This window comes from Marinospirillum sp., assembly GCF_014859565.1.
In genome coordinates, this window is sequence record NZ_JACUUA010000004.1 from 1 (window position 1) to 56,897 (window position 56,897).

58 protein-coding genes and 1 other RNA gene (1 of these 59 running past the window's edge) are annotated in these 56,897 nt (G+C 51.3%); 40 read left to right on the top strand and 19 right to left on the bottom strand.

The features are described from left to right. Window positions 1–168: 168 nt before the first annotated feature. Window positions 169–1,833 (bottom strand): AMP-binding protein, encoded by a 1,665-nt coding sequence (locus IBX50_RS01220; protein WP_292252705.1) that lies wholly within the window; start codon window positions 1,831–1,833, stop codon window positions 169–171. Window positions 1,834–2,075: 242 nt separating this feature from the next. Further along, entirely contained in the window at window positions 2,076–2,654 is a 579-nt protein-coding gene (locus tag IBX50_RS01225) for a TetR/AcrR family transcriptional regulator (RefSeq protein ID WP_292252706.1), read from the bottom strand. 117 nt (window positions 2,655–2,771) lie between these two features. Between IBX50_RS01225 and IBX50_RS01230 the strand changes: the two genes are divergently transcribed. From IBX50_RS01230 to IBX50_RS01240, 3 genes are all read left to right on the top strand, one after another. After that, the gene (locus IBX50_RS01230; RefSeq protein WP_292252707.1) at window positions 2,772–3,950 is read left to right on the top strand and encodes an acetyl-CoA C-acyltransferase; all 1,179 of its coding nucleotides are present in this window, start codon (window positions 2,772–2,774) and stop codon (window positions 3,948–3,950) included. Between the two features lie 130 nt (window positions 3,951–4,080). Further along, on the top strand, window positions 4,081–6,114 hold the full coding sequence (locus tag IBX50_RS01235; RefSeq protein ID WP_292252709.1) for a lytic transglycosylase domain-containing protein: 2,034 nt from the start codon (window positions 4,081–4,083) through the stop codon (window positions 6,112–6,114). Window positions 6,115–6,327: 213 nt separating this feature from the next. Beyond that, the gene (locus IBX50_RS01240; RefSeq protein ID WP_292252710.1) at window positions 6,328–7,086 is read left to right on the top strand and encodes an EAL domain-containing protein; all 759 of its coding nucleotides are present in this window, start codon (window positions 6,328–6,330) and stop codon (window positions 7,084–7,086) included. 105 nt (window positions 7,087–7,191) lie between these two features. On the opposite strand, the gene yjgA is transcribed toward IBX50_RS01240, so the two are convergent. The 11 genes from yjgA to IBX50_RS01295 all read right to left on the bottom strand — a co-directional run bounded on the left by yjgA (window position 7,192) and on the right by IBX50_RS01295 (window position 14,804). After that, window positions 7,192–7,704 (bottom strand): ribosome biogenesis factor YjgA, encoded by a 513-nt coding sequence (gene yjgA, locus IBX50_RS01245; protein ID WP_292252712.1) that lies wholly within the window; start codon window positions 7,702–7,704, stop codon window positions 7,192–7,194. A gap of 5 nt (window positions 7,705–7,709) precedes the next feature. After that, window positions 7,710–7,979 carry an HPr family phosphocarrier protein gene (locus tag IBX50_RS01250; protein WP_292252714.1) on the bottom strand — a complete coding sequence of 90 codons (270 nt, stop codon included), beginning with the start codon at window positions 7,977–7,979 and terminating at the stop codon, window positions 7,710–7,712. A 15-nt stretch (window positions 7,980–7,994) separates the two neighbouring features. After that, window positions 7,995–8,873, bottom strand: coding sequence for an RNase adapter RapZ (gene rapZ / locus IBX50_RS01255; RefSeq protein WP_292252715.1), 879 nt, complete (start codon window positions 8,871–8,873; stop codon window positions 7,995–7,997). Between the two features lie 35 nt (window positions 8,874–8,908). Beyond that, window positions 8,909–9,367: a PTS IIA-like nitrogen regulatory protein PtsN gene (ptsN, locus tag IBX50_RS01260; RefSeq protein WP_292252717.1), complete on the bottom strand. Its 459-nt coding sequence runs from the start codon at window positions 9,365–9,367 to the stop codon at window positions 8,909–8,911. A 19-nt stretch (window positions 9,368–9,386) separates the two neighbouring features. Beyond that, a complete protein-coding gene (hpf, locus tag IBX50_RS01265) occupies window positions 9,387–9,692 on the bottom strand; it encodes a ribosome hibernation promoting factor (RefSeq protein WP_292252718.1) in 306 nt (101 codons plus the stop codon). 112 nt (window positions 9,693–9,804) lie between these two features. Next, window positions 9,805–11,304, bottom strand: a complete 1,500-nt coding sequence (locus tag IBX50_RS01270; protein WP_366930683.1) for an RNA polymerase factor sigma-54 — start codon at window positions 11,302–11,304, stop codon at window positions 9,805–9,807. A gap of 83 nt (window positions 11,305–11,387) precedes the next feature. Beyond that, on the bottom strand, window positions 11,388–12,116 hold the full coding sequence (gene lptB / locus IBX50_RS01275; protein ID WP_292252719.1) for an LPS export ABC transporter ATP-binding protein: 729 nt from the start codon (window positions 12,114–12,116) through the stop codon (window positions 11,388–11,390). Further along, the gene (gene lptA, locus IBX50_RS01280) at window positions 12,113–12,628 is read right to left on the bottom strand and encodes a lipopolysaccharide transport periplasmic protein LptA (RefSeq protein WP_292252720.1); all 516 of its coding nucleotides are present in this window, start codon (window positions 12,626–12,628) and stop codon (window positions 12,113–12,115) included. Before lptA ends, lptB begins: the two co-directional genes overlap by 4 nt. Before the next feature lie 5 nt (window positions 12,629–12,633). Further along, on the bottom strand, window positions 12,634–13,242 hold the full coding sequence (gene lptC / locus IBX50_RS01285) for an LPS export ABC transporter periplasmic protein LptC (protein ID WP_292252721.1): 609 nt from the start codon (window positions 13,240–13,242) through the stop codon (window positions 12,634–12,636). Window positions 13,243–13,247: 5 nt separating this feature from the next. Then, entirely contained in the window at window positions 13,248–13,796 is a 549-nt protein-coding gene (locus IBX50_RS01290; protein WP_292252722.1) for an HAD hydrolase family protein, read from the bottom strand. 36 nt (window positions 13,797–13,832) lie between these two features. Then, window positions 13,833–14,804, bottom strand: a complete 972-nt coding sequence (locus IBX50_RS01295; RefSeq protein ID WP_292252723.1) for a KpsF/GutQ family sugar-phosphate isomerase — start codon at window positions 14,802–14,804, stop codon at window positions 13,833–13,835. A gap of 102 nt (window positions 14,805–14,906) precedes the next feature. Between IBX50_RS01295 and IBX50_RS01300 the strand changes: the two genes are divergently transcribed. From IBX50_RS01300 to hisD, 9 genes are all read left to right on the top strand, one after another. Then, a complete protein-coding gene (locus tag IBX50_RS01300) occupies window positions 14,907–15,722 on the top strand; it encodes an ABC transporter ATP-binding protein (protein ID WP_292252724.1) in 816 nt (271 codons plus the stop codon). Next, complete coding sequence (gene mlaE / locus IBX50_RS01305) at window positions 15,715–16,497, top strand: lipid asymmetry maintenance ABC transporter permease subunit MlaE (protein ID WP_292252725.1); 783 nt, start codon at window positions 15,715–15,717, stop codon at window positions 16,495–16,497. Before IBX50_RS01300 ends, mlaE begins: the two co-directional genes overlap by 8 nt. 15 nt (window positions 16,498–16,512) lie before the next feature. After that, the gene (gene mlaD, locus IBX50_RS01310) at window positions 16,513–16,980 is read left to right on the top strand and encodes an outer membrane lipid asymmetry maintenance protein MlaD (RefSeq protein WP_292252726.1); all 468 of its coding nucleotides are present in this window, start codon (window positions 16,513–16,515) and stop codon (window positions 16,978–16,980) included. Beyond that, window positions 16,980–17,633 carry a phospholipid-binding protein MlaC gene (locus IBX50_RS01315; RefSeq protein ID WP_292252727.1) on the top strand — a complete coding sequence of 218 codons (654 nt, stop codon included), beginning with the start codon at window positions 16,980–16,982 and terminating at the stop codon, window positions 17,631–17,633. Before mlaD ends, IBX50_RS01315 begins: the two co-directional genes overlap by 1 nt. Then, entirely contained in the window at window positions 17,630–17,929 is a 300-nt protein-coding gene (locus tag IBX50_RS01320; RefSeq protein WP_292252728.1) for an STAS domain-containing protein, read from the top strand. Before IBX50_RS01315 ends, IBX50_RS01320 begins: the two co-directional genes overlap by 4 nt. 104 nt (window positions 17,930–18,033) lie before the next feature. Beyond that, complete coding sequence (locus IBX50_RS01325; protein ID WP_292252730.1) at window positions 18,034–18,294, top strand: BolA/IbaG family iron-sulfur metabolism protein; 261 nt, start codon at window positions 18,034–18,036, stop codon at window positions 18,292–18,294. Window positions 18,295–18,306: 12 nt separating this feature from the next. Then, a complete protein-coding gene (murA, locus tag IBX50_RS01330; RefSeq protein ID WP_292252731.1) occupies window positions 18,307–19,569 on the top strand; it encodes a UDP-N-acetylglucosamine 1-carboxyvinyltransferase in 1,263 nt (420 codons plus the stop codon). A 27-nt stretch (window positions 19,570–19,596) separates the two neighbouring features. Continuing rightward, the gene (hisG, locus tag IBX50_RS01335) at window positions 19,597–20,250 is read left to right on the top strand and encodes an ATP phosphoribosyltransferase (RefSeq protein ID WP_292252732.1); all 654 of its coding nucleotides are present in this window, start codon (window positions 19,597–19,599) and stop codon (window positions 20,248–20,250) included. 36 nt (window positions 20,251–20,286) lie between these two features. Further along, the gene (hisD, locus tag IBX50_RS01340; RefSeq protein ID WP_292252736.1) at window positions 20,287–21,597 is read left to right on the top strand and encodes a histidinol dehydrogenase; all 1,311 of its coding nucleotides are present in this window, start codon (window positions 20,287–20,289) and stop codon (window positions 21,595–21,597) included. Window positions 21,598–21,608: 11 nt separating this feature from the next. Here the strand turns inward: hisD and IBX50_RS01345 are convergent, their stop codons facing one another. Continuing rightward, the gene (locus tag IBX50_RS01345) at window positions 21,609–22,772 is read right to left on the bottom strand and encodes a Do family serine endopeptidase (RefSeq protein WP_292252737.1); all 1,164 of its coding nucleotides are present in this window, start codon (window positions 22,770–22,772) and stop codon (window positions 21,609–21,611) included. Between the two features lie 62 nt (window positions 22,773–22,834). Then, window positions 22,835–23,293, bottom strand: a complete 459-nt coding sequence (locus tag IBX50_RS01350) for a DUF1043 family protein (RefSeq protein ID WP_292252739.1) — start codon at window positions 23,291–23,293, stop codon at window positions 22,835–22,837. Window positions 23,294–23,497: 204 nt separating this feature from the next. Here IBX50_RS01350 and zapE point away from each other — a divergent pair, with 204 nt between their 5' ends. From zapE to IBX50_RS01390, 8 genes are all read left to right on the top strand, one after another. After that, window positions 23,498–24,586: a cell division protein ZapE gene (gene zapE, locus IBX50_RS01355; protein ID WP_292252806.1), complete on the top strand. Its 1,089-nt coding sequence runs from the start codon at window positions 23,498–23,500 to the stop codon at window positions 24,584–24,586. A 187-nt stretch (window positions 24,587–24,773) separates the two neighbouring features. Next, window positions 24,774–25,205: a 50S ribosomal protein L13 gene (gene rplM, locus IBX50_RS01360; RefSeq protein ID WP_292252741.1), complete on the top strand. Its 432-nt coding sequence runs from the start codon at window positions 24,774–24,776 to the stop codon at window positions 25,203–25,205. Window positions 25,206–25,218: 13 nt separating this feature from the next. Then, the gene (rpsI, locus tag IBX50_RS01365) at window positions 25,219–25,611 is read left to right on the top strand and encodes a 30S ribosomal protein S9 (RefSeq protein WP_292252742.1); all 393 of its coding nucleotides are present in this window, start codon (window positions 25,219–25,221) and stop codon (window positions 25,609–25,611) included. 223 nt (window positions 25,612–25,834) lie between these two features. Continuing rightward, window positions 25,835–26,431 (top strand): ubiquinol-cytochrome c reductase iron-sulfur subunit, encoded by a 597-nt coding sequence (petA, locus tag IBX50_RS01370; protein ID WP_292252743.1) that lies wholly within the window; start codon window positions 25,835–25,837, stop codon window positions 26,429–26,431. Next, a complete protein-coding gene (locus tag IBX50_RS01375; RefSeq protein ID WP_292252745.1) occupies window positions 26,431–27,690 on the top strand; it encodes a cytochrome bc complex cytochrome b subunit in 1,260 nt (419 codons plus the stop codon). Before petA ends, IBX50_RS01375 begins: the two co-directional genes overlap by 1 nt. Further along, window positions 27,690–28,457: a cytochrome c1 gene (locus tag IBX50_RS01380; RefSeq protein WP_292252747.1), complete on the top strand. Its 768-nt coding sequence runs from the start codon at window positions 27,690–27,692 to the stop codon at window positions 28,455–28,457. Before IBX50_RS01375 ends, IBX50_RS01380 begins: the two co-directional genes overlap by 1 nt. Window positions 28,458–28,579: 122 nt before the next feature. After that, window positions 28,580–29,206, top strand: coding sequence for a glutathione S-transferase N-terminal domain-containing protein (locus tag IBX50_RS01385; protein ID WP_292252749.1), 627 nt, complete (start codon window positions 28,580–28,582; stop codon window positions 29,204–29,206). Window positions 29,207–29,219: 13 nt separating this feature from the next. Next, window positions 29,220–29,669 (top strand): ClpXP protease specificity-enhancing factor, encoded by a 450-nt coding sequence (locus IBX50_RS01390; protein WP_292252751.1) that lies wholly within the window; start codon window positions 29,220–29,222, stop codon window positions 29,667–29,669. A 16-nt stretch (window positions 29,670–29,685) separates the two neighbouring features. Here IBX50_RS01390 and IBX50_RS01395 read toward each other — a convergent pair whose 3' ends face one another. From IBX50_RS01395 to IBX50_RS01405, 3 genes are read right to left on the bottom strand one after another with little or no spacing between them, the layout of a single operon-like run. Further along, window positions 29,686–30,276: a phosphoheptose isomerase gene (locus IBX50_RS01395; protein WP_292252753.1), complete on the bottom strand. Its 591-nt coding sequence runs from the start codon at window positions 30,274–30,276 to the stop codon at window positions 29,686–29,688. A gap of 34 nt (window positions 30,277–30,310) precedes the next feature. Beyond that, entirely contained in the window at window positions 30,311–30,691 is a 381-nt protein-coding gene (locus IBX50_RS01400) for a YraN family protein (RefSeq protein WP_292252755.1), read from the bottom strand. Between the two features lie 9 nt (window positions 30,692–30,700). After that, window positions 30,701–32,551 carry a penicillin-binding protein activator gene (locus IBX50_RS01405; protein ID WP_292252756.1) on the bottom strand — a complete coding sequence of 617 codons (1,851 nt, stop codon included), beginning with the start codon at window positions 32,549–32,551 and terminating at the stop codon, window positions 30,701–30,703. Window positions 32,552–32,567: 16 nt separating this feature from the next. Between IBX50_RS01405 and rsmI the strand changes: the two genes are divergently transcribed. From rsmI to lpxC, 17 genes are all read left to right on the top strand, one after another. Then, a complete protein-coding gene (gene rsmI, locus IBX50_RS01410) occupies window positions 32,568–33,467 on the top strand; it encodes a 16S rRNA (cytidine(1402)-2'-O)-methyltransferase (protein WP_292252758.1) in 900 nt (299 codons plus the stop codon). 34 nt (window positions 33,468–33,501) lie between these two features. Then, an RNA gene (gene rnpB, locus IBX50_RS01415) (RNase P RNA component class A) lies at window positions 33,502–33,865 on the top strand. A gap of 34 nt (window positions 33,866–33,899) precedes the next feature. Beyond that, complete coding sequence (rsmH, locus tag IBX50_RS01420; RefSeq protein WP_292252760.1) at window positions 33,900–34,874, top strand: 16S rRNA (cytosine(1402)-N(4))-methyltransferase RsmH; 975 nt, start codon at window positions 33,900–33,902, stop codon at window positions 34,872–34,874. Window positions 34,875–34,884: 10 nt separating this feature from the next. Continuing rightward, a complete protein-coding gene (gene ftsL / locus IBX50_RS01425; RefSeq protein WP_292252762.1) occupies window positions 34,885–35,229 on the top strand; it encodes a cell division protein FtsL in 345 nt (114 codons plus the stop codon). Next, window positions 35,226–36,920: a penicillin-binding protein 2 gene (locus IBX50_RS01430; protein WP_292252763.1), complete on the top strand. Its 1,695-nt coding sequence runs from the start codon at window positions 35,226–35,228 to the stop codon at window positions 36,918–36,920. Before ftsL ends, IBX50_RS01430 begins: the two co-directional genes overlap by 4 nt. After that, window positions 36,913–38,415 carry a UDP-N-acetylmuramoyl-L-alanyl-D-glutamate--2,6-diaminopimelate ligase gene (locus tag IBX50_RS01435; RefSeq protein WP_292252764.1) on the top strand — a complete coding sequence of 501 codons (1,503 nt, stop codon included), beginning with the start codon at window positions 36,913–36,915 and terminating at the stop codon, window positions 38,413–38,415. The genes IBX50_RS01430 and IBX50_RS01435 overlap by 8 nt, the downstream gene beginning before the upstream one ends. Beyond that, a complete protein-coding gene (gene murF / locus IBX50_RS01440; RefSeq protein WP_292252765.1) occupies window positions 38,412–39,806 on the top strand; it encodes a UDP-N-acetylmuramoyl-tripeptide--D-alanyl-D-alanine ligase in 1,395 nt (464 codons plus the stop codon). Before IBX50_RS01435 ends, murF begins: the two co-directional genes overlap by 4 nt. A gap of 3 nt (window positions 39,807–39,809) precedes the next feature. Next, window positions 39,810–40,892, top strand: coding sequence for a phospho-N-acetylmuramoyl-pentapeptide-transferase (gene mraY / locus IBX50_RS01445; protein ID WP_292252767.1), 1,083 nt, complete (start codon window positions 39,810–39,812; stop codon window positions 40,890–40,892). Window positions 40,893–40,924: 32 nt separating this feature from the next. Next, window positions 40,925–42,280 (top strand): UDP-N-acetylmuramoyl-L-alanine--D-glutamate ligase, encoded by a 1,356-nt coding sequence (gene murD / locus IBX50_RS01450; protein ID WP_292252768.1) that lies wholly within the window; start codon window positions 40,925–40,927, stop codon window positions 42,278–42,280. Continuing rightward, window positions 42,256–43,458, top strand: coding sequence for a putative lipid II flippase FtsW (gene ftsW / locus IBX50_RS01455; RefSeq protein WP_292252770.1), 1,203 nt, complete (start codon window positions 42,256–42,258; stop codon window positions 43,456–43,458). Before murD ends, ftsW begins: the two co-directional genes overlap by 25 nt. Next, window positions 43,455–44,573, top strand: coding sequence for an undecaprenyldiphospho-muramoylpentapeptide beta-N-acetylglucosaminyltransferase (gene murG, locus IBX50_RS01460; RefSeq protein ID WP_292252773.1), 1,119 nt, complete (start codon window positions 43,455–43,457; stop codon window positions 44,571–44,573). Before ftsW ends, murG begins: the two co-directional genes overlap by 4 nt. Next, complete coding sequence (gene murC, locus IBX50_RS01465) at window positions 44,570–46,003, top strand: UDP-N-acetylmuramate--L-alanine ligase (RefSeq protein WP_292252775.1); 1,434 nt, start codon at window positions 44,570–44,572, stop codon at window positions 46,001–46,003. The genes murG and murC overlap by 4 nt, the downstream gene beginning before the upstream one ends. Window positions 46,004–46,016: 13 nt before the next feature. Next, on the top strand, window positions 46,017–46,961 hold the full coding sequence (locus IBX50_RS01470; protein WP_292252776.1) for a D-alanine--D-alanine ligase: 945 nt from the start codon (window positions 46,017–46,019) through the stop codon (window positions 46,959–46,961). Next, window positions 46,954–47,652: a cell division protein FtsQ/DivIB gene (locus tag IBX50_RS01475; RefSeq protein WP_292252778.1), complete on the top strand. Its 699-nt coding sequence runs from the start codon at window positions 46,954–46,956 to the stop codon at window positions 47,650–47,652. Before IBX50_RS01470 ends, IBX50_RS01475 begins: the two co-directional genes overlap by 8 nt. A gap of 20 nt (window positions 47,653–47,672) precedes the next feature. Next, window positions 47,673–48,935: a cell division protein FtsA gene (gene ftsA / locus IBX50_RS01480; protein WP_292252780.1), complete on the top strand. Its 1,263-nt coding sequence runs from the start codon at window positions 47,673–47,675 to the stop codon at window positions 48,933–48,935. A gap of 172 nt (window positions 48,936–49,107) precedes the next feature. After that, window positions 49,108–50,277 (top strand): cell division protein FtsZ, encoded by a 1,170-nt coding sequence (ftsZ, locus tag IBX50_RS01485; protein ID WP_292252782.1) that lies wholly within the window; start codon window positions 49,108–49,110, stop codon window positions 50,275–50,277. Window positions 50,278–50,441: 164 nt separating this feature from the next. Beyond that, window positions 50,442–51,356: a UDP-3-O-acyl-N-acetylglucosamine deacetylase gene (lpxC, locus tag IBX50_RS01490; RefSeq protein WP_292252783.1), complete on the top strand. Its 915-nt coding sequence runs from the start codon at window positions 50,442–50,444 to the stop codon at window positions 51,354–51,356. Between the two features lie 35 nt (window positions 51,357–51,391). Here lpxC and IBX50_RS01495 read toward each other — a convergent pair whose 3' ends face one another. Further along, on the bottom strand, window positions 51,392–51,865 hold the full coding sequence (locus IBX50_RS01495) for a DciA family protein (protein WP_292252784.1): 474 nt from the start codon (window positions 51,863–51,865) through the stop codon (window positions 51,392–51,394). A gap of 168 nt (window positions 51,866–52,033) precedes the next feature. On the opposite strand from IBX50_RS01495, the gene IBX50_RS01500 reads away from it, so the two are divergent. The 3 genes from IBX50_RS01500 to argJ all read left to right on the top strand — a co-directional run. Further along, window positions 52,034–52,879 (top strand): M23 family metallopeptidase, encoded by an 846-nt coding sequence (locus tag IBX50_RS01500; RefSeq protein WP_292252785.1) that lies wholly within the window; start codon window positions 52,034–52,036, stop codon window positions 52,877–52,879. Window positions 52,880–53,053: 174 nt separating this feature from the next. After that, window positions 53,054–55,762 carry a preprotein translocase subunit SecA gene (gene secA, locus IBX50_RS01505; protein WP_292252786.1) on the top strand — a complete coding sequence of 903 codons (2,709 nt, stop codon included), beginning with the start codon at window positions 53,054–53,056 and terminating at the stop codon, window positions 55,760–55,762. Window positions 55,763–55,794: 32 nt separating this feature from the next. Beyond that, window positions 55,795–56,897, top strand: the 5' portion of a protein-coding gene (gene argJ / locus IBX50_RS01510; RefSeq protein WP_292252787.1) for a bifunctional glutamate N-acetyltransferase/amino-acid acetyltransferase ArgJ. The gene runs 115 nt beyond the window's last position; only the first 1,103 of its 1,218 coding nucleotides appear in the window; the start codon lies at window positions 55,795–55,797; its stop codon lies beyond the right edge, outside the window.

A 56,897-nucleotide genomic window follows, 5' to 3' on the forward strand; every position in this document is an offset into this window, starting at 1 on the left:
TCTCTTGGTTAACTATTAGTCCGCCAGATGTCCGGCAACGAGTACTGTTGCTCAGGACGCGTGAATACATCCCTCCAAGCTCTGGCTGCGGCATAGGGCAAGGATGCCCTGCGACAAGTACATCGCGTCCTGACCTGCAATGCCTTGTACCCAACTTCTCCAGAAACATCAGGCTCCGGCTTCAGCCTGTTTACGCAGGATAAAGCGCTGGATTTTGCCGCTGGGCGTTTTTGGCAGCGCGTCCACAAATTCGATTTCCCGTGGGAAGGCATGAGCCGACAAGCGTTCACGTACCAGTGACTGAATGTCTTTCACCAGTTGATCACTCGCTTCGTGCCCAGCCTTTAACACCACAAAAGACTTGATCACATAACCGCGCAGTTCATCCGGTTTGCCCACCGCCGCAGATTCCGCCACCGCAGGGTGCTCCAGTACGGTATTTTCCACATCGGTCGGGCCAACACGGTAACCGGCAGTGGTGATGATGTCGTCATCCCGACCAGCAAACCAGAAGGTGCCATCGGCATGTTTTTCCACCACATCACCGGTCAGGTAATACTTTTCATGGAAAGGTTTTTTCTCCTGCCAGGTGTAACCCTGGAAGAAAAATGCCGGAGAGTTTTCCATATCCACTGCCAGCTGACCGGTCTTGCCTGCTTCCAGCTCCTTGTATTCTGCATCCAGAATCGCCAGACGATAACCCGGCATCGGCATACCCATCGAACCCACAGGAGACTCATGTGTCAACGAGTGATGGCAGCAACAAGTCATGCCGGTTTCCGTCTGACCATAATGATCCATCACACGGCAACCAAGGTTGTCACTGACCCAGTTCACCACCTCGGTATTCAGCGGTTCACCGGCAGAACTGGCAACCCGCAGACTCAGCTCAGCAGACTTGCCATCCAGCAGCCCACTGGATTTCATCATACGGTAAGCCGTTGGGGCAGAAGCCAGGTTGGTGATCTGGTGTTTTTTCAGGAATTCCAGCGTGTTTTCAGCAGTGAATCCGGCTTCGTTGAAGTGAGTAGTACAACCCAGCAACAGTGGTCCGGTGATGGCGTAATACAGGCCATAAGCCCAGCCCGGATCAGCCATGTTCCAGAAGCGATCAGATTCCTGCAGGTCGATGGCATAACGCATGTAGATATAAAAAGCGGGCAGTGCTTTTAACGGCACGGCTACACCCTTGGATTTACCAACAGTGCCAGAGGTGAACATCTGCAGGAAGGGTTGTTCAGCATCCAGTACTGGAGCCTCACATTCACTGCTCTGATCCGCCAGCAGGCTGGCGTAGTGGGCATCACCCCACTGCTTGGCATCCGCCTTGGAACCCAGCATTATCATTTTGGGCAGGCTTTTGATGGGTTTGAATTTTTCACGATTTTCCGCATCAGTGAACATCAGCGCGGTTTTGGCCTGAGTCAGGCGGTATTCAATGGCTTCATATCCAAAGGCGGTAAACAGCGGCTGATAAACAGCACCAATGCGCCAGCTTGCCAGAATTAATCCCAGCAGCTCCGGGGTACGGGACAACATGGCTGCCACACGATCACCCTGCTTTACACCCTGGCTTTTTAATAGATTAGCCATACGCCCGGTCAGTGCATCCAGCTCAGCAAAGGTGAGTGTGGTGACCTTGCCTTGTGTATCTTCATGCACCAGCGCCAGATGATTCGCCTTACTGCCCTGGGCATGACGACCACAGCATTCAATATAAGCGTTAAAACCTTCAGTCAGGCTGCCCTGTAATGCTGCTTCAACAGTCGACAGCTGGAATTGCTGCATAAACGCTGCGTAATCCTGCGTCTGAGCCAGTTTTGATTCGGCCATGGGTGTACCCTCCAGTTTCAATTTGTTGTTTTTGTTTAACTTTGACGTAAACGTCAACTTTCCGGGGTAAATAAAGGCGACCAAAGCCACCTTTATCTTATTTCTTTAAAACGAGCAAGTGCTCGGTTTTTTCTAGCCTAATTCAGCAACTGCATCCGGGCAAGTTTTTTATGCAGGCCTTTTAACCCGCTGAGGGCTCTTTACCACGCTGAAGGCTCTTTACCCCGCTGAAGGCTCTTTTATCAAGCTGAAGGCTCCCTCAACACCATCGCTACCAGTTCATGAGCCAGATCATCCGGGGTCAGTTCACGATCCGGGTGATACCACTGCACCGTCCAGTTGAGTGCACCCAGCGCCAGTCGCCGCTGCAAACCCTGATCCCCTTTGATCAATCCAGCTTCATGGCATTCACTGATCACTTCGCGCCAGCTGGTTTCATAAGCGTCACGCAGCTCCACCAGCAGATTACGGGATTCCTGTGTCAGGCTGCGCCATTCATAAATAGCCACCACGTGGGCATCCCGATCTTCCAGCAGGGTAGATAAATGAGCTCGTGCCAGTGCATAGAGGCGTTCTTTGGGTGTTTTGGCACTAGACAGTGCCTGTCGGGCAATTTCCATGGCATGTAACATGCCGGATTCAATCACTGCGTACAGGATTTCCTGCTTATCATTAAAGTGATGAAACAGGCTGCCGGATTTGATACCCATGGCATCCGCCAGCATCCGCACTGTGGTGGATTCATAACCCTGATTGCAGAACAGCCGGGCAGCAATCGCGACCAGCTCCTTGCGTCTTTTAGAATTCTTGTTTAAGTTCATGGCAGTTAACTAGCGCTTGCTCGGTTTTATGACTTGCGAGTCACAAACTACCTCTAGCCAAGGCTCCGGTCAAGCGGCACCCTATACAGCAAGAAAACACCACAAGAGGTTTATGCCATGCAAGATGCAATTGTAATTGTTTCCGGTGCCCGCACCCCGATGGGCGGCATGATGGGTTCTTTGTCCACCCTGACCGCTCCAGAACTGGGTGGTGTGGCGATTGCTGATGCCATCCGCCGCGCGGGCATTCAGCCTGCCGATGTACAAGAAGTGATTATGGGTTGTGTACTACCCGCCGGTGTTAAACAAGGCCCTGCGCGTCAGGCTATGATGCAGGCTGGTATTCCAGTTGAAACCGGTGCCACCACCATCAACAAACTCTGCGGCTCCGGTATGAAAGCCGTGATGCTGGCACATGATCTGATTAAAGCCGGTACCAACGACATCATGGTTGCCGGTGGTATGGAAAGTATGTCCAACGCCCCGCACGTACTCACCAAAGCACGCAGTGGCTACCGTCTGGGTCATGGTGAAATCAAGGATCACATGTTTCTGGATGGCCTGGAAGATGCCCGCACCGGCAAACTGATGGGTGTGTTTGCTCAGGACGTTGCGGATGACAAGGGTTACACCCGTGAAAGCATGGATAACTTTGCCATCAGCTCTTTAAAACGTGCTATGACTGCCATAGAACAAGGCAAGTTAAAAGCCGAAACTGCTCCCGTAACGGTACAAACCCGCAAGGGCGAAGTGACCATCACTGATGATGAACAACCGCATCAGGCCAATATCGAAAAAATTCCTTCCCTGCGTCCGGCTTTCAAAAAAGATGGCACTGTTACTGCAGCCAATTCCAGTTCCATTTCTGATGGCGCTTCTGCATTGGTGATTATGCGTGAATCCGAAGCACAGAAGCGCGGCCTGAAACCCATGGCACGGATTGTGGCTCATGCCACCAACTCCCGTGAGCCCAGCGAATTCACCCTGGCGCCCATTGGTTCCATCGAAAAGGTTGTTGCAAAAGCAGGCTGGTCGATTGATGACGTGGATCTGTTTGAAATCAACGAAGCTTTTGCCGTGGTGACCATGCTGGCGATGGATGGTCTGAACATTCCACACGAAAAAACCAATATTTATGGTGGTGCTTGTGCTCAGGGTCACCCGATTGGTTCCACTGGTTCACGTATTCTGGTCACACTGATGTATGCCCTGCAACAGGAAGGCAAAAAGCGCGGTGTTGCCAGCCTGTGTATTGGTGGTGGTGAAGCTACAGCCGTTGCCATCGAACTGATCTGATCCGCTCTGTACCTTCAGGTCTGCACCCTTCAAGCCGGAAGCTTCAAAGCTTCCGGCTTTTTCTTGCTTCACCTGTCAGGCTTTAACAGGCTAAGATAGACAAAACAGTCTTAACCACGGAAATCAGCAAATGCCTGCCAAGGAATCCATCATCCGCTCTCTGCATTTGCCTGTCATCAAGCGCACAAGCCTGCTGGCGGGGTTTTTGCTGGTATTTGGATTACTGCCTGCGGCATCGTCCACCTCTGCTTTTTTTGAGCGCAGTTATCAGCCATTACAGCCTGACCCTGCCGCCCGCGCACTATTTACTCAGACTTATCAGCAATTACGTCGCGGTGAACTGACAGACCTTTCCGAAGTGCTGACACAGCTGCAACACTACCCTCTGGCACCCTATCTGGAATATCAGCTGTTTCGTAACCAGCTGGCCTACAAGGTTGCTAACCACGAAAAAATCCAGGCTTTTCTTGCCCTGCATTCAGACAAGGCTTTTCAATCCACCCTGCGCCATGAGTGGCTGGAAGAACTGGCACGCCAGCAAAACTGGCCGTTATTCCTACAGCAAGCAGATAACGCCTCAATCACCAGCAATCGCCTGACTTGTTTTCGTTTGCAGGCCGAGGCAGAAGTGTTTGGTACCAGCCTGAGCTGGCTGGAAACCACCGCTGACTTCTGGCGTAACAACCAGCCTTTACCAGGCAACTGCAAAGTCATCACTGAAAAACTGCACCTGCTGGGTTTACTCAAGCCGGATGACTACCGCACCGCTGCCCTGCAACTGATGCAAAATGGCCAGACCAGCCAAGCTCGTGCTCTCCACAGCCGTCTAAAACCAGCCGATCAACAGTGGCTGGATTACTGGCAAAAGGGGCGCCAGAATCCAGCAGCTCAGTTGCAGGCATTATTAAACAACCCTCGCCTACTGCGCACCGATACAACACTGCGGGAAGAAATCCTGCTGGATTTACTGAAAAACCACGCCCGTACTCACCCAACCCGCACTGAACAACTGATTGGACAGCTGCGTAACAAGAAGCTGTTATCCGACACATCGGGCTGGCAGGTACAGGAATACATAGCTATCCGCGCCGCCCAGCGCAATCGGGATAACTCCCTTGAGCTGTTTGCCAAAGTGCCTGCTGCTGCACGCTCAGCACAGGGTCAGGAGTGGTATGCACGTACTCTGCTGCGCGCCGCAGACTGGGCTCGACTGCATCAGGCGATTTTGCAACTGCCGGATGAACTGCAGGCTAATAATGAATGGCGTTACTGGCTGGCTCACACTTTAATTGAACAGCAACAACCGCACGAAGCAAATCAACTGCTGCAACAGCTGGCAGAAGAGCGCAGTTATTACGGTTTTCTGGCCGCTCGCAGTCTGGGCATCCCTCCCCGGATGAATGAGTTGGAGACACCCATCAATCCCCCAGTTCTGCAGCAACTGAGCCAGCAGCAGGGCATGATTCGTAGTGGTGAGCTTTATTTCACCGGCTTTGTGGAGGATGCCAATCGTGAGTGGTTTCAGGCTCTCCGTGGCGCCAGCACCGAAGACTGGATTCAGGCAGGTTGGCTGGCACGTCACTGGGGCTGGCATGATCGCAGTGTTGATGCCGCCAACCGCGCCGGACTTCATGATGCTCTTGACCTGCGTTTTCCGCTGGCACACCTCGAAACTCTGCGACCACTGGCACAACAGGCTGGTTTAGAGCTGCCATTGGTGCTGGCTTTAATTCGCAAGGAAAGCCTGTTCAACCCTCAGGCACGTTCATCAGTAGGTGCACTGGGTCTGATGCAGGTCATGCCTGCTACCGGCAGGCAAGTGTCCAATCAATTAAGAATGAGCCTAAAGCCGGAAACTGATCTGTTATTACCGGAGCACAACCTCCCGGTGGGTGTACATTATTTGTCCGGTCTGATGCGCCGTTATGATAACAACCCGATACTTGCAGCCTCGGCCTATAATGCCGGCCCCAGCCGCGCTAACAGCTGGCGCAATAGTCTAGGGCAGGAAACCGACCCGTTATGGGTGGAACGCATCACCTTTGCAGAAACCCGCGATTATGTTAAAAGCCTGCTGGCATTCAGTGAAGTTTATGCCTGGCGACTGCAACAGGAGCAGGAACGTCAGGCACAATTGGATTCACTCCAGCAACCAGAAGGTTGATTGATGTTTTCCCGTATTCGTATTGTTCTGGTACATACCTACCACCCCGGCAACATCGCTTCTGCTGCTCACGCCGTCGTTTGGTGACTGAACACCTCTACCTTAATCAATCACAAAAAGGCCAGCCTCGTTATTTATCATTGAGCACTGGCAGTCAGGCTCAGCAACATTTAAAGTATCTGCAGATTATTTTAAACTTCTAAAGGTATCTGCATGACAACCCGCTTTGCTGTTGAGCTTACTGGTTCCGGTGACTGCAAACACTGTGCTGAAGCTCTGGATTTTGGTTTTACTTTTGCCTACCAACCGATTGTGGATTACCGCAATAAAAGTATTTGGGGGTATGAAGCACTGGTGCGTGGCCCAAATAACGAATCAGCTTGGTCGATTTTATCCAGAGTAAACGATGACAATCGTTATGCTTTTGATCAGGCCTGTCGGGTCAAAGCCATCACCCTGGCTGCAGAATTAAAGCTGGATAAAATCCTCAGCATCAACTTTTTACCTAATGCCGTGTACGAACCAGCACACTGTATCCGCAGCACCCTACAGGCCGCTGATCTAGCTGGTTTCCCGTTAGAAAAAATCATGTTTGAAATCACCGAATCAGAAAAAGTGCACGATGCTGAACACCTGACACGGATTTTTGATTATTACCAGCAGCAAGGCTTTATCACTGCACTGGATGATTTTGGGGCAGGTCATGCCGGTTTAAACCTGCTGTCCAAATTCTTGCCAGGGCTGATGAAAATTGATATGGAGCTGGTGCGTGACATCAACACTCACCGTACCAAACAGATTATTGTGACCGCACTGGCCGACATCTGCCGCCAGCTGGATATCATCCTGCTGGCAGAAGGTCTGGAGACAGCGGAAGAAGTGGCTTATTTTGAACAGCTGGGCGTACAACTGATGCAGGGTTATTATTTTGCCAAGCCAGGTTTTCAGTGCCTGCCGAGCGTGGATTTTTAAGCCCAACAACCGGCAAAACTAATGGAGCAAAACGGAGAAGGCCGGTTTTACACCGCTGAGGATGCTGGGTTTGTTTGGCAGACACCTGATGTCACCCGGTTCAGTTTATTTGGGCACAGCTTCGCAGATGTCGCGCAGGTAACGAAAAAGTTTGCGAGCATTGTTTGGTGGCTTTTCCGCCACGCGTTCCTGCCGGGTGTTGCGAATCAATTGGCGAATTTTCTGAGCTTCACAGGCTGGCCACTCGGCCATGAACTCGGCCAGTGCCGCATCATCTTCCACCAGTCGGTCACGCCAGTGCTCCAATTGACTGAAGTGCCGGGCATGAGTCTCTGAGCTGGAGTCATAACGCTCCATACCAGCCTGAATGGCAACATGGTCACGGTTACGCATCAGTTTGCCAATACGTTGCAGGTGGCGGCGGCGTGCTTCGTGGGATTTGATGCGTTTGTATTCAGCCAGGGCTTCCAGCAGCTCATCATCCAGCTGCAGGGTTTTGATTTGTGCTGGAGTCATCTCCAGCAGTTTTTTGCCGATTTCCTGCAATGCCAGCATCTGGCGTTTCAGCTCACTTTTGCTGGGCAGGTTGTCCTGTTCGTCTTGCTGGTCATCAAACATGCTTTTTAATCTTCTTCGTCAAATCGGGCGAGTATCAGGGCTTCCAGCGCGGCTAGAGCCTGCTCTTCATCGGCACCTGAGGCGTGGATGCTGATATTGGTGCCGCAAGGAGCGGCCAGCATCAGTAGTTGCATGATGTTGCGGGTGTTGGCTGTTTTTTCACCGAGACGGATTTCTGTCTGTGACTGAAACTGCTGGCAGACTTGTACAACCCGTGTGGCTGCTCTGGCATGAAGTCCACGTTTGTTGATCAGGGTGAGGTTTTTTTCGAGCATGGCTGGCTTTTTCTTTTAATGGTCAGAGGACTGAGGCTTCTGGCTCAGTTCTCTATGGCGTATCTGTACATCGGGATGGAGCTCTGTAAAAGCCTGCCCCAGACGTTCAGCCAGATAGACCGAACGGTGTTGTCCTCCGGTACAACCGATTGCGACGGTGACATAACTGCGATTGCTTTCGATGTAACGGGGTAACCAGCGCTGTACAAAAGCGGTGATGTCCTGCTGCATTTCTCTGGGACTGCTGTGACCATCAAAAAAACGGATGACAGCTTCATCCAGCCCGGTTTTTTCACGCAGTGATATTTCCCAGAACGGATTGGGCAGGCAGCGTACATCAAACACCAGATCCGCATCCAGCGGTACACCCCGTTTAAAACCAAAGGACATAAACAGCAGGGTGGTGGATTGATGCGGACGACGTGCCACCTGTTCAGCAATGGTGTTACGCAGCTCATGAACCGATAGGCGTGTGGTGTCCAGGGTCAGTTGTGCCAGACTGGCCAGCGGTTCCAGCAGTTGTTGTTCTTTTTCTATGGCCTCATTCAGGGATAGAGTGCCATCACGGGTCAGGGGGTGTCTTCTGCGGGTGGCAGAAAAACGTTCCATCAGGGTTTTGGCGTTGGCATTAAGGTACACCACCAGCACATCCACACCTTCTGCAGTTAACTCCTGCATGATGGTGGGGAAGTGATCCAGATCCTGGGACAGGTTGCGGGCATCAATGCTGACAGCCAATCGGCTGAGGTTGCTTTGCACCTGAGCTTGCTGGGTCAGAGGAATCAACAGCCCCGCAGGCAGGTTATCAATGGCGTAATAACCCAGGTCCTCCAATGCATGAAGTGCCGCACTTTTACCGGAGCCTGAGCGACCGCTGATGATGACCAGTTGCATGACTGTGCCTCTTTCCTGCTCCGTAGAATGGAGTCTTAACTGTTGTCTGGACTGGCAATCAGTTGATAGAGCTGTTTCGGCTGGTCGGTTTTACGCAACTCCTTGCGCAACGTTTCATTAGAGAAGCGTTCAGCCAGTAATGCCAAGGTTTGCAGGTGAGCCTCGTTGGCTTCTTCCGGAACCAGCAGCAGAAAAATTAGGTCCACTGGCTGGCCGTCGATGGCATCAAAATCAATTTTGTCGCGTAGACGAATAAAGGTGCCCACCGCTTCTTTGCAGTGGCTGATGCGGCAGTGGGGCAAAGCTACGCCCTGTCCGATGCCTGTGCTACCCAGTCGCTCTCTGGCGATCAGACGGGAAAACACTTCTTCAGCATCCAGCTGAGGAATCTGCTGGGCGATAAACTTGCTGAAGTATTCCAGTACACGTTTTTTACTGCCCCCAGGCACGCCAAATAGCGTGCGCTCGAGGGTCAGAATTTCGTTGATCTGCATGGCGGGCGGATAAAACCGTTTAGTGGGTGGCGCCCTGATGGCGAGCCTGGGTTTTTTCTTTGTGTTTGATCAGTTGACGGTCGAGTTTGTCGATCAGTTCATCAATTGCAGCGTACATATCTTCCTTTTCTGCGCTGCCATGAATCTCACCACCAGCTACATTTAATGTGGCTTCAGCGATCTGGCGCAGCTTGTCTACCGTAAGGGTGACCTGAACATTAGTAATTTGATCAAAGTGACGTTCGAGTTTGGTGAATTTGGTTTCAACATACTCACGCAGTGCAGCAGTCAGTTCAACGTGATGACCAGTGATGTTCAGTTGCATGGCGTGCTCCTAGTGTTATTGGTTTGTGCAATTGCATTGTAACTCTTTTTACCATAAAGCAAAGCCCTCTTGCCCTTGTTTCAGGGAAAAAATGGCTTGACAAAAATACTTGTTATCGCAAGCGCTTACGTTCGCTGGATGGGGGGATATTCATGGCTTCACGGTATTTTGCTACGGTACGTCGAGCAATCTGGATGCCGGATTCTGCCAGTAGATCGGCCAGCTTACTGTCTGACAGGGGTTTTCTTGGAGGTTCGGAAGAAATGAGCTTTTTCAGCATGGCACGGATGGCGGTAGAAGAAGCCTCACCCCCTTCAGCAGTGGATACATGACTGGAGAAAAAGTATTTCAGCTCAAAAATGCCGCGTGGGGTATGGATATACTTCTGGGTGGTCGCACGGGATACAGTGGACTCGTGCATTTCAATGGCATTGGCAATATCGGCCAGCACCATGGGTTTCATGTATTCGTCACCTTTTTCCAGAAAGTCCTGCTGCACTTCCACAATTTTACTGCCAACTTTTAACAGGGTTTCACTGCGGCTTTGCAGGCTTTTGATCAGCCATTGGGCTTCGCGGTAGTGGTCTTTCAGATACACATTGGTGTCGCTGGAATCTGCGCGGCGGATTAAATCGGCATAATGCGGCTGTACACGCAGTTTGGGCAGGGTTTCCGGGTTCAGCTCCACACGCCAGCCGTGTTTTGTACGGGTGACCAGCAGGTCGGGAATAATGTAACTGGAGGCTTCACTTTCGATCGTGCTGCCTGGGCGCGGATTGAGCTGCTGGATTAGGGTGATGATGTCTTGCAGTTCGTCTTCACTGTTGAGTTTAAGGCGACGAATTAAAAAACGGTAATCACGTCCGGCCAGCACCTCAAGGTATTGATCCACCAGCTTGCGGGCACTGGCAAGGCGCGGGGTACTTTCAGGCAGTTGTTCCAGTTGCAGCAGCAGGCATTCTCTTAGATCACGAGCACCCACACCGGGTGGATCAAAACGCTGGATCAGTCTTAAAACTGCCTGAACTTCGTCACTATCTAACTCGGCAAACATCGGATCCTGACCACGCAGAGCCTCGGTGATCACATCAAGCTCTTCGGTCAGGTATCCTTCGGCATTGATGCTGTCGATCAGGGTTTCCCCGATCAGGCGGTCGTGTTCGTTGTGCAGGTTGAGATTAAGTTGCCAGAGCAGGTGGTCGGAGAGGGTGGCTGCGGTGGTATCGCGCTCATAACCTTCCATCTGTTCATCACTGCTGCCGGAGCCACTGCTGTAATCATGGCTGTAAATATCATCCCAGGCGGTGTCCACGGCCAGCTCAGTAGGTAGATTGCTCTCTTCCCACTGGTTCATTTCGCTGGGGGCGGCATCCTGCTGGGCTTCGGCTTTTTGTGCTTCGCGGGTGGAGGTATCAAAAGGATCCGCCTGTGGCTGTATCAGCGCTTCGTCGGCTTCTTCCATCTCCAGCAGGGGGTTGGATTCCAGTGCCTGTTGAATTTCCTGCTGTAGATCAAGGGTGGACAGTTGCAGCAGATAGATGGCTTGCTGCAGCTGAGGAGTGATAACCAGATTATGAGACAGATTCAGCCCGAGGCTGGGTTTCATTGACATAGGTGTTAGGCCACTCGTGGATACTCAAAAAAGCCAGAATGCCATGCCGGCAATTTTTGTGCCATAGATATATGAATACTTTATTAAATTCTGAATTGCTCGCCAAGGTAGACTCTTCTCACATCGGCATTGGAAAGAATGGCTTCAGCGTTGCCCTGTGCAATTAATGCACCTTCACTGACAATGTAGGCGCGTTCACAGATTTCCAGTGTTTCTCGCACGTTGTGATCGGTAATCAATACACCGATGTTACGCGCCTGCAGCTGGCGGATGATGCCCATGATTTCGGCAACAGAGATGGGATCAACACCGGCAAAGGGTTCATCCAGCAGAATAAAATCCGGTTCGTTGGCCAGGGCGCGGGCAATTTCAACACGGCGGCGTTCACCACCGGACAGGCTCATGCCTTTATTTTTGCGAATATGGGTGATGGAAAATTCTTCCAGCAGCTGTTCCATTAACTCAATGCGACGGGGTTTGCTGAGTTCTTTGCGTAATTCCAGTATTGCCAGCAGGTTGTCTTCCACACTGAGTTTACGGAACACTGAGGCTTCCTGCGGCAGATAACCCAAGCCAGCACGGGCACGACCATGCATGGGCAGTTTGGTGATATCCTTGTCATCCAGCAGGATACTGCCGGCATCCGCTTTCACCAGTCCAACAATCATGTAAAACGAAGTGGTTTTGCCAGCGCCGTTAGGTCCTAACAGCCCAACAATTTCACCCTGATGCACTTCCAGGCTGATATCCCGTACCACCTTGCGACCCTTGTAGCTCTTTTGCAGGTTGCTGGCTTTCAGGCATTTGGTCATTGGGCTGGCTCCTTGCGTTTTGGGGTCAGGATCACTTCAACCCGAGGAGCATCACCGGCGGCCTGTTCAGCACGAATATCGCGGGTGGTCAGATTATAAATCAAGCGGTGTCCCCGAAAACTGTCCTGTCCCTGAGTCAGGTGAGCATTACCAGTAAGAATCACCTGCTCTTCAGCTGGACGGTAATCAATAGTTTCTGCCCAGGCTTCCACTTCCGGTTCGTTGATATCCGGTAGATCACGCATATAGGCCAACTGGCCAGGTGAACGGGCCTCAGCACGGGTTAGTTCACCCTGCTCACCGCGTTGTATTTGCAGTTGTTCGGAGTTCAACTGCAGCTCACCCTGCACTGCTTCAACCTGTCCGGTATAGGTGGCCAGTTGTTGCTGGTTGTTCCACTCCATACGCTGGGCGTTGACCTGAACGGGTTTGTCACGGTCCTCCGGCAGTGCCAATACAGTGGGGCTGAAGCTGAATGCCATCAGGCAAATGAACAGGGTGCGGGGTATCATGGTATTTAGTCCTGCATGGCTGGTTGCGGGTGATACTGGCCTTGGGCTTGTTCCGGTATTTCTGCCTGACCTGTGTCCAGGTTCAGGTTTAATCCCTTGCCATGAGTGATGCCGCCTGGGCTGGTGAAAGTCACCGGGGCGGAAGTGTGAGCAAACTCAGTGGGCAGATCCACCCATAGACGCGAGGTGGCAAACTCCGGCAGGTAGGGAGAATCAGGATTCAGTGGTGTGATGCGTACCCTGTCTTCCAGGTAGATTTCCTGCTGATTACGGTATTCAGCTTTATTGGCGGTAATACGCCAAATTTGACCATTTTCACCGTAATGGTGAACGCGAGGTTGATCCATCAGAGCCAGGTTGTTTTCTGGATAATGAGTGACTTGCGGAGATTCAAGAATTTGCAGGCGCTCACCGACAGCATTGTAGCGAATGGCTCTGGCCTGCTCGATGTAATAGTCAGGTTCGCCGTGTTCTGTGGGCAGAGGTGCGTAGGGGGGCGGCTGGGTGATATCCTGCAGCCAGACCAGCAGTACGCCTAGCAGTAGTAATGCAAGCAATGCACCAGCACGTCGTATAGGAGGTGCTTGTGCAAGCCATGAGGTTACGCCAGCCATACGAATCAGTTGCTGCGCAGATTGTACAGGTAATGGTTGATACAATCCTGCCAAGTACCCTGAGCTTTCATGATCAGGTCAGTCAGCTCACGCACGGCACCTTGCCCACCGCTGTGCAGGGTGGTGTAGTCACTGTAGTGGCGAATGTATTCCGGGGCATTGGCAACACTGGCACCAAAACCTGCTTTACGAATGGCGGCCAGATCAGGGAAATCATCACCACAATAACCCACCTGATCCCAACTGAGACCCTGTTGGCTGACCAGTTCACCCAGAGCGGTGATCTTGTCTTCGCGTCCTTGCATCACCGAAGTGATGTTCAAGGCAGCAGCACGCTGCGCAACAATGCTGGAGTTGCGACCGGTGATAATGGCGACTTCAACACCACTGGCTTGCAGCAGTTTGATGCCCTGACCATCCTGGGTATTAAAGGCTTTGCTTTCACTGCCATCGGCATGAAAATACAAGCGGCCATCGGTCAGCACACCATCCACATCCAGTGCCAGCAGGCGCAGTGGGCGGAGTTTATTAAGCAGAGATTCGGAAAGGTTCATGGTTACTCACTAGACTGTTAAATAGTCTGCACTATATCAGATTACACCAGCTCTGAGCAGGTCATGCATGTTGAGTGCACCGATAACTTTCTGTTGGTTATCGGTGACAGGCAGGGCGCTGATTTTGTTTTCTTCCATCAAGTGTACTGCTTCAGCGGCGAGCAGTTCCGGGCTGATGCTTTTGCAACCACGGGTCATCACATCAATGACGTTGAGTTGTTGCAGGTTAGGTTCATTATCCAGGGTGCGGCGCAGGTCGCCATCGGTATAAACGCCCAGCAGCTTGCCATCTTCACTGGTGACACAGGTAAAACCCAGTCCTTTGCGGGTCATTTCCAGCAGGGCTTCACGTAGGCTGGCTGAGGAGGTGACACAAGGAATGGTCTCACCCTGATGCATGATGTCAGCAACCCGTAACAACAGCTTACGTCCCAGACTGCCACCGGGGTGGGAGAGAGCAAAATCATCCGGGCTGAAGCCTCTGGCTTCCAGTAGGGCAATTGCCAGTGCATCACCCAGTGCCAGTGCAGCGGTGGTACTGGAGGTGGGAGCCAGGTTCAGTGGGCAGGCTTCACGGCTGACCGTGGCATTCAGATGTACATTGGCTTCCCGTGCCAGAGTGGATGCCGGGGCACCGGTCATGCTGACAATCGGAATACCCAGGCGTTTTAACAGCGGTAGCAGAGAGGTGACCTCCTGAGTTTCGCCGGAATTCGACAGTGCCAGCACCAAGTCATTACGTGTCACCATGCCCAGATCACCGTGACTGGCCTCACCCGGATGCATAAAAAATGCCGGTGTGCCGGTACTGGCCAGTGTGGCCGCAATCTTGTTGCCAATATGCCCGGATTTACCCATACCAGTCACAATAATGCGTCCGGGGCAATGGAGCATCAGTTCGCAGGCAGCGGCAAAGTCAGCATCCAGCTGAGCAAAAATTTCTTGTAAAGCAGCAATTTCCAGCTGCAGGGTACGCTGGGCAGAAGCAAGGTGATGAACTGAAGTCATGGCAGGCAGTGTGTCCGCTGAGGTGCTGTTAAGGCTTGTATGCAGTGCAACTTGTGTTTAGATTATAACCCTTTTAGATTTGAGTTCCAGCTGGAGAAACGAATGCAGCAGCCGCTGGTCGAAGTGAAAGACCTGCATTTCAGTCGTGGTGACAGTGTCATTTTTTCTGGCTTGAACCTGACTTTGCAGCCGGGGAAAATTACTGCGGTACTGGGTCCTAGTGGCACGGGTAAAACAACCCTGTTAAAACTGATTGGTGGTCAGCTGCATCCGGATCAAGGTTCGATTAAGGTGCTGGGTGAATCAATCCATCAGCTGGGACGCAGAGAACTGTTTGAGTTGCGCAGCCGTATGGGTATGTTGTTTCAGTCCGGTGCCTTGTTCACTGATATGACGGTGTTTGAGAATGTAGCTTTCCCGCTGCGGGTACACACCACTTTACCAGAGCAGATGATACGAGATCTGGTACTGATCAAACTGGAGGCTGTGGGTCTGCGCGGCGCCAGACACCTGATGCCATCCGAATTATCTGGCGGTATGACCCGCCGTGTAGCGCTGGCTCGTGCCATTGCACTGGACCCTGAATTATTAATGTATGACGAACCCTTTGTCGGACAGGATCCCATTTCTCTGGGCGTGTTAGTGCAGCTGATCCGACGTTTGAACGAAGCGCTGGGATTAACCTCCGTAATTGTCTCACATGATCTGGCTGAGACCCTGTCGATTGCTGATTACGCTTACATTCTGGAAGGTGGTAAGGTCATTGCCGAAGGCACGCCGGCAGAGCTGGCCGCGTCAGATCAGGCAGAAGTGCATCAATTTGTGGGTGGTTTGCCGGATGGTCCGGTGCCTTTTCATTACCCTGCAGTGGATTATCAGGACGACTTGTTTGCAGAAGAGGAAAAACACCATGCTTGACTGGCTGGCAAGTCTGGGACGACAAGGTTTAACGCTGCTGGCTGCACTGGGTCGTTCCGGTGTGTTTTTATACCACTCACTGATTGGCTGGCCGCGTCAGGCCGGTGCTTTTCGGCTATGGCTGAATCAGGTGTATTTCATCGGGGTTCTGTCACTGGTGATTATCCTGGTGTCTGGCCTGTTTATTGGCATGGTGCTGGCTCTGCAGGGTTTTACCATTCTGGTGGATTTTGGCGCAGAACAGGCACTGGGGCAGATGGTGGCTCTAAGTCTGGTGCGTGAACTGGCTCCAGTGGTGGCTGCGTTGTTATTTGCCGGTCGTGCCGGTTCAGCATTAACGGCTGAAATTGGATTAATGAAAGCCACTGAACAGCTGTCCAGTATGGAAATGATCGGTGTTGATCCGCTGCGCCGGATTGTTGCACCCCGTTTGCTGGCGGGTTTTTTTGCCTTGCCGCTCTTGTCGCTGGTGTTCGCCATGGTAGGCATCTGGGGTGGCTGGCTGGTGGGTGTGGAATGGCTGGGTGTGGATGCCGGAGCCTTCTGGAGCAACATGCAGTCAGCGGTCGGTTTTCGTCAGGATATTTTAAACGGGCTGATCAAAAGCCTGGTGTTTGCTTTTGTGGTGACCTGGATTGCGGTGTTTCAGGGTTATGATCTGGAACCCACCTCTGAAGGCATCAGCCGTGCCACCACCAAAACGGTGGTTTATTCATCTCTTGCGGTGTTGGGGTTGGATTTTATCCTGACAGCCCTGATGTTCAGCAATCTGTAAGTTCTGGAGCGGGTCATGCGTAATCAGCATTGGGTGGAAGTGTCAGTGGGCGGTTTTATGTTGCTGGGTTTACTGGCAATGGTATTTCTGGCCTTTAAAGTCAGTGGACTGACACTGGAGCAGGATCGCAGCCGTTTTGAGGTGGAGGCCTATTTTGGTGATATCGGAGGATTAAAACCTCGATCTCGCGTGACACTGGCCGGTGTAAATGTCGGGCGAGTCAGCCGTATCGAACTGGATGATGAATGGTTTGAGGCAAAAGTAGTGATGCAGCTGGATGAACGACTGCTGGGCAAGTTAAGCCAGGATACCGCAGCAGCCATTCAGACAGCAGGGCTGCTGGGCGACAACTACATCAGCCTGGTGCCGGGTGTGGATGAAGAGCAGTTACAAGCCGGTGGAGTGATTCGGAATACCCAGTCGGCATTAATACTGGAGCAGTTGATTAACCAGTTTATTTCCAACTCCACAGGAGCCAGATAATGAAGTGGTCAGGAATTTTTGCTGTCGTGCTGATATTGCTGCTGTCCGTGCAAACTCAGGCCGGACAGGTTCAGAGCAGCGCAACATCCTGGCAAGTGGTTGAGGCTGGGCTGGCAGATCTGACGGTAGCTTTTGAGCGCAGCAAGCCCAACTACGAACAAGACCCGCAGCAGCTTTACACAGCACTGGATCAGGCGTTGCTGCCTTATGTCGATTTTCGTTACATCAGCGCCCGTGTGATGGGTGGACGTTATTTCAGAGCTGCCACCCCGGAACAGCGCAGCCGTTTTGCCGAGGTGTTTCAGGTCACACTGGTGCGCACCTTTGGTCAGGGTTTGATGAACTTTGATTATCGCGAATTTGACCTGCGTATCATCGAACGTCCGGCACGTTTTGAGGATCAGGACAATGTGGAGCTGGAAGTAGTGGCAAACGATGGTCAGCGTTATCCACTGGTGTTTACCCTGCGCCGCCATAATGATGAATGGAAAATCATCAATCTGATTGTGAATGGCGTTAACCTGGGTCTGACATTCAACAGCCAGTTTGATCGCGCCATGCGTGAGCATAATCGCAATTTTGATCGGGTGATTGATGGCTGGTCACCAGAGCAGGCGTTGGAAGAAATGCAGGCACAGGAAGATAAAACGTGAAAGCCTTGTTAAGCCGTTCATCCGGTGATGACTGGGTGCTCAACGGTTGCGTTGATTATGATCTGGCCGAGGCGCTGGTTACCACTCTTGATTTGCAACAGGGCAGCCCCAGTCGCATTAATCTGCAGGATGCAAGGGGTGGTGCAGCCCTGCTGCTGGTGTTGTTGTCCTGGCACCGTAACGCCCGCCAGCTGGGTGTCAGCCTCCAATTTATCAATCCCTCACAAGAGCTGATGCGTGTTGCTGAGCTGAGTGGGCTGGATTTGTTATTGCCTTTTGTGCCTTCTGCCCACTGACTTGTCGAGCTGCACATGTAACTGATTTTCGGTTATCATGCCTGCCAGTAAAATTTCATACTAAAACCCCAATCCCGGTCGGGAGTGTCTGTCGAGGAGTTGTCATGCAAGCTCAAGCCCTGAAAGAACTGCTGGAAAGCCGTTTACCTGAATGTGAATTCCTGGTTAAAGGTGAGGACGGGCGACACTTCGAAGTCATCGCCATTGGTGAGGTTTTTGCCACCCTGCCATCGCCGGTCAAAAAGCAGCAGCTGGTGTTCTCCAATCTGAGTGAAGAATTTGCCAGTGACAAGCTGCACGCCATGGCATTAAAAACCTACACCCCGGAACAGTGGGCAAAAGTTAAAGACTTGCAGGTTTTTTAAGGCCAAATATTGATGGATAAATTAATAATCACCGGGGGAGCAACCCTCGATGGCGAAGTCTGGATCTCCGGAGCCAAGAACTCGGCTTTGCCGATTCTTTCCGCCAGTCTGCTGGTGAATGGCCCGGTTTCCATCGGTAATCTGCCCCACCTGCATGACATCACCACCATGATTGAGTTATTGGGTGGTATGGGTGTACAGGCGGTGGTGGATGAAAAAATGTCGCTGGAGCTGGATGCCAGCTACTTAAAAAAATGTGTGGCTCCTTATGATCTGGTTAAGACCATGCGTGCCTCTATTCTGGTTCTTGGCCCGTTGATGGCGCGTTATGGTGAAGCCGAGGTTTCGCTGCCCGGCGGTTGTGCCATCGGTAGTCGTCCGGTCAACCTGCACCTGAATGGTTTAAAACAGATGGGTGCCGAAATTCGGGTAGAAGAAGGTTATATCCGTGGCAAGGTGAACGGACGCTTAAAAAGTGCCCGAATTGTTTTTGATACCGTGACAGTTACCGGCACGGAAAACCTGATGATGGCCGCAACCCTGGCAGAAGGCAAAACAGTACTTGAAAATGCTGCGCGTGAGCCGGAAGTAGTGGACTTGGCCGAGTTCCTGAATGCCATGGGTGCAGATATCAAGGGTCAGGGCACGGACACCATCATTATTGAAGGTGTTAAAGACTTAAAAGGCTGCCATTTTGATGTCATCGCGGATCGTATTGAAACAGGCACCTTTCTGGTGGCTGGTGCAGCCAGTCGTGGGCGGGTACGTGTCAAACAGACCCGTGTGGACATCCTTGATTCAGTGTTATTGAAGCTGGAAGAGTCCGGCGCACTGATTACCTCCGGCCCGGACTGGATTGAAGTGGATATGCAGGGTCGCCGTCCTAAAGCCGTTAACATCAAAACTGCCCCTTACCCGGCGTTTCCAACCGACATGCAGGCTCAGTTTATGGCGCTGAACACCATAGCTGAAGGCACCTCCACCGTGATTGAAACCATCTTTGAAAACCGCTTTATGCACGTGCAAGAAATGCAGCGCATGGGTGCGGATATTATGGTGGAAGGTAATACAGCTATTATCCGTGGTGTCGACAAGCTAACCGGTGCGCCAGTTATGGCAACCGACCTGCGTGCATCAGCCAGCCTGGTGATTGCCGCCATGGTGGCAGAGGGTGATACGCTGGTGGATCGTATTTACCATATCGACCGGGGTTATGAGTGTATTGAGGAAAAGCTGATGCTGCTGGGTGCAAAAATCAAGCGCATCACCAGCTGAACCTGAAAGAATAATCGAGAGAGATTCATGCCACAGAGTTTAACCCTGGCCCTTTCCAAGGGGCGTATTCTGGACGATACCCTGCCGCTGCTGGCTGATGCAGGCATCGTGCCTGCTGAAGATATCAGTAAAAGCCGCAAGCTGATTTTTGATACCAATCTGCCGGGAGTGCGACTGCTGGTGATTCGTGCCACCGATGTGCCCACCTATGTTGCACTGGGTGCAGCGGATATGGGTGTATCCGGCAAGGATGTACTGATGGAGCATGGTGGTGAAGGCATGTATGAGCCGCTGGATCTGCGTATTGCCGAGTGTCGCCTGATGACAGCAGCCATCAAGGGTGTACCCAAACCAGAAGGTCGTCGCCGTGTGGCCACCAAATTTATTAATCTGGCCAAACGCTGGTATGCCGAACAGGGCATTCAGGTGGATCTGATCAAACTCTATGGTGGCATGGAACTGGCGCCGATCATGGGTCTGGCCGATGAAATTGTGGATATCGTGGATACCGGCAACACCCTGCGCGCCAATGGTCTGGAACCCCGTGAGTTCATTGCTGACATTTCATCGCGTCTGGTGGTGAATCAGGCTTCCATGAAAATGAAATACCAACAGATCCAGCCGCTGCTGGAGCGCCTCAAGGCAGCCGTTGAAGCTCGATCCGCGCAACCTGCTGAATGAATTCATTGCAGAATTCCAACTTTTAAGGTGATTAGCATGAGTCTTCCCGTTGAGATCCGGCAGCTGAATGCATCGGCTGCAGACTTTAATACTACACTGGATGCCTTGCTGGCCTGGGAAGGTGTTTCCAGCCTACAGGTGCAGCAGAGTGTTGATCAAATCATTGCCCGTGTGCGTCAGGAAGGGGACAAAGCACTGGTTGAGCTCACCCAGCAGTTTGATCGTCATACCGCCACTGATATTAAACAACTGGAAGTCTCTGCTGCCGAGTTGGAAGCTGCTTACAATGGCCTGCCAGCTGCGCGGCGGGATGCATTAAAAGCAGCAGCGGAACGCGTTACCGCCTACCACGAAAAACAGAAACAAGGTTCCTGGGAATACACCGAAGCCGATGGCACCCTGCTGGGGCAGCAAGTCATGCCGCTGGATCGGGTGGGTGTGTATGTACCTGGCGGCAAGGCAGCCTATCCTTCATCAGTGTTGATGAATGCCCTGCCTGCCAAGGTGGCAGGGGTTAAAGAAATTATCATGGTGGCTCCTGCACCGGGTGGTGAACTCAACCCGCTGGTGCTAGGTGCCGCCTGGTTGTGTGGTGTCACCCGTGTGTTTGCCCTGGGTGGTGCTCAGGCCGTGGCAGCACTGGCCTATGGCACAGAAACCGTGCCACCGGTTGATAAAATTGTCGGCCCCGGCAATATTTATGTGGCAACCGCCAAACGTGCGGTATTTGGCAAGGTGGGTATCGACATGATTGCCGGCCCATCTGAAATACTGGTGGTCTGTGATGGCAAAACCGATCCTGACTGGATTGCCATGGATCTGTTTTCTCAGGCTGAACATGATGAAGATGCCCAGTCGATCCTGATCAGCTGGGATGCCCGTTGGCTGGAACAAGTGCAGAAAAGTATCAACCGCCTGCTGCCCACCATGGAGCGCGCCGAAATCATTCGTACCTCGCTGCAAAACCGGGGTGCATTAATTCAGGTGGATAACCAACAGCAGGCACTGGAGCTGATCAACCGTATTGCCCCGGAGCATCTGGAGCTATCGGTAGACGATCCCAAAGCCTGGTTGCCACAAATTCGCCATGCCGGTGCCATTTTTATGGGACGTTACACCGCAGAAGCCGTGGGTGACTACTGTGCTGGCCCCAACCACGTATTGCCAACCTCCGGCACGGCACGTTTCTCATCACCGCTGGGCGTTTATGATTTCCAAAAACGCTCATCCCTGATCTTCTGCTCCGCAGAAGGAGCCAGCACACTGGGACGCATTGCCGGTGAACTGGCCGATGGTGAATCCCTGACCGCACACGCCCGCTCTGCGCGTTACCGGGTCAGGGATTAAACCTGACCGAATCAGTTGCGACGTGGAGCTTGGGGGCGCTGTCCGATGGTGGCATCTACACTGCGGCGTTCCCCATCTCGCACCAGTTCAACTTTTACCTTGGTTTCGGGTCGCAATCCGGCAATGTAGTTAATGGCCTCGCGGGCGTTGTCCACACGTCTGCCATTGATGGTTTCAATCACATCACCCGGTAATAAGCCGGCAGTATGCGCCGGGCCGTTACGCAGCAGTCCTGCCACCAGTACCCCGCGATTTGCTTCCAGTTTAAGTGACTGAGCCAGTGCCGGGGTCATTTCCTGAACTTCTATCCCCATCCAGCCGCGCACAACAAAACCTTGATTGATCAGATCCAGCATGATTTGTTTGGACAGGTTGGAAGGTATGGCAAATCCGATACCCTGAGAGCCACCGGAGCGGCTGAAAATGGCGGTGTTAATACCCAGCAGCTGGCCGTAGGGGTTAATCAGTGCGCCACCGGAGTTACCGGGGTTGATGGCTGCATCGGTCTGGATAAAGTCTTCATAGGTGTTGATACCCAGGCTGTTGCGCCCCAGTGCACTGACAATACCCTGGGTGACAGTTTGACCAACACCAAAGGGGTTGCCAATCGCCAGTACCACGTCACCCACTTCCAGGGTGTCGGAGGAAGCCAGGGCAATCACCGGCAGGTTGTCCAGTTCAATTTTTAATACCGCCAGATCAGAATCGGGATCACTGCCAATGGTGCGGGCAAAGGTTTCACGTCCATCCCTGAGTGCCACACGGATTTCATCGGCACCATTTACCACATGGTGGTTGGTCAGGATATAACCTTCTGCACTGACAATAACACCGGAGCCAAGGCTGGATTGCATGCGTTGTTGACGTGGTTGCCCGCCCTGCCCAAAAAAGTGCCGGAAAAAAGGGTCATTCATAAAGGGGTGAGCTTCCTGCTCAACCACCTTGGTGGTATAGATGTTCACTACTGCTGGCGCTGCCATGCGCACCGCTGAGGCATAGGATACGGGGCCATCCTGGCGTGGCACCAGCAGTGGTTCAGTGGCACGAATTTCAGCACGGGCATTGTTACTGCTGGACTGCATACCCGTGAGTCCGGGGAAAATTTGCAGCAGCAAGACAGCCAGCAGCAGTCCACTGATAAGCGGCCAGATCAACTGCGGTCTGAGGAAGCGCATGGTTTTAGTCTACTCCGCCAGGGCTAATGCTATTATTTTACAATAAGTCAGCCCGTTGTTGATTAGTTGCGGGGTGGTTCAAAAACTTCGGGTTTTAAACCATAGTCTTCTGACAGGGTGCCACGCGAAAGATCGGAAGCATAATCGCGTGGTGGCTCAAAAGCCTGATCCACTTCGGACTCCGGTAGTGTATGCACACTGGCAGGATTATCCTTGTTGCTACTCAGGCGTTTGATAACACTATCATCACTGCACAGGTTGGTAGCATCTTTTTCGAGCTGGGACTCCATATCCCGCAGTTGTTTACTCATGGAGGCCAGGTTGTCAGCAGTGCGAGAGAAGTGGTCGTTCAGGCTTTCGCGCAACTGGTTCAGCTCCAGTTCCTTTTCAGTTAACTGTTGGCGAATACGGATGCTCTGCGAAACGCTGGCATTCATCAGATGATAGGCCAGAGCGCCTAGTCCTGCTCCAATCAGAAAAGCAGTTATCACATAAACCCATTGAATGTCGGCAAAAGTCACAAGCAGCTCCTCAGAATAGTGCAGGCATAAAAGCGCCTTGCAGTTTTAACTGACATTATATCGGGCAGTGGCAAGCTGAGGTCAAGCCTTGAGGCGGGGCTGATCTTGTACATTGGTCGCACAGGCTTGGGGTGATGCGGTCGCTGGCGTATAATCCGCCAATTTCCTTACCTGCCAAACGGCAAAATCAAAAGGGTATCAATGATGACTCCGATGGAGCGTTATCTGCAGGATCTGCAGCGGGATGATTTTAAATCTGATCCGGCACAGAAAATGGCCGTGGAGCACCTGCAAAGATTGCATGATGATCTAGTTCGCAGCAAGCCCACCAATGGTGGTTTTTTGTCGCGCTTGACCAGTAAAAAAACGATCAAGCCAGTTAAGGGTTTGTATTTCTGGGGTGGCGTGGGTCGTGGCAAAACCTATCTGGTGGACACTTTTTTTGAATGCCTGCCGTTTGAACAAAAGTTGCGCACTCACTTTCACCGTTTTATGCAGCGAGTGCATGCGGATTTAAAAAAATATGATGGTCAGGCCAATCCACTGAAGCTGGTTGCACGGCAGTTGGCTACTGAAATCCGAGTATTGTGCCTTGATGAGTTTTTTGTCAAAGACATCACTGATGCCATGATTCTCGGTAATCTGATGGAAGCCTTGTTTGATGAGGGCGTGGTGCTGGTGACCACCTCCAACATCGTACCTGATGGTCTTTATAAGGATGGTTTGCAGCGTGCTCGGTTTTTACCGGCGATTGATCTGCTGAAGCAATACACCGAGGTGGTGAATGTGGACAGTGGGGTGGACTATCGTCTGCGCACCCTGACCCAGGCAGAAATTTACCATTCACCGCTGGATGATCAGGCCGATGCCAGCCTGAACCGAAGTTACGAGGCGATGGTGATGGTTGAGAGTGAGCGAGATGTGTCCATTGATATCAACAGTCGTCCGATTCTCGCACGACGTTGTCACGATCAAGTGGCCTGGTTTGATTTTTCGGCACTTTGTGATGGTCCGCGCAGCCAGTATGACTATATCGAACTGTCAAAAATTTTTCATACGGTATTGATTTCGAATGTGCCACAACTGGGTCGAGAAAAGGATGATCAGACGCGGCGTTTTATCAACCTGATTGATGAGTTTTATGATCGTAATGTGAAGGTGATCATTTCCGCTGAAGCGCCCATAGATCAAATGTACACCGGTGGAAATCTGGCATTTGAAATTGATCGCACCAAAAGCCGCTTGCTGGAAATGCAATCCCATGAGTATCTTGGGCGTGAACATAAACCCTGATGCTGGACATGCCTTTTGTGTTGGTGTAGAATCCGCGCTCCTCAATCGGTCTGCCGTTTGAGTGCAACTCTTGTCGGGCTGGTTTATTGCTGGGCTGACAACCAATAAAAATAGGTAATGATCAGTGCGATCTGGTGTGTTAAGGACACGTCAAGTCGTGAAGGTCCTACTGAGGTAGAGCGTTCTAATGAAAACGACAGTATCTGCAAAGCCAGAAAGCGTAAAGCGCGACTGGTTCGTGGTTGACGCCACAGATAAAACTCTGGGTCGACTGGCGACTGAGCTGGCTCGTCGCCTGCGCGGCAAGCACAAGCCTGAATACACTCCGCATGTTGATACCGGTGACTACCTGGTTATCATCAATGCTGAGAAAGTACGTGTCACTGGCAACAAGTCCAAGGACAAGATGTATTATCGTCACACCGGTTTCCCCGGTGGTATCAAACAAATGTCTTTCGAGAAGCTGATTGATCATGCTCCTGAGCGCGTTATTCAGGGTGCAGTGAAAGGTATGCTGCCCAAGGGTCCCCTGGGTCGTGCCATGCTGGCTAAACTGAAGATTTACGCCGGTGCGGAACATCCGCACGCCGCCCAGCAACCACAACCTCTGAATATCTAACGGAAGGGTCGTCATGTCTGCTAATCAAAACTACGGCACCGGCCGTCGCAAAACCTCCACTGCCCGTGTGTTCATGAAGCCCGGTAGTGGCAATATCTCTATCAACGGCTCTACGCTGCAGGAATATTTCGGTCGCGAAACTTCTCGCATGATCGTCATGCAGCCGCTGGAACTGACTGACAATGTTACCAAGTTCGACCTGTACATCACCGTTGCTGGTGGTGGTTCCAGTGGTCAGGCTGGGGCAATTCGTCACGGTATTACTCGTGCACTGATGGATTATGATGAGTCACTGCGTGGCGAGCTGCGTATTGCCGGTTATGTCACTCGTGATGCACGTATGGTTGAGCGTAAGAAAGTGGGTCTGCGCAAAGCGCGTAAGCGTCCTCAATACTCCAAGCGTTAATCGCGGGGATTGGCTGCTGCCAACCAAAAGAAACGCCTGGCCGCTGGTGGTTGGGCGTTTTTTTTTACTCAAAAAAGGCTTTATACCACTAATTCATTATCTTTAATAAGGTTGCCTTTCTTGTGTTAGTTGGCACTTTTTTTTAAGATTAGGCCTATTTAAAAAATGGTTCGGGTTACCTCTGGTTACCTGGCTGAAGTTTTGTCGATGGGGAGAACTTTCAATGAGTAATGATGGCATGAACAAGGGGCGGCGACGCTTCCTCGTTGGTGCGACATCCGTCGTAGGGGCGGTTGGCGCAGTCGGGGTTGCGGTACCTTTCGTGGCCTCCTGGAATCCCAGTGCCAAAGCGCGTGCAGCAGGTGCACCAGCTCGGGCTGATATTTCAAGACTGGAACCCGGTCAGCAGATGACAGTGGAATGGCGTGGTAAGCCAGTCTGGATCATTCGCCGTACTCCGGAGATGCTAGGAACACTGACGCAGACTGAAGACCGTCTGGCTGATCCGAACTCTGATGTACTATCACAGCAGCCTGCTTATGCTAAAAACAGAGAACGTGCCATCAAGCCGGAGTTTGCGGTGGTGATTGGTATCTGTACGCACCTGGGTTGTTCACCGACTTACCGTCCTGAGGTCGCTCCGGCTGATCTGGGCAGTAACTGGATGGGTGGTTTCTTCTGTCCTTGCCACGGTTCACGTTTTGACCTGTCCGGTCGTGTGTTCCGCAGCCAGCCAGCACCAACTAACTTGGAAGTGCCTCCCTACAGTTATATAGATGACAATAATATTATCATTGGTGTCGATGAGGAGAACGCCTGATGGGTAACCCGAATCGCGCAAAAGCTGAAAAAGGATTGATGCGGTGGATTGATGACCGCTTTCCTGCAACTCAGATGTGGGAAGACCACCTGAGTAAGTATTATGCGCCCAAAAACTTCAATTTCTGGTATTTCTTCGGTTCACTGGCTCTACTGGTTCTGGTCAATCAGATCCTGACCGGTATCTGGCTGACCATGAGTTACAATCCTTCTGCCGAGGGTGCCTTTGCCTCCATGGAATACATCATGCGTGATGTGGAATATGGCTGGCTGATACGTTATATGCACTCCACTGGTGCTTCTGCATTTTTTGTGGTGGTCTATCTGCACATGCTGCGCGGCATGATGTATGGCTCCTACCAGAAGCCACGTGAGCTGATCTGGATTTTTGGTATGGCTATTTATCTGGCGCTGATGGCTGAAGCTTTCATGGGTTATCTGCTGCCTTGGGGTCAGATGTCCTACTGGGGTGCTCAGGTTATCATCTCCCTGTTTGGTGCCATTCCTGTAATTGGTCCTGATCTGGCGCAGTGGGTACGTGGTGATTACCTGATCTCTGGTATTACCCTGAACCGCTTCTTTGCCCTGCACGTTGTGGCTCTGCCGATTGTGATTCTGGCGCTGGTTGTTCTGCACATCCTGGCTCTGCACGAAGTGGGTTCCAACAACCCTGACGGTGTTGAAATCAAAAAAGATCTGGATGAGAACGGTATACCCAAAGACGGTATTCCCTTCCACCCCTACTACACAGTCAAAGACATAGCTGGTGTTGCTGTATTTGCCTTTGTATTTGCTCTGGTGGTGTTCTACTTTCCAGAAATGGGTGGTTATTTCATCGAGGCTCCGAACTTTGAGCCAGCTAACCCACTGAAAACACCGAATCACATCGCTCCGGTTTGGTACTTCACACCCTTCTACGCCATTCTGCGTGCAATTACCTTCTCGCTGTTTGGTCTGGATGCCAAGTTCCTGGGTGTCGTGTTTATGGGTGCTGCTATTGCCATCCTGTTTGTACTGCCCTGGCTGGATCGCAGTCCTGTTCGCTCCATCCGTTACAAAGGCTGGTACAGCAAGATTGGTCTGGTGCTCTTCTGCATCAGCTTTGTGGTGCTGGGTGTGCTGGGTGTACTACCCTCAACTCCGGGTCGTACTCTGGTTGCGCAGATCGCCACAGCAGTTTATTTCCTCTACTTCATTCTGATGCCCTGGTACACCAGAATTGAAAAATGCAAACCAGTTCCAGAAAGGGTGACCGGCTAATGAAAAAGCAACTATTGGCATTATTGATAGCGCTGGTGCCTGCTCTGACTATGGCTGCTGCACCTGCAGGCAAGTTGGACTCCATGAAACCAGACCTTTATAACTTCGAGTCACTGCACAATGGTGCTCGTCTGTTTGTGAACTATTGTATGGGTTGTCATACAGCTGAGCACCAGCGTTTTGCACGAACGGCTGAAGATCTAGGCATTCCTCAGGAAGTCATTGTGGAGAATCTGATTTTCAGTCCTCAGGTTGCCTATAATGATCAGATGCGTATTGCCATGACTCGTGCTGATGCAACCACCTGGTTCGGTGCACCACCACCTGATCTGAGTCTGATGGCTCGTTTGAGAAGCTCGGATTACATCTACAGCTTTCTGCGCAGCTATTACGTTGATGACAGCAAACCCTGGGGTGTAAACAACACGGTGTTCCCTGATGTAGGTATGCCGCATGTGCTGGCTGATTTGCAGGGCGTCAACCGTCTGGCCTGTGATCCTAATGCCGTTGATGTAAAAACCATGGATCCGCTGAAGGGTGCTGTTGCCAATCCGCGTGATTGTTTCCGTGAAGTGACTCCCGGAAGCCTGTCACCCGCTGAGTTTGACAAGGCAGTGTATGATCTGACGAACTTTATGGTTTATGTAGCAGAGCCAAGTAAATACCAGGCAAACGCTCTTGCCCCTAAAGTGCTGCTGTTCATCTTTGTATTCTTTATCTTTGCGTATCTGCTGAAGAAAGAATACTGGCGTGATATCAAACATTGAGCAGTCAATGTTTAAAATGAAGTAAAAGCAGGCAAAAAGCGTGCGGCTGACCGTGCGCTTTTTGCCTTTTCAGGCCCTGAAGCGTTATAGTTATGGGCTGGATGATTAGTGAGGATTTATCAATGGGCGTTGTTACCAAGCGTTCTTCCATGACCTTTTTCTCGGATGGCTCGGATCACTATAGCCATCGCGTGCGGATTGTTTTGGCCGAAAAGGGTGTTACTGTCGATTTGCTGGATATCAACCCCAACAACAAGCCGGACGAGTTGGCGGATCTGAATCCCTACAACAGTCTCCCAACCCTGCTGGATCGTGATCTTGTGCTGTATGAGTCCAAGGTGATGATGGAGTATTTGGATGAGCGCTTTCCTCATCCGCCGCTGCTGCCGGTTTATCCTGTGGCACGTGCACAGAGTCGTCTGTGGGTGCACCGGATTGAGAAAGAGTGGAGTCCTCTGGTGGATGTGTTGACCAGTGATGAAACAGCAAAAAAAATGGACAAGACACGTAAAGAGCTACGTGAAAGTATTATTGGTGTTTCACCCATTTTTACCGACCGTCCTTTTTTCATGAGTGATGAGTTCAGTCTGGTGGATTGTTGTGTGTTGCCGATTCTCTGGCGTTTACCTCACTTCGGTATAGATCTGCCGGAAAAACAGGTTAAGCCTCTGTTGGAGTATATGGAACGTTCTTTCAGTCGCGATGGCTTTATCGAAAGCTTGTCTGAGTCTGAACGAGAAATGCGCTGATCAGGATAATGTTATGAATAGCTCAAGCAGACCTTATCTTTTGCGTGCGTTGTATGAATGGCTACTGGATAACCGGCTGACTCCTTATGTGATCGTAGCAGCCGATATGGACGGTGTTGTGGTGCCGCGAACCCATGTTCAGGATGGTCAGCTGGTACTGAATATCTCACCGGATGCTACACGTGATCTGTTGGTTGATAATGAACAGCTGATGTTCAGTGCACGTTTTGGTGGTGTGCCCATGCAGTTGTATATTCCGGTTGATGCTGTGATGGCTATTTATGCACGTGAGAATGGTGCAGGTATGGTTTTTGGGCAGGAACCACGAATTCAGGATGTAAAAACACCGGGTTCGGTTTCCAGCGAAGCTCAGCAACAGACCCCTTCTAGTGATACGTCAGAAGGAGCACAGGGTGCTGCCAGCAAACCCCGCGCCGCCTCACATCTTACCCTGATCAAATAACCCTGATCAAATAGGTTTAATGGCTGCCGAATAACTGTTCATCGATCAAGTCACAAAGACAATGGATGACCAATAGGTGAACTTCCTGAATACGTGCAGTCACTTTTGATCCCACTCTGATTTCACAATCCTCAGGGGTGAGCAGCGCAGCCATGTTGCCGCCATCCCTGCCGGTCAGTGCAACCACTCGCATATCCCTTTCATGAGCGGCCTGAATGGCCTGAATGACGTTGGCTGAGTTGCCGCTGGTGGATATGGCCAGCAGGATATCACCCGGCTGACCCAGCGCCCTGATTTGCTTTGAAAAAACCTCATTGTAACTGTAGTCGTTAGCAATGGATGTCAGGGTGGAGGTATCCGTGGTCAAAGCAAGAGCTGGCAGGCTTGGGCGCTCACGCTCAAATCGGTTCAGCAATTCGGATGAAAAGTGCTGTGCGTCGCCTGCCGATCCACCGTTACCACAGCTCAGAATCTTACCTTCACTTAACAGCGCTTCAACCATCATACGACTGGCATGCTCAATCATGGGTGGAAGCACCTGACTGGCCTGGGCTTTGGTGTCTATACTGTCGTGAAAGTGCTGCAGAATACGCTCGTTGAAACTCATAAAAACTCCGGTGATAGGGTGCCTTAAAAGGTCTTCAGAAGGCGTTAGGAATCCAGTTTTCGCAGATGATATGACCTTTGCTATCCAGTGTCATTGCCATAACATCAAACCGACAGGGTGGCTGGTGGTTTAGTCTTGCCATGTAAAACTGAGCAGTACGTCGAATTTTTAATTGTTTGGCGGGTGTTATGCTGGCTGCAGCACCACCATACAAGTGATTTTTTCTGAAGCGTACTTCCACAAAAACCAGTTGTTGTCGATCCTGCATGATCAGATCAATCTCTCCAGCCTTACAGCTGAAGTTGCGCTCTAGCAGCCTCAAGCCCTGCTGTTGCTGCAGAATTTCTGCAGCAAGTTGTTCTGCGGCTTCACCTTTGATCTGGTGAGGTGTTGGTTGTTCGGGACGTGTGACCATTAAAATGCCTCAATCAGGCAGAATCTGATCAACCAGTTGTGGCTGTTGTTCAAAAGCATTGGCTGCCAGGGGCTGTGGTTTGCCGCTGTTGAACTGGGCCCATTGCAGCTCGCGTTCAATTCGTCGTCCTTGCTGGCTGAGTCGACCGGTTGCCCCATCAATCCGGCTTTGTGGTAAAACTTCAAGTAATGGTAGTCGCTGAGCCAACAAGTAGGCATCAGCACCCATGGCATATAAACGTCCATAACGCGTGATGTTTTCTGGCCAGGTTTGCCGTACTTCCTGCTGTAATGGATCGCCCGACTCCAGGTACCAAGGGATATCACAGAAGGCAATACCATTCATGTCTCTATCCAGTCCGGGGTTTACAGTGCCGCTGTAGACAGCAGAAGTGGCCAGCACGGGTAGGCTGGATGCAGCAAGAAAGCTGAGAGCTGGTTTAATCTGGCGTGCAGTGGCAGGATCTGCATGTAAAAACAGAAAATCACTGTCTTCTCTTGGGCGGGGAGCAAAGTGAGGTCTTTGTCCCAGGAGGCGTGTCAGGCGCTGGTGACGTTCCTGGCTAAGCTGAACTTCCAGTAACTGACGCAGTGATGCATCCAGTGACAGGCTGGCACCATACTGACGTGAGTGACTGATTTCACCGCCCAGCTCTTTCCAGTTTTTGATAAAACTGGCCTCTACTCGGCTACCCCAGCTGTTTTCTGGTGTTAGCACCAGTGCGCGGCGGAAGCCGCTTTGCCATGCTTTCAGGGCAACCTGAGCGGCCTCGTTTTCTGCCGACAGTCCAAACTGAAACATATCCTTGTTCTGAAAGTCTTCATCATTGCCGTAGTTGAGTGCCAGGGTGGGCAGGGGTAAGCTGCGGCGGCGCTCCAGTAAATCCACCTGGGCTTTGGCCAGTGGGCCAATGACCACTTCGACCCCTTGGCTTTTGGCGCGGCTGTATAACTCATCAAGGCTGTTGGCTTGTGAATCATAAAAGCTGATGCGCGGGGCGTGTTGCCCCTTTTGTACTGTGCTTAGGTGTTTGGCCAGCAAGGCGTCACGAATTACATAGGCAGCTTCGGCCAGAGGGCCGCTTTCCGGCAAAAACACAGCCAGGTGCTGAATCCTGTCTTCACTGAGCTTTACCAGTAGATCAATTTCTTCCGGTGTGTACTGCTGTCTGGCCGGGTGTTGTGGCCAGCGTGTAGCCCATGCTTGTAACTGGTTGCTGATCTGTTCGGGATTAGTAATGGCAGTCTGGCGCACCAGTGCCAGTTCTATCCAGCCGCGCAGCAGGGGTTGGCGTTCCGTTTGTTGCAGGTGACGCAGTTCGTCACTGCTGACCTGGTTGAGGTTGTTCCATAGCCGTTCATAAACATCAGCACGTGATTTGTCATCCTGAGCCAGTAAAGCCTGATGGTGACGATGCCGCAGGGCGCTGGAATAAAAGCCGGTTAACAGGAGGGCATCAGCACGATAACCAGATAAGACAAATTGTTGTGTGCGGTCAATGTGTGGCAGTCGCTGGCTGAAGGTTTCAATCAGGCGCAGAGCTGTCCAACCATCATCCAGAGCCAGGCTGTTGATGGCACCAAGATTCAGCGCTTGCCAGTGGTATTCAACAGGCAGACTTTGTGGTTGCAGGGACAGTACTAAATCCAGACTTTCCAGGTGTCGCTGCTGCTGTGTTAAAATTCCGGCAGCATCCAGCCGAACAAATTGTGCCTCCACCTCCGGATTGGGGTGTGCGGCACGTTCCGGTGTGATGGGTCTGGTTGCAGTGTCCTGTTTGACACTGCCCGAACAGCCGACCAGCAGCAACAGCAGCAGGCAGGCAAACCCTGTACGACAGGCAGAAAAATTTAATGTCACTCTGGTTGATCCTTTCATGACCCGTAAAAGCACTATGACTGACTTAGGCACTGATGAGCATATCAAAAAAACAGCCGCTTTGTATGTTGTTGCCACACCGATTGGCAACCTGGATGATATCACTGAGCGCGCGCGCAGCATTTTACAACAGGTTGCTGTTATAGCGGCAGAAGATACCCGACACAGTGGCAAGCTGCTGGATCATTATGGTATTCGTAATCGTCTGGTATCCCTGCATGATCATAACGAAAACTCCCGCGCAGAACAGCTGCTGGGCTTGTTGCGTGAAGGGCGCAGCGTGGCGCTGGTTTCTGATGCCGGCACACCCCTGATCTCTGATCCCGGCTATCACCTGGTTCATACCGTGCGTGCAGCGGGTTATCCGGTGGTTCCCGTACCCGGTGCCTGTGCTTTGGTTGCGGCATTAAGTGTGGCAGGTTTGCCTACCGACCGTTTTTATTTTGCCGGGTTTTTACCGGCAAAATCCACTGCACGTAACAAGGTGCTGGACGAACTGGTGCAGCAGCAGGGCACCCTGGTGTTTTATGAATCACCCCACCGTCTGCTGGATTCACTGCGGGCAATGGTGTCAGTGCTGGGCGGGCAACGTCCGGCTTGCCTGGCGCGAGAAATCACCAAACATTTTGAGACTTTTTTGTCCGGCACGTTGGATGAGTTGTTGCAACAGGTTACAGCAGACACCAATCAGCAAAAAGGTGAGTTTGTATTGCTGGTGGAAGGTTTTCAGGGGCAGGCACAGGATTCGGCCTGGACGGATGCTTGTCGCTGGTTGCTGGAATTAAAAGATGAAATGCCACCTTCCAAAGCCTGCTCTGTAGTGGCTCGTATGACCGGTGTGAAGAAAAAAGCCCTGTATCAGTGGATGCTGGACGAGGGGCTGGACAGCAAGGCTTGAGAGATGGAAGGTTTCTCTATATGCTTTCGCAGCGGAAGTCGGCTGGACAGTCGCTGCCACTGTTTACAGTGGGGGAGGAAAGTCCGGGCTCCACAGGGCAGGGTGCCAGGTAATGCCTGGGGGGCGCAAGCCTACGGAAAGTGCCGCAGAAAATAACCGCCGATGGCGTTTTTCTTCGGAAAAATGCACAGGCAAGGGTGAAAAGGTGCGGTAAGAGCGCACCGCACGGGTGGTAACATGCCGTGGCTAGGTAAACCCCACTCGGAGCAAGACCAAATAGGAACCCAACAGGCGTGGCCCGCGCTGGGTTCGGGTAGGTTGCTTGAGCGCTGGAGCGATCCAGCGCCTAGAGGAATGACTGTTCACGACAGAACCCGGCTTACAGGCCGGCTTCCGCCCTTTTTTTAGTTTTTATCTGCTTCTGAGCTCACTATGTCCACAAATGTGTCTCCAGCTGAAACCGATCAGCATCTCAGTGTATTGCTGGAGGAAGCAGTTAGCGCCTGGCTGACTCGTCCGGATGGTTTTTATGTTGACGGAACTTTTGGCCGTGGTGGTCATAGCCGTCACTTGTTGCAACAACTGGCTGCTGCTGGACGACTGCTGGGAATCGATAAAGACCCGCGCGCGCTGATGGCAGGTGAACAGCTGGCAGCAAAAGATCCGCGCTTTTCAATCTGCCATGGCTCTTTTACCGAGCTGCCAGAGTTTCTGCATTCCTATCAGGCTGATCCGGGTTTTCAGGGTGTAGATGGTATTCTGGTGGATCTGGGTGTTTCTTCCCCTCAGCTGGATGATCCTGAGCGGGGTTTCAGTTTTATGCAGGATGGTCCGCTGGATATGCGGATGGACACCACACGAGGGCTAAGTGCAGCTGAATGGCTGGCTCGGGCTCCTGAAGAAGAAATCAGTGATGTACTTTACCATCTGGGTGAGGAGCGTCATTCACGTCGTATGGCACGTGCACTGGTCAAGGCACGGCAAGAACAGCCGATTACTCGCACTGGTCAGCTGGCTGAACTGATTAAAGCGGCCAATCCCAGCTGGGAAAAACACAAACATCCCGCCACCCGAGCCTTTCAGGCCATACGTATTCACATCAATCGTGAGCTGGATGATTTAAAGCAGCTGCTGACACAAGCTGTGGATCTGCTGGCTCCTGGCGGTCGTCTGGTGGTGATCAGTTTTCATTCACTCGAAGATCGCATTGTGAAACGCTTTATGCGTGATGCGGCGCGGGGTGATGCGCACCTGCCTCAGGGTGTACCTTTTCGTCAGGAAGAGTTGCACCCGACACTGAAACTGATCAGTAAGGCGGTTAAACCTTCTGCCACCGAGATCCAGCAGAATCCAAGAGCACGCAGTGCTGTCATGCGGGTTGCAGAGAAACTGATCAGTACAGATTAGAGGTTGTGGCATGACGTTTTCGGGTGTGCTGAAAAGCAGTAAAAAATACCGTAAATTGCCGAATTTACTGATCATCCTGTTGTCTCGTTATTGGCTGTCGCTGTTGTTGATCCTACTGCTGCTGGGCAGTGCCCATCTGTTGATTCAGGTTACTCATCAGGCCAGAAACCAGCAGGTGCGCTTGCAGACTTTGGAAGGTGAACGGGATGCCCTGCAGGTGGAGTGGGGGCGGCTGCTGCTGGAAGAAAGCTCTCTGGTATCACCGGTGCGGCTGGAACAACTGTCACGCCTGCAACTGCAGCTGCGCCTCCCTGAAGATTCGTCCTTGCAAATTCGGCGAATCGAACAGCCATGAGCAGTGTTCACCAACCCAGTTCAACCTCCCCCTGGCGCTTGCGTCTGGTGTGGATAGTATTATTGCCACTACTGTTAATTCTGGTTGGACGTCTGGTACAACTGCACCTGTTTGAGCGTGAATTTCTGAAACGTCAGGGTGATGTACGTACCCTGCGGGTTGAATCCATTCAGGCACACCGAGGCATGATCACGGATCGTCATGGTGAACCTCTGGCGATCAGCTCTCAGGTGGCTACACTCTGGGCTAATCCTCGCCAGTTACCCCGTGATGCACAACAGATCCATGCCCTTGCCGTGGCACTGGGTGAAACCCCCACCGATTTTATCCATCGCCTGCAACGTTTTGCCGATCGTGAGTTCATGTACCTGCGTCGTCAGGTGACTCCGGATATGGCTGAGGCGGTTTTGTCGCTGAAAATTCCGGGTGTTTATTCACAGGATGAGTTCAAGCGTTATTACCCTGCAGGTGAGGTGGCAGCACATCTGGTGGGTTTCACCAATATTGATGAACAGGGTCAGGAAGGACTGGAACTGGCCTGGGAACACTGGTTAAAAGCAGTGCCGGGGCGCAAACGGGTATTAAAGGATTTAAAAGGACGCACCATTCGTAATATTGCGGTATTACAACAGGCTCAGCCGGGTCAGACACTGGCCCTGAGTCTTGATATGCGCCTGCAGTACCTTGCTTATCGGGAGTTAAAAGCCGCTGTTGATCAGCATCAGGCCGTTTCCGGCAGTTTAATTCTACTGGATGCCCAAACAGGTGAAGTGTTGGCGATGGTTAACCAACCGGCATTTAATCCCAATAATCGTGCTCAGTTGGATGTTTCCAGTTTGCGTAATCGTGCCATGGTGGATCTGTTTGAACCGGGTTCGGTGATCAAGCCCCTGAGTGTGGCCGTGGCACTACAGTCCAGGCAATTCCAGCCGGATCAGATCATTGATACTTCGCCGGGGGTGATACGGCTGGCGGGGCAAACCATCAGGGACTTTCGTAATTACGGCAAGATGACGCCCGAGGATATTATTGTCCGTTCCAGTAACGTCGGTATGACCCGCATGATTCTTGAGTTGCCGGACGAAATGCTGGTGAATTATTACGACTCACTGGGTTTCGGGCGTGCAACAGGCACGGGTTTTCCCGGTGAAGCATCCGGTGTGCTGCCGGGCGGTTTTGGTATCAGCCGTATCAAACGTGCAACCCTGTCTTATGGTTATGGTTTATCCGTGACACTGGGTCAGTTAGCTCAGGCCTATATGGTTCTGGCCGATCATGGACGCCTGCATCCTTTGTCTTTATTAAAAGTGAATGATCCGGTAACTGCGCAGGTTTTTGATGCAGAAGTAGTGAACAATGTGCTTTCTATGATGGAGAAAGTAGTGCAGCCAGGTGGAACCGGAACCCGCGCAGCCATCAAGGGTTATCGGGTGGCGGGTAAAACCGGTACAGTACACAAGCTGGGATCACAGGGTTATCAATCCGGTGATTATATCGCCACCTTTGCCGGAATTGCCCCGGCCAGTGATCCACGATTGGTGGCAGTGATCATGATCGATAGTCCCAAAGGTCAGGAATATTTTGGTGGTGAGGTGGCCGCACCGGTTTTCAGTCGTGTGGTTGGCCATGCCTTGCGTATCCTGGATGTTCCTCCTGATGCACCCGTGGAGATGGGTAAAAACAATGAGTGAATTACAACTGCAACAACCCATCACATTAAGCGCTTGGTATGCCCTGTGGCCTGAACTTGAGACACGGGTAAAACACCAGTTGGAATCTCTGCCCTCTTTTGATCGACTGGTACACGACAGTCGTAAAGTCCGATCCGGTGATGTATTTTTTGCCCTGACTGGCACTTTGCAGCAGGGTCAGGCATTTATAACTTCGGCACTACAGCAAGGTGCACAACTGGCTGTTTGTGAAGGAGAGCTGCAGTTGCAGCAGCAGTCGGAAGGCTGGGTGCTGCACTTGCCGAATCTGCGTAGCAAGCTAGGTGAGTTGTTATTAAAAAGCAGTGGTTTGCCCCTGCAGAAAATTCGCACTCAGGCAGTGACTGGCACCAATGGTAAGTCATCCGTTGCCCATTATCTGAGCCAGGCCTGGCAATTGCTGGGGCAGCCCTGTGCGCTGGTGGGCACCCTGGGTTATGGTTTGCTGGATCAATTACAACCGGCCAGCCATACCACCCCAGATATGTTCCGAATGCATCAGTTGTATGCCGACTGGCTGCAGCTTGGTATCCATCGTGTGGCTCTGGAAGCGTCTTCTCATGCCCTAGAGCAGGGGCGGCTGGATGGTATCAATATCCCTTGCGGAATTTTCACCAACCTGACTCGTGATCATCTGGATTATCACGGCACGCTGGAAGCTTATGCCGCAGCAAAACTGCGCTTGTTTCAGCGTCCGGAAGCTGAAATAGCCATTCTTAATCTGGATGATCCATTGACTCCATATTGGCTGAAGCAGTGTACTGCGCCAGTGCGACTGACGTATAGCCTGTATCGAGCGGATGCTGATCTGAGTGTGCAGCAGGTGAGTTATACCAGCACAGGTATTCAGGCGCAGCTGATGTATCAGCAACAGCTCTGGTCATTACAGCTGAACTTGCTGGGCGCTTTTAACTTGGCGAATGTGCTGGCAGTGCTTGCGGCTCTGTTGGCAGAAGGCTGGTCGATGCAGCAGCTGTTACCAATCGTGGCTCAGCTCAAGCCTGTGCCTGGACGAATGCAGCGGATTGAAGCAAACAGCAGCCAGCCGCAGGTGGTGGTGGATTATGCCCATACACCGGATGCACTGGAACAAGCACTTAAGGCATTGAGAGAACACACCTCTGGTCGCCTCTGGTGTGTGTTTGGTTGTGGTGGTAATCGTGATCAGGGTAAACGTGCCCTGATGGGTGAGGTGGCTGTCCTCCTGGCTGATCAGGTGGTGGTCACGGACGATAACCCACGTGATGAGTCTCCGGTGTTGATTCGCAGCCAAATATTGGCTGCCGCCACAGGTGCAGCAGAAGTAGCTGATCGTGCTTCTGCCATACAGCAGGTTGTTAATAGCGCTGCAGCCGGTGATGTGATTCTGCTGGCAGGTAAAGGCCATGAAACCTGGCAGAAAGTGGCAGGGCAACGCATTCCTTTTGATGATGTGGAGCAGGCCAGAATTGCATTACAGCGGAGGATTGCAGAATGATGCAGGCTCTGACTTTATCGCAGCTGGCAACCTTCCTGCAGGCTGATTTGCGTGGCGAAACAGCCCAACGACTGATTAGTGTTGATATTGACAGCCGAAAATTACATGTCGGTAGCCTGTTTGCTGCACTCAAAGGGCAGCGGGTTGATGGGCATCATTTTCTGGATGCTGCTGCCGCCAAAGGTGCTACCGCAGCACTGGTGGAAGAGTGGCAGCCAAGTCGTTTGCCACAGCTGCGAGTCAAATCGGTTCCTGCTGCGCTGGGTCAGCTGGCTGCCTGGAATCGTAACCAGTTTAAACAGCCGCTGATTGCAGTCACCGGTAACAGTGGCAAAACCAGTGTTAAAGAAATGTTAGCCGCTGTTTTATCGGCACATTATGGGCAGGTGCTGGCAACCCGTGGCAATATGAACAACGAGCTGGGTATGCCGCTAACCCTGCTGAAGTTGCAACCTGTGCATCAGGCCGCAGTGATTGAACTAGGTGCCAATCATCTGGGTGAAATTGACTACCTTGCCGGTCTGGCTCGTCCGGATATTGGTATGATCACCAATGTCACCGGTGCGCATCTGGGTGAGTTTGGCAGTATGGAATCCATTGCACTTGCCAAAGGTGAGCTGCTGCAACATCTGTCGATCAGCGGTTGTGCCGTCCTGAATGCAGAAGATGCTTTTTTTGAATTCTGGCAGCAGCGTGCCCAATGCCCAGTACTGAGTTTTGGTTTACACCGGGGTGATGTGCGAGCGGAAGCAATACAGCTTGACCACTTCGGGAATCCATCTTTCACAGCTGTAACGCCCTGGGGTTCACAACAGATCACACTGCAGCTGCCGGGTCAGCATAATATTGCCAATGCACTGGCGGTGATGGCAGCGGCTGGCCAGCTGGGCATTCCACTGGCTTTACAGGCCAATGCACTGGGTCAGTTACAGCCGGTACCGGGTCGCTTACACAGAATCAACGCCTGGGGTGATGCCCTGTTGCTGGATGACAGTTACAATGCCAGTCCCGGCGCCGTGAAATCAGCCATCAATGTGCTGGCTGCACTGCCCGGTAAGCGTTTACTGGCACTGGGTAGTCTGGCTGAGCTGGGTGAGGCAACGGATGCCATTCATCGGGAGCTGGGTAGGTATGCCCGTGAAGCAGGGCTGGATGGTTTGTATGTGCTGCAGGGCAAGGCGAACCTGGCAGCAGAGTCTTTTGGCGCCGGAGCCCAGATAGCTGCAACTCATGCTGAACTGGCTGATGTGCTGCGCCCGAAAATGAATCATCAGACCTGCCTGCTGGTCAAGGGATCACGCAGCGCCGGTATGGAAAAATTAGTGAATTTACTCAGAGCAGAGGTCAATACGCCAGCCTCTGCAGTCACCAACCATAAAAAGATGAAATAACCGATGCTGCTTTGGCTGACCCAATACCTGACACAATTTCATGCCATTTTTGAAGTGTTCAACTACCTGACTTTTCGCAGCATTCTGGGTGTCCTCACTTCGTTGGCTTTTTCACTGCTGATTGGTCCTCTGGTGATCCGACGACTGGCTGAACGCCAGATCGGACAAGCCATTCGTGATGATGGCCCTCAATCCCACCTGTCCAAGGCCGGAACACCCACCATGGGTGGTGCTTTGATCCTGCTGTCCATCTGTCTCAGTACCCTGCTCTGGTCGGACTTGAATAATCGTTTTGTCTGGATTGTTCTGGGTGTGACCTTAAGTTTTGGAGCAATTGGCTGGGTAGATGACTGGCGTAAGGTGGTGGAAAAAAATCCACGTGGGCTGCCCGCGCGCTGGAAGTACTTCTGGCAATCTGTGGCTGGTTTTACGGCTGCACTGGTATTGTTTTACACGGCTCAGGTGCCGGCAGAAACCCAGCTGATTTTCCCCTTCTTCAAGAATTATGTCCTGGAACTGGGCGTATTTTTTATTCTGCTGACTTATTTTGTGATTGTTGGCTCCAGTAATGCCGTGAACCTGACCGATGGCCTGGATGGTCTGGCGATTCTGCCAACGGTTATGGTGGCCGGTGCACTGGGCATTTTTGCTTATGCCAGTGGCAACATAAATTTTGCCAATTATCTGTTAATTCCTTTTGTGCCGGGCTCCGGTGAGCTGGTGGTGTTCTGTGCCGCCATTATTGGCGCGGGGCTGGGTTTTCTCTGGTTTAACACCTACCCGGCTCAGGTGTTTATGGGTGATGTGGGTGCACTGGCACTGGGTGCTGCACTAGGTGTGGTAGCCGTGGTGGTGCGCCAGGAGATAGTGCTGTTTATCATGGGTGGTATTTTTGTTATGGAAACCCTGTCCGTCATCATTCAGGTGGCATCTTTTAAAATGACTGGCCGCCGGGTATTCCGCATGGCACCCCTGCACCATCATTTTGAGTTAAAAGGCTGGCCGGAACCCCGTGTTATTGTTCGCTTCTGGATTATCACCGTTGTTCTGGTACTGATTGGTCTTTCCACCTTGAAACTGCGTTGAAATGTAACTGGGCTGATATTAAGGAGACAGGGATGCAGGCAGAGTATAAAAGTAAAGCGGAGTACCTGATTATTGGTCTGGGTGCCACCGGTCTGTCTGTTGCCCGTTATCTGGCTGAACGGGGTCTGCGTTTTTCCGTGGCAGATACTCGTTACAACCCTCCTGGACTCAATGAATTCACGACCAGCTGGCCGGATGCCTCCATCTGGCTGGGACCGCTGGATGCCGAGTTGACCAGTCGCATGAGCACTCTGGTGGTCAGTCCCGGTATCAGTGTCAATGAACAGGCCATCAGTGCAGCTCGTGCCGCCGGTGTGGAGGTGATTGGTGATGTGGAACTCTTCTGCCGTGAAGTCAGCACACCCATTCTTGCCGTGACGGGTTCCAATGCGAAAAGCACGGTGACAACACTGATTGGAGAAATGGCAGCTGCAGCGGGTAAACAGGTGGGTGTGGGTGGAAATATTGGATTGCCAGTATTGGATCTGCTGCGCGAAGGGCGCAAAGATCTGTATGTGCTGGAGTTGTCTTCATTTCAGTTGGAAACCACCCAGTCCCTGACTGCCAGAGGGGCAGTGCTGTTGAATATCAGTGAAGATCATCTGGATCGTTATGTGGGTATGGACGAATATATCCTGGCCAAACAGCGTATTTTTCATCGTTGTGAAACAGCCATTTTTAATCGTGCAGATGCCCTGACTGTTCCGATTCATGGTCAGAATGCCCGTCGTCTCAGTTTTGGGCTGGATCATCCAACAGGTGAAAGTGAACTCGGTCTGGCCGAGCATGAAGGACAGACCTGGTTGTTTCGCGGTGATCTGCCACTGATGCCAACCGCCGAGGTGCCTCTGGCCGGTGATCATGGCATCAGTAATGCACTGGCTGCTTTTGCCCTGGGTTTTGCCGCTGGCTTGTCGGTGGATGCCATGCGTCGTGCAGTGGTTGATTTTCAATCCCTACCACATCGCTGCCAGCGACTGGCTAGTCGTAAAGGTGTGGTTTATTACAATGACTCCAAGGCTACCAATGTTGGTGCCACACTGGCGGCCGTTAAAGGCCTTAAAAAACCTGACTCACCACTCTGGTTAATACTGGGTGGTGAAGGTAAAGGGCAGGATTTTTCACCGTTTAAAACAGCATTGCAAGAAGGCATCGGTGGAGTGGCCTTGATTGGTCGTGATGCAGTGATGCTGGCTGAACAGTTACCCGAAAGCACTCAAAAACAGCACTGTGATTCATTGGCTCGGGCAGTCGAGTGGATTGCTTCCAGAGCCAAAGCAGGAGATCAGGTGCTGTTATCACCGGCGTGTGCCAGTTTTGATCAGTTTCGTGGATTTGTCCATCGGGGAGAGGTGTTCACCGAGTGCGTACTCAACTTGCCGGACTGATTCGTGGCTTGCCTGATCTGAAACAGCTGCTGGTTTTTTGCCGTCAGCTGCATTTAAGCTCCACCAGGCATCTGGATGGCTGGCTGATGTTCAGCAGTCTGACTTTGCTGCTGCTGGGTTGGCTGATGGTCAGCTCGGCCTCAATCAGCGTTGCTGAAGCCTGGACAGGCGATCCGCAGTATTTTGCCTTGCGCCAGGGGTTATTTATCGGCCTGGCCTTGGGCACGGCTTTACTGGTCAGTCAGCTGCCATTGGCCTGGAGTCGTTTTAACGGTCACTGGTTTTTATTGCTGGCTTTTCTGCTGCTGCTGGTTGTACAGCTGGTGGGTCGAGAGGTTAATGGCAGTACCCGCTGGCTTAGTCTGGGTGTCTTTAACCTACAAACCTCCGAGCTGGCAAAAATTTGTTTGCTGATATATCTGGCAGGGTATCTGGTACGCCATCAGCAGGATGTACGTGCAACGGCCAGCGGTTTTTTAAAGCCTCTGCTGGTGGTGGTTGCTTATGGTGGTTTGCTGATTGCCCAACCGGATTATGGTGGGTTGGTGGTGGTCATGGCGGCAGTCATGGGTATGGTTTTTCTGGCCGGGGTACGTTTTCAGCATTTTTTTCTGGTGTTGTTTGCTGCCGTAGCAGCATTAACCCTGATTGCTGTGCTGGAACCTTACCGGATGCAGCGACTGGTGAGTTTCACTGACCCCTGGGCACGCCAGTTTGACTCGGGTTATCAGTTAACCCAGGCCTTGATTGCTTATGGCCGAGGGCACTGGGTTGGGCTGGGTCTGGGCAATAGTGTACAGAAGCTCTTTTATTTGCCCGAGGCACATACCGACTTTATTTTCTCAATACTTTCCGAAGAGCTGGGGCTGTTGGGCGGTCTGATGACTCTTGGGCTTTATGTGCTGCTACTAGCGCGTATTTTTATTATCGGTCGTCAATGTGAATTGGGCGGGCAGTTTTTCTCAGCTTATCTTTGTTATGGCATTGCCATGATTTTTGCCACTCAGGTATTAATCAATCTTGGGGTGAATACCGGGCTTTTGCCCACCAAAGGATTAACTTTGCCATTAATCAGTTATGGCGGTAGCAGCCTGCTTGCCTGTGGCCTGATGCTGGGACTGGTGTTTCGTGCTGATCATGAAAGACGCAAAGCAGAGCAACAAGAGGAACAGGCGTGAACACAGCGCAACACAAGGCACCCATCCTGCTGATGGCGGGTGGAACTGGTGGCCATATTTTTCCGGCACTGGCAGTGGCAAAACTATTGACTGATCAAGGTCATCCGGTGGTCTGGTTAGGCAGTCAGAAGAGTATGGAAGCCCGCAGAGTACCTGAAGCGGGCATTACTTTTTATGGCCTCAGGGTTTCCGGGCTGCGAGGTAAAGGTAAAGCAGCATTGCTTTTAGCACCTTTCCGCCTACTGATCAGCCTTTGGCAGGCAGTGAGTATTCTTCGATCGATCAAGCCAGCTTGTGTGGTGGGTTTTGGTGGTTTTGCCAGTGGCCCTGGTGGGCTGGCAGCCTGGTTGTTACGTATTCCGCTATTTGTTCATGAGCAAAATGCCTTGCCGGGTATGACCAATCGCTGGTTATCGCGCATGGCGCGTCGGGTTTTTACGGCTTTCCCACAAGCTTTTTCTGATTTGCCAAAAGCTCTGTGTGTTGGTAATCCGGTGCGAGCGGAGTTATTACAATTACCACCGCCGGCACAACGTTATGCTGAACGCAGTGATCCGGTGCGATTACTGGTAGTGGGCGGCAGTCTGGGTGCCCAGTCACTGAATACCAGCCTGCCCGCTGCACTGGCTCTGTTGTCACAATCCATGCTACCCGTATCCATGCTGCCACAAGTCAGGCATCAGACGGGTGCAAATAAAGAAGAGGCTACTCGTGCTGCCTATGCGGCTGCTTGTCCTGATCTGTTAAATCGAGTGGAAATCTGCAGTTTTATTGAAGACATGGCTGAAGCGATGGGTTGGGCTGATCTGGTGATCTGCCGTGCCGGTGCCCTGACTATTTCCGAGCTGGCTGCGGTGGGGGTGGCCTCATTACTGGTGCCTTTCCCCTTTGCAGTGGATGATCACCAGACTCATAATGCCCATTTTTTAGCCGATGCTGGTGCTGCAATCCTATTGCCCCAATCAGAGTTGACACCGGCGGGACTGGCTGAGCTGTTGCAAAGCCGATTGTTACAGCGTGACTCGCTGGCCGAAATGGCCGTCAAGGCAGCGGGATTAGCTCGAATTTCAGCTGGTGAACAAATGGTTCAAACACTTTTGAAGGATATCTCATGACCAAGTTGCCCTATCGTGTACCCGTCATGCGCCGTATCAGTCATATCCACTTTGTGGGTATTGGTGGTTCTGGCATGTGTGGCATTGCTGAAGTACTGCTGACTCAGGGTTATCAGGTCAGTGGCTCTGATCTTAGCAGCGGTGCTGCAGTTAAACGACTGGAAGATCTAGGTGCCAGAGTCTGTATAGGCCATGCGGCAGAGCACATTGAAGGAACCGATGTGGTGGTGGTGTCCACAGCCATTAATGAGACTAATCCAGAGGTTCAGGCTGCTCTGGCAGCAAGGATTCCGGTGGTGCGCCGAGCAGAAATGCTGGCCGAGTTGATGCGTTTTCGTCACGGTATTGCCGTGGCTGGTACACACGGCAAAACCACTACCACCAGCCTGATTGCCTCCATTCTGGCAGAAGCCGGGCAGGATCCAACCTTTGTGATTGGTGGCAAGCTGACTCAGGCAGGAACCAATGCCCGGCTGGGTGAATCCCGTTATCTGGTGGCTGAAGCTGATGAGTCGGATGCTTCATTTCTGCATCTGCAACCGATGGTGTCCATTGTAACCAATATTGATGCTGATCATATGTCCACCTATGGTGGTGATTTTGAAAAGCTCAAACAGACGTTTATTGAGTTTTTGCACAACCTGCCATTTTACGGCCTGGCAGTAGTCTGTACCGATGATGAGGTGGTGAGGGAGTTAATTCCCAGGATCGGACGCCCGCTGTTAACCTACGGTATTAATGAGGAAGCTGATTTCCGTGCTGTTGATTTCTCACAGATTGGTCGGGATATATGCTTTAAGGTTTTACGTCCTGAGGGTTTTTCCCCTTTGGATATCACCCTGAAAATTCCTGGTCGTCATAACATGTTGAATGCTCTGGCGGCTATTGCTGTGGCAACGGATGAAGGCATCTCTGATCAGGCCATAGTTGATGGTCTGGCTAACTTTCAAGGTGTTGGAAGACGTTTTCAACAGCTGGGTAACTTCCCTGTTGGCTCTGGTGAAATCATGCTGGTGGATGATTATGGTCACCATCCACGGGAAGTGGAGGCAGTGATCAAGGCTGTGCGTGAAGGTTGGCCAGAACGGCGGCTGGTGATGATTTATCAACCACACCGATTTACCCGTACCCGTGATCTATATGAGGATTTTGTCAAGGTGTTGTCCCGGGTGGATACCCTGGTATTACTGGATGTTTACGCCGCCGGTGAGGCTAGTATCCCCGGTGCGGATGGTCGCAGTCTGAGTGGCTCCATTCGGCAGCGCGGCAAGCTTGACCCCTTGTTTATTGATGACAATGCCGAGTTAGAGAACCTACTGGCTGATGTATTAAGACCGGGTGATATCCTGCTGACCCAGGGTGCCGGTGATGTGGGTGGTATTGCCCAGCGCCTGGCAGCGACCGGGCTTGAATTTGTCAAAGCCAGTTAAAGCAGAGGGTGACATGAGTCTGACTGAACAAGAAATTCACGCATACGGACGGGTTGCAGTATTGATGGGTGGCTGTTCTGCTGAGCGCGAAGTCTCGCTGCGCAGTGGTCAGGCTGTGCTGGATGCCTTACTGCGTAGTGGTGTTAATGCCTTTGGCTTAGAGTTAGGTCGTGATGCACTCTTGCAGCTCACGGCAGAAAAGTTTGATAAAGCATTTATCGCCTTGCATGGACGCGGTGGTGAGGATGGCAGCATTCAGGGTGTGCTGGAGTGGTTGCGTATTCCTTATACTGGCAGTGATGTTCTGGCATCTGCACTGGGCATGGATAAATACAAGTGCAAACAGGTCTGGCAAGGTATGGGGTTACCAACTCCGGCTTCTGCTTTGCTGACAGCCGCCACCCGTGCAGAAGCCTTGGTGGCAGAGTTGGGCTTACCACTGATGATTAAGCCAGCGCACGAAGGCTCCAGTATTGGTATGAGCAAAGTGGTTTCAGTCGAACAATTGCAACAGGCCTATCAGGAAGCAGCTCGTTATGATGACCGGGTACTGGCCGAACAGTTTGTCACTGGTGCTGAATTTACTGTCAGTATTGTGGATGATCAGGCGCTTCCGGTGATCGGTTTAAAAACCACCCATGATTTTTATGATTTCAGTGCCAAATATACCGCTACGGATACTCGTTATCTGCTACCCAGCGGTTTGCCTGCCGCTGAAGAGGCTGCATTGCAGCAGTTGGCACTGGATGCTTATCGCGCGGTGGGTTGTGAAAGCTGGGGACGAGTGGATGTAATGGTGGATCAACAGGGTCAACCCTGGTTGTTGGAAGTCAATACCAGCCCGGGTATGACGGATCATAGTCTGGTTCCTCAGGCTGCTGCTCACGCAGGAATCAGTTTTGAGCAGCTGGTACTGAAAATACTGGCAACCGCCAGACTCAAGGTGTTCCGTGGTTAAAATTGGGTTGTGGTTAAAAGCACTGGTTCCATTGCTGGTGCTTTTGTTGCTGGTGGTCTGGTGGCTGAACTGGACACTGGCGCGCCCGGTTGGACAGGTGGCAATTTATGGTGAGGTACGCCACGCTGATCTGGAAAAACTACAGCAACAGGCACTGCCCTGGCTGGATGCACCCTTCTGGAAAGTGGATCTAGCCGGACTCAAACAAACCCTGGAGCAAGACCCCTGGCTGGCGCGTGTCAGTGTCAGTCGTCATTGGCCGGATCAAATTCGTCTGGATCTGGATGAACGGGTTGCATGGTCTGCCTGGAATCATAATGGTTTGCTGGATGAACAAGGGCAGGTTTTTTATCCTGCAAGTCACAGTGATATTGTTACCGGCAGACAGATTTATGCCGAAATGGATACACTGGCAGAAGCACTAAAACTCTGGGAAACTCTAGAACCCTTGTTGCACAGGCAGCAACTGGTATTAACAGAATTAAAACTGGAAGCCCGTGGCGCCTGGCAACTGCAGTTAAATGGATCTGTCCGTGTAGTTGTAGGACGTGATAACATAGAAAAACGTATAAATCGTTTTTTATGGGCATGGCAGACTTGGCTATCGGCAGAAGCAGAAAATATTGCTGGAGTTGATCTGCGTTACCCCAATGGCCTGTCAGTTGCCTGGATACAATCGGGTAGGGAATAACCAAGGAGTTTTTTTCCATTATGGCTCTGCAATCACACCACGGCAATCTGGTTGTTGGACTGGATATTGGCACCTCAAAGGTGGTTGCCATTGTTGGGCAGCGGACTCCTGAAGGTAAGCTGGAAATTATTGGTCTTGGATCTCATCCTTCTCGTGGCTTAAAGAAAGGTGTAGTTATCAATATTGACTCTACTGTGCAATCCATCCGACGCGCGGTAGAGGAAGCCGAGTTAATGGCTGGTTGTGAAATACACTCGGTTTATGTGGGGATTGCAGGCAGCCATGTACACAGCATGAACTCACACGGCATAGTTGCCATCAGGGATCGTGAAGTGGGGGAAGCTGATCTAGAACGAGTCATTGATGCAGCACGCGCTGTTGCTATACCTGCGGATCAGAAGATCATTCATATCCTGCCACAGGAATATGCAATTGATAACCAGGAAGGCATTAGAGAACCAATGGGCATGTCGGGTGTCCGACTTGAAGCCAAGGTTCATCTGGTGACCTGTGCGGTAAATGCTGTTCAAAATATTGAAAAATGTGTTCGTCGTTGTGGGCTTGAAGTTGAAGATATAATTCTTGAGCAGCTTGCTTCCAGTTATTCAGTATTAACAGAAGATGAAAAAGAGCTGGGTGTCTGTATTGTTGATATTGGTGGCGGCACAACGGATATTGCAATATTCACTGAAGGTGCCATACGTCATACTGCGGTAATTCCAATTGCCGGAGATCAGGTGACTAATGATATTGCCATGGCATTGCGTACACCCACGATCCATGCTGAAAACATTAAAATTAAATATGCCTGTGCACTGACACAGCTTGCCGGCCCGGAAGAAATGCTCAAGGTTCCCAGTGTGGGTGATCGCCCTGCCAGGGATTTGTCCCGCCAGGCACTGGCCGAAGTGGTAGAGCCGCGTTATGACGAACTGTTTACCTTGATCCAGGCAGAGCTTAGACGCAGTGGTTTTGAAGACCTGATGCCGGCTGGAATTGTACTAACCGGCGGTACTTCAAAAATGGAAGGTGCTGTAGAGCTGGCGGAAGAGATATTTCATGCGCCGGTCAGGCTTGCCAGTCCCCAATTTGTGGTGGGATTGGATGATGTGGTTAGTAACCCGATTTATGCTACCGGTGTAGGCTTGTTGCATTATGCGTTGCAACGTACGGAATCAGAAAGCCTGCCTGAAGGAAGTTATCGTCATGAACCTGTTCGTGCTGATGCGGGTGGAGAAGTGTTGACTACACGCATTAAGCGATGGTTTCAGCGACAGTTTTAAGTAACAACAACTTTTTATGTTATTAATAAGGGCTTGCAGAAATTTTTTTTCTGTGTGGCATTCATTATGCTTGCTGTATTTGTTAGTCTAATGCAGAGTTGCGTAATCAAGCGTGTTTTAGGTGATCCCCGTACCAATTTTTGGATGTGGATTGCTTTCTGGAGACGGCCAAATGAGCTTTGAAATTTTAGATAATTCACCCACAACATCAGCGGTCATCAAGGTTATCGGTGTCGGTGGAGCGGGCGGTAATGCAGTCAACCACATGGTGGCTGAAAAGATTGAAGGGGTGGAGTTCATTTGTGTCAACACCGACGCTCAGGCGCTCAAGACCTACGCAGCTAAAACAGTTTTACAGCTGGGTGGTGAAATTACCAAAGGGCTGGGAGCTGGTGCCAACCCTGAAGTGGGACGTCAGGCGGCTTTGGAAGATCGTAAACTGATAGAAGAAGTGCTGCAGGGTGCAGACATGGTTTTTATCACCGCCGGCATGGGTGGTGGTACCGGTACCGGCGCGGCACCTGTAGTTGCCGAGATTGCCAAAGAACTGGGTATTCTGTCTGTGGCTGTTGTCACCAAACCCTTCCCCTTTGAAGGCAAGAGGCGGATGCGACTTGCTGAAGAAGGCATAGCCAATCTTGTATTGCATGTTGATTCACTGATTACTATTCCCAATGAGCGGTTACTGCCAGTGCTGGGCAAAAACACCACCTTGCTAAATGCTTTTGGTGTTGCCAACAATGTACTGCTGGGTGCCGTTCAAGGTATTGCTGAACTGATTACCAATCCAGGTATCATTAACCTGGATTTTGCAGACGTGCGCACAGTAATGTCAGAAATGGGTATGGCCATGATGGGTGCCGGTTCCGCCAAGGGTGATCAGCGCGCCCGGGAAGCTGCTGAACAGGCTGTACGCTCACCGCTGCTGGAAGATATTGATTTGAAAGGTGCGCGAGGTATTCTGGTCAACGTGACTGCCAACAGTGAAATGACACTGCACGAATTCTCGGAAGTTAACGATGTAGTTGGTGAATTTGCATCTGAAGATGCCACTATAATTGTGGGTACTTCCGTCGACAACAGTCTTGAAGAAGAGCTTCGAGTCACTGTTGTGGCTACAGGCCTGAATCACAAAACCAAAAAGGTTACAGAGCCTGCTGTTGCTGCTGCACCCCAGAAAAATACTCGTCCAGTACGCCCGGTACGTCCTGTTATCACTGACACAACTGGTGCCGGGTCGGCTGCCTCAGCTAGAGCTGCTCAATCAATGGGTAATCCAAAAAATGACCCGGATCTGGGTTATCTGGATATTCCAGCATTTTTGCGTAAGCAGGCAGATTAACCATCTTAGTCACTGATTGACTTACTTGCGGAAATAAAATTTATAGATATTTAGCTTTTTATCCATCAGAATTTTGTTAAAATCTGATGAAATTTGAGCTCGGGTGAAGAAAAACCCGTGTTTACCATCCGAATTTAGCCCCATTGGGGCAAAGATGAGTCGCAATGATCAAGCAATGCACCCTGCGAAACACTATCCGGGCAACCGGTGTTGGCCTTCACTCTGGCGACAAGGTCTACCTGACCCTGCGCCCAGCTCCAGTTAATACTGGCATTGTTTTCCGGCGGATTGATCTTGATCCGGTGGCAGAAATTCATGCCTGTGCAGAAAATGTTGGTGAGACAACCTTGTCCACCACTCTGTGTGAAGGCGATGTCAAGGTCAGTACTGTGGAGCACCTGCTTTCTGCTTTGGCAGGATTGGGTATTGATAACCTCTATGTTGAAGTCAGTGCGCCGGAAGTGCCGATCATGGATGGCAGTGCTGGCCCCTTTGTATTTCTGATTCAATCAGCGGGTATTCTTGAACAGGATGCTGCCAAACAGTTCATTCGCATCAAAAGTAAAGTTGAAGTCCGTGAAGATGACAAAACAGCAAGCTTTGAGCCGTTTGATGGCTTCCGAGTAAGTTTCAGCATTGATTTTGATCATCCCGTGTTCAGGGATCAGAAACAAACAGCAGTAATTGACTTTTCGACTACGTCCTTTGTTCGTGAAGTAAGCCGTGCCCGTACCTTTGGCTTTATGCGTGATATTGAATACCTGCGTTCACGCAATCTGGCTCTGGGTGGCAGCATGGAAAATGCCATCGTGGTTGATGACTACAGAATCCTGAATGAAGACGGACTGCGTTATGAAGACGAGTTTGTTAAACACAAGGTACTGGACGCCATTGGTGACCTTTACCTGTTGAGCAAGAGCCTGATTGGTGAGTTCAAGGGGCACAAGTCAGGTCACGGTTTGAATAACAAGCTATTGCGCGAACTGATTCGTCAGCCTGATGCCTGGGAAGTGGTTACCTTTGAAGGTGAAGAAGAGCGCTCACCGATTTCTTACGCATCCCCCCTAGCCACTGCCTGATTGTTTTTAATCTAGTAACAACAAAAAGCCGACTCTCAATCGGTTTTTTGTTGTTCATCTTTTTGTTTTTGTTTACCTAGACGCTCCAGTACCGCTTTTAAGCGAGGATTATCTACCTGCTCGGCCAGCTTGCCCAAGATCTGGCGAGCATGTGGTGAAATGGGTTTAGTTGGTCTTGATGGTTTTGGAGCTGGTAGTTCTGGGCGAATTTTGACTTCGATCCGCCTCAGGTCGGGCAGGTGTTTTTTCATGGCAACGATCAGCCCCGGTTCCAGAAAACGCATCTGCGTCAAAAATCCTGCACTACCGGTAATCAGTATCAATTTCTGTTCTTCGTAATTGGCAACCCTGTAAGCAGTACGTAGTTCGGCAGGTAGTTCTTGATGTAAAAGTGTTTCTAAATGTTTCAGTGTGGCTGCCTTGCTTAATACCCGGCTGAAAATTGAGGTATCTTTGTTAATCAGAGCACTTAAGGATTTTATTCTGCCCGCTCTTGCCTTTATACTCACAACAGCCCCCTGATAGCTCGCTCAGTTGTAGAGCTTAATCAATAACCACCAAAACACCAAGGGGCAAAGAATGGGAAGCAATCGATGAATCTGATTTTTTGCAGCAGCAAGCACAGCTCTAGCCGATCCATCAATTTAACAAGCGGATTTTTGACCCTGGTGTTTTCAGTGGTTTTTATTATACCGGCGGCAATTGGTGGCACGCTGGTTTACTGGTGGGTTGATGCCAGTGAGCGATTGATGAAAGACCAGGCCAGTCTCATGTGGAATCGTGAGCTGGAATCCCAGCGCGAAGAAGTTGAGCAACTGAAGCGTAAGTCTCTTGAGCGCATTGATGCTTTAACACCAAAAATTGGTGAATTGCAGGCGCGCTTGTTAAGGCTGGACGCCCTGGGTAAAAGGCTCACCTCTGTTGCAAACCTCAGTGATGAATTCGATTTTGATCAGGTGCCTCCTTTGGGTGGCCCTGAATATGTGTATGAGGAAAGCTCCGGTTACACGGACACCGAGCTGATGGAAGCTCTGGACTCACTAACTCAGAAGATTGAGCAACGTCAGCAGCAGCTTGAACTGATCCATGCGCTGCTGACCAATCGCAGTTTTGCCGAACAGGTCTACATTGCCGGTCGCCCGATTGAACGTGGCTGGATGTCATCCAGCTTTGGACGTCGCAGCGATCCTTTCACCGGCCGCAGCTCCTGGCATGAAGGTATAGATTATGCCGGTAAAGAAAACTCCAATGTTGTTGCCACCGGTGCTGGTGTAGTTGTTCATGCCAGTCGCCGTGGTGGTTATGGTAACTTGGTAGAAATTGACCATGGTGATGGCTACGTTACACGCTATGCTCACTTGAATGAATTTCGGGTGGCCAAAGGTGACATTATTCAACGAGGTGATATTGTGGGTTTGATGGGTTGTACTGGGCGCTGTACAGGTACCCATGTGCATTATGAGATCATTCGCAATGGACGCGCAGTGGATCCTGTGCGTTATGTTTCCCGCGCAGCACCTTGATCCTTCCTCAAAAAGAACACCCGCTGCGGCGGGTGTTCTTGTTTGTGGCAAGTGTTGATTATATCCTTCGGGATTGTCAACACCGCCACCCTTGTTCTGCAAACACTTTTAATTAAAAACGTGGTATGTTGTGCGATCAAAAGCCCATCATCCAACCACGGGTAAGGACATTCAATGATTACCCCTTTGTTAAAGAAAATTTTTGGCAGTAAAAACGAACGTGAGCTCAAGCGTCTGCGTAAATTTGTGGAGCAAATCAATGCGTTTGAACCGCAGATGGAAAGCTTACAGGATGCCGATTTTAAGAGTAGAACCCAGGCTTTAAAAGAAAGATTTGCGCAGGGTGAAAACCTTCAGAAACTGCTACCAGAAAGTTTTGCGCTGGTACGCGAAGCCAGTAAACGCGCATTACAAATGCGGCACTTTGATGTCCAGTTGATTGGTGGCATGGTGCTGCACGAAGGTAAAATTGCCGAAATGCGTACCGGTGAAGGTAAAACACTGGTAGCCACCCTGGCGGTATATCTGAACGCCCTAGCAGGTAAGGGTGTGCATGTGGTCACCGTTAACGATTATCTGGCACGCCGTGATGCAGAGTGGATGGGTAAGCTGTACACCTTTCTCGGGCTTTCGGTTGGTGTGATTTATTCTGGCCAGAGTCAGGAAGAAAAGCGTGAAGCCTACAAGGCAGATATCACCTACGGAACCAACAACGAATTCGGTTTTGATTACCTGCGCGACAATATGGCTTTCTCATTGCAGGATCGTGTGCAGCGAGATCTTTTTTACGCCGTGGTGGATGAGGTGGACTCCATCCTTATTGATGAGGCACGGACACCACTGATTATTTCGGGTGCTGCAGAAGACAGTTCAGCCTTGTATCGCAAGATCAATACGCTGATTCCTTCATTAAATGCCTGGAACGAAGAGTCAGAAACGGGTGATTACATTGTTGATGAAAAACAACGCAGCATAGAGCTGACTGAGCAGGGTCACCAGCGTGTGGAAGAAATGCTGTCCAAGGAGGGGATGCTGGATGAAGGAGCCAGTCTGTATGCCGCCACCAACCTGAATCTGTTGCACCACGTCCATTCAGCACTGCGTGCACACCACATGTTCCAGAAGGATGTGGATTATATTGTCAGCGAAGGGCAGGTGGTCATTGTTGATGAGCATACTGGGCGCACCATGCCAGGACGTCGCTGGGGTGAAGGTTTGCACCAGGCCGTGGAAGCCAAAGAAGGTCTGCATATTCACGCTGAAAGCCAGACGCTTGCCTCCACAACTTTCCAGAATTATTTCCGTCTGTATGAAAAACTCTCGGGTATGACCGGTACAGCCGACACCGAAGCCTACGAGTTTAATCACATCTATGCTTTGGATGTGGTGGTGATGCCGACCAATCGCATTGTACAGCGCAAGGATCTCAATGATCTGGTATTTATGACTTCAGAAGAAAAGTTTGAAGCCATCATTGAGGATGCCCGCTACTGCATAGAAAAAGGTCAGCCGGTGCTGGTGGGTACTGCTTCCATTGAAACCTCAGAGTATGTCAGCCGTTTACTGAAAAAAGCCGGTATTTCGCACAAGGTGCTGAATGCTAAACAGCATGAAAGTGAAGCAGAAATCATTGCTCAGGCGGGTCGTCCCGGTTCGGTGACCCTTGCAACCAACATGGCCGGTCGTGGTACAGACATCATGTTGGGTGGTAACTGGGAAGCTGAGGCAGCGAAGCTTGAAAACACAACCCCAGAGCAACTCGAAAAACTGAAAGCCGAGTGGCAAAAACGTCATGATGCGGTTATTGCAGCGGGTGGCCTGCATGTAATTGGTACTGAACGTCACGAATCAAGACGTATTGACAACCAGTTGCGTGGACGTGCCGGTCGTCAGGGTGATCCGGGTAGTACCCGTTTCTTCCTGTCGTTGGAAGACAGCCTGATGCGTATTTTTGCCTCGGATCGGGTCAAAAATATGATGACCATGCTGGGCATGAAACGCGGTGAAGCCATAGAACACAAGATGGTCACCAACGCGGTTGAAAAAGCTCAGCGCAAGGTCGAAGGGCGTAACTTTGATATACGTAAACAGCTGCTGGAATACGACGATGTTAATAATGATCAGCGCCAGGTTGTTTATAACCAGCGTCGTGAAATACTGGAAGCTGAAGAAATAGCCGAAGAAGTGGCTGAAATGCGCCAGGATGTATTGGATAGCGCCATTTCCCAGTTTATTCCACCTCAGTCAATGCCTGAACAATGGCGTATCAGCGAGCTTGAACAGCATTTGGTGAACGAATTTAATCTGTCTCTACCTCTGCAGCAGTGGTTGAATGAAGATAAAACTCTGCATGAAGAGAGCCTGCGAGAAAAATTGCAACAAGCACAGGAAGACGCCTATCGCGATAAGGAAGCACTGGCAGGTGCTGAATTGCTGCGTAAGTTTGAACAGCAGGTGATGTTGCAAGTATTGGATACTCGCTGGAAAGAACATCTGCAAAGTATGGATCAGTTGCGTCAGGGCATCCACCTGCGAGGTTATGCCCAGAAAAACCCCAAACAAGAATACAAGCGTGAAGCTTTTGGACTGTTTGAGCACTTTTTGGCTAATGTTCGCCGTGATCTGGTCAGGATTCTCAGTCATGTAAAAATTCGCACTCCGGAGGAAGTTGAAGCACTCGAACAACAGCGTCGTGCTGAAGCAGAGCAGTTGATGAAGCGTCAGAGTGCTCAGCATGAATCTTCTGATATGGCTGGCAGTGGCGAAATGCCAGATGGCTCTGCACAACCCTTTAAACGGGATATGCCCAAAGTTGGACGCAATGATCCCTGCCCCTGTGGTTCAGGAAAAAAATTCAAACAGTGTCACGGTAAACTCAATTAAGGCTTGTCCCTGAGCGGGAGGAGAAAAGTACAATGGCTGTTGGTGAACTGGTATTGCCAGAATTTAATCCTGTGGCAGGTTTGAGAATCGGAACAGCAAGCGCCGGAATCAAAAAACCGGGTCGTAAAGATCTAGTGGTTTTTGAGTTGGCTGCAGGCAGTACCACTGCGGGTATTTTTACACTGAATGCTTTTTGTGCTGCACCAGTACAGCTGTGCAAAGAACACCTGCAGCAAGGTTCACCCCGTTATCTGGTGATTAATACCGGTAATGCCAACGCTGGTACGGGTGTAGCGGGTCTGGACAATGCTCGCAAGACCTGCCAGGTACTGGCTGATCTGGCCGGTGTTAAATCCACAGAAGTTTTGCCTTTTTCCACCGGTGTGATTGGTGAACCCCTGCCGATGGATCGTTTGCTGGCCGCTTTACCGCAGGCGCTGGAACAACTGACGAATAACGGCTGGGCTGATGCTGCCAGCGGCATTATGACTACGGATACCAAACCCAAGGGTGCCACCGCCAGCTGTGAAATCAACGGCCAGCATGTTGTTATCAGCGGTATTGCCAAGGGTGCCGGTATGATCAAACCCAACATGGCAACCATGCTGGGCTTTATTGCCACGGATGCAACCATTGACTCAGTTTTGCTAAAAGAACTACTGAAGCAAGCTGCAGATGTCAGTTTTAACCGCATCACCATTGATGGTGATACTTCAACCAATGACAGTTGTATGCTGGTGGCTACCGGTCAGTCAGCAAAAATCAGTGTTGAAGATACCGCTGCACTGCAGAGCTTCACTGCTTGCCTGCAGCAAGTGATGCAACATTTGGCATTAAGTATCGTGCGTGATGGTGAGGGCGCCACCAAATTTGTCACTGTACAGGTGGAACAAGCTGCAACAACGGCAGAAGCTCTGGAAGCAGCCTTTACCGTTGCCCATTCCCCACTGGTCAAAACGGCACTCTATGCCAGTGATGCCAACTGGGGGCGGATACTGGCCGCGGTAGGTCGCGCGCCAGGTCTTGAAAGCCTTGATGTCAGCAGTGTTACGGTTTATCTGGATGATGTCCTGCTGGTTGAGCAGGGTGGCCGGGCAGCCAGTTACACAGAAGACGCCGGTTCGGCTGTAATGCA

Bases quoted from the DNA above. Each gene is read 5' to 3' on its own strand.
- IBX50_RS01220 (WP_292252705.1), bottom strand. From the start codon at position 1,833: ATGGCCGAATCAAAACTGGCTCAGACGCAGGATTACGCAGCGTTTATG.
- rplM (WP_292252741.1), top strand. From the start codon at position 24,774: ATGAAAACGACAGTATCTGCAAAGCCAGAAAGCGTAAAGCGCGACTGG.
- lptB (WP_292252719.1), bottom strand. From the start codon at position 12,116: ATGACCAAATGCCTGAAAGCCAGCAACCTGCAAAAGAGCTACAAGGGT.
- IBX50_RS01240 (WP_292252710.1), top strand. From the start codon at position 6,328: ATGACAACCCGCTTTGCTGTTGAGCTTACTGGTTCCGGTGACTGCAAA.
- rapZ (WP_292252715.1), bottom strand. From the start codon at position 8,873: ATGCAACTGGTCATCATCAGCGGTCGCTCAGGCTCCGGTAAAAGTGCG.
- IBX50_RS01225 (WP_292252706.1), bottom strand. From the start codon at position 2,654: ATGAACTTAAACAAGAATTCTAAAAGACGCAAGGAGCTGGTCGCGATT.
- secA (WP_292252786.1), top strand. From the start codon at position 53,054: ATGATTACCCCTTTGTTAAAGAAAATTTTTGGCAGTAAAAACGAACGT.
- rsmI (WP_292252758.1), top strand. From the start codon at position 32,568: ATGACCCGTAAAAGCACTATGACTGACTTAGGCACTGATGAGCATATC.
- murD (WP_292252768.1), top strand. From the start codon at position 40,925: ATGCAGGCAGAGTATAAAAGTAAAGCGGAGTACCTGATTATTGGTCTG.
- hisD (WP_292252736.1), top strand. From the start codon at position 20,287: ATGAGTCTTCCCGTTGAGATCCGGCAGCTGAATGCATCGGCTGCAGAC.
- IBX50_RS01435 (WP_292252764.1), top strand. From the start codon at position 36,913: ATGAGTGAATTACAACTGCAACAACCCATCACATTAAGCGCTTGGTAT.
- IBX50_RS01385 (WP_292252749.1), top strand. From the start codon at position 28,580: ATGGGCGTTGTTACCAAGCGTTCTTCCATGACCTTTTTCTCGGATGGC.
- IBX50_RS01295 (WP_292252723.1), bottom strand. From the start codon at position 14,804: ATGACTTCAGTTCATCACCTTGCTTCTGCCCAGCGTACCCTGCAGCTG.
- rsmH (WP_292252760.1), top strand. From the start codon at position 33,900: ATGTCCACAAATGTGTCTCCAGCTGAAACCGATCAGCATCTCAGTGTA.
- IBX50_RS01290 (WP_292252722.1), bottom strand. From the start codon at position 13,796: ATGAACCTTTCCGAATCTCTGCTTAATAAACTCCGCCCACTGCGCCTG.
- ftsZ (WP_292252782.1), top strand. From the start codon at position 49,108: ATGAGCTTTGAAATTTTAGATAATTCACCCACAACATCAGCGGTCATC.
- ftsA (WP_292252780.1), top strand. From the start codon at position 47,673: ATGGCTCTGCAATCACACCACGGCAATCTGGTTGTTGGACTGGATATT.
- IBX50_RS01470 (WP_292252776.1), top strand. From the start codon at position 46,017: ATGAGTCTGACTGAACAAGAAATTCACGCATACGGACGGGTTGCAGTA.
- IBX50_RS01235 (WP_292252709.1), top strand. From the start codon at position 4,081: ATGCCTGCCAAGGAATCCATCATCCGCTCTCTGCATTTGCCTGTCATC.
- mlaE (WP_292252725.1), top strand. From the start codon at position 15,715: ATGCTTGACTGGCTGGCAAGTCTGGGACGACAAGGTTTAACGCTGCTG.
- lpxC (WP_292252783.1), top strand. From the start codon at position 50,442: ATGATCAAGCAATGCACCCTGCGAAACACTATCCGGGCAACCGGTGTT.
- IBX50_RS01395 (WP_292252753.1), bottom strand. From the start codon at position 30,276: ATGAGTTTCAACGAGCGTATTCTGCAGCACTTTCACGACAGTATAGAC.
- ptsN (WP_292252717.1), bottom strand. From the start codon at position 9,367: ATGCAGATCAACGAAATTCTGACCCTCGAGCGCACGCTATTTGGCGTG.
- IBX50_RS01300 (WP_292252724.1), top strand. From the start codon at position 14,907: ATGCAGCAGCCGCTGGTCGAAGTGAAAGACCTGCATTTCAGTCGTGGT.
- IBX50_RS01390 (WP_292252751.1), top strand. From the start codon at position 29,220: ATGAATAGCTCAAGCAGACCTTATCTTTTGCGTGCGTTGTATGAATGG.
- IBX50_RS01315 (WP_292252727.1), top strand. From the start codon at position 16,980: ATGAAGTGGTCAGGAATTTTTGCTGTCGTGCTGATATTGCTGCTGTCC.
- ftsL (WP_292252762.1), top strand. From the start codon at position 34,885: ATGACGTTTTCGGGTGTGCTGAAAAGCAGTAAAAAATACCGTAAATTG.
- IBX50_RS01230 (WP_292252707.1), top strand. From the start codon at position 2,772: ATGCAAGATGCAATTGTAATTGTTTCCGGTGCCCGCACCCCGATGGGC.
- IBX50_RS01325 (WP_292252730.1), top strand. From the start codon at position 18,034: ATGCAAGCTCAAGCCCTGAAAGAACTGCTGGAAAGCCGTTTACCTGAA.
- lptA (WP_292252720.1), bottom strand. From the start codon at position 12,628: ATGATACCCCGCACCCTGTTCATTTGCCTGATGGCATTCAGCTTCAGC.
- IBX50_RS01380 (WP_292252747.1), top strand. From the start codon at position 27,690: ATGAAAAAGCAACTATTGGCATTATTGATAGCGCTGGTGCCTGCTCTG.
- murC (WP_292252775.1), top strand. From the start codon at position 44,570: ATGACCAAGTTGCCCTATCGTGTACCCGTCATGCGCCGTATCAGTCAT.
- lptC (WP_292252721.1), bottom strand. From the start codon at position 13,242: ATGGCTGGCGTAACCTCATGGCTTGCACAAGCACCTCCTATACGACGT.
- zapE (WP_292252806.1), top strand. From the start codon at position 23,498: ATGACTCCGATGGAGCGTTATCTGCAGGATCTGCAGCGGGATGATTTT.
- IBX50_RS01375 (WP_292252745.1), top strand. From the start codon at position 26,431: ATGGGTAACCCGAATCGCGCAAAAGCTGAAAAAGGATTGATGCGGTGG.
- IBX50_RS01270 (WP_366930683.1), bottom strand. From the start codon at position 11,304: ATGTCAATGAAACCCAGCCTCGGGCTGAATCTGTCTCATAATCTGGTT.
- hpf (WP_292252718.1), bottom strand. From the start codon at position 9,692: ATGCAACTGAACATCACTGGTCATCACGTTGAACTGACTGCTGCACTG.
- IBX50_RS01400 (WP_292252755.1), bottom strand. From the start codon at position 30,691: ATGGTCACACGTCCCGAACAACCAACACCTCACCAGATCAAAGGTGAA.
- IBX50_RS01430 (WP_292252763.1), top strand. From the start codon at position 35,226: ATGAGCAGTGTTCACCAACCCAGTTCAACCTCCCCCTGGCGCTTGCGT.
- hisG (WP_292252732.1), top strand. From the start codon at position 19,597: ATGCCACAGAGTTTAACCCTGGCCCTTTCCAAGGGGCGTATTCTGGAC.
- IBX50_RS01345 (WP_292252737.1), bottom strand. From the start codon at position 22,772: ATGCGCTTCCTCAGACCGCAGTTGATCTGGCCGCTTATCAGTGGACTG.
- petA (WP_292252743.1), top strand. From the start codon at position 25,835: ATGAGTAATGATGGCATGAACAAGGGGCGGCGACGCTTCCTCGTTGGT.
- yjgA (WP_292252712.1), bottom strand. From the start codon at position 7,704: ATGTTTGATGACCAGCAAGACGAACAGGACAACCTGCCCAGCAAAAGT.
- mlaD (WP_292252726.1), top strand. From the start codon at position 16,513: ATGCGTAATCAGCATTGGGTGGAAGTGTCAGTGGGCGGTTTTATGTTG.
- rpsI (WP_292252742.1), top strand. From the start codon at position 25,219: ATGTCTGCTAATCAAAACTACGGCACCGGCCGTCGCAAAACCTCCACT.
- murA (WP_292252731.1), top strand. From the start codon at position 18,307: ATGGATAAATTAATAATCACCGGGGGAGCAACCCTCGATGGCGAAGTC.
- murF (WP_292252765.1), top strand. From the start codon at position 38,412: ATGATGCAGGCTCTGACTTTATCGCAGCTGGCAACCTTCCTGCAGGCT.
- mraY (WP_292252767.1), top strand. From the start codon at position 39,810: ATGCTGCTTTGGCTGACCCAATACCTGACACAATTTCATGCCATTTTT.
- IBX50_RS01250 (WP_292252714.1), bottom strand. From the start codon at position 7,979: ATGCTCGAAAAAAACCTCACCCTGATCAACAAACGTGGACTTCATGCC.